The organism is Labrenzia sp. THAF82 (genome assembly GCF_009363435.1).
In the GTDB taxonomy this organism is placed as follows: domain Bacteria; phylum Pseudomonadota; class Alphaproteobacteria; order Rhizobiales; family Stappiaceae; genus Roseibium; species Roseibium porphyridii.
This window is the reverse complement of sequence record NZ_CP045354.1, coordinates 1,032,501-1,077,500: the sequence shown is the minus strand read 5'-3', so window position 1 is coordinate 1,077,500 and position 45,000 is coordinate 1,032,501. Positions and strand designations below refer to the sequence as shown.

Annotated in this window: 36 protein-coding genes, 1 tRNA gene and 2 rRNA genes (2 of these 39 running past the window's edge); 18 read left to right on the top strand and 21 right to left on the bottom strand. The window is 55.9% G+C overall.

The features are described from left to right. From FIV00_RS05235 to FIV00_RS05205, 7 genes are all read right to left on the bottom strand, one after another. Positions 1 to 614, bottom strand: partial view of a dihydropteroate synthase gene (locus FIV00_RS05235; protein WP_152499760.1) — the 5' portion only. Its footprint begins 271 nt before the window's first position; 614 of the gene's 885 nt are visible here — the first part of the coding sequence; the start codon lies at positions 612 to 614; the stop codon falls past the left edge of the window. A gap of 80 nt (positions 615 to 694) precedes the next feature. Next, a complete protein-coding gene (locus FIV00_RS05230) occupies positions 695 to 1,108 on the bottom strand; it encodes a dihydroneopterin aldolase (RefSeq protein WP_152499759.1) in 414 nt (137 codons plus the stop codon). Positions 1,109 to 1,316: 208 nt separating this feature from the next. Next, positions 1,317 to 2,342, bottom strand: a complete 1,026-nt coding sequence (locus FIV00_RS05225) for a proline racemase family protein (RefSeq protein ID WP_152499758.1) — start codon at positions 2,340 to 2,342, stop codon at positions 1,317 to 1,319. 9 nt (positions 2,343 to 2,351) lie between these two features. Beyond that, entirely contained in the window at positions 2,352 to 3,455 is a 1,104-nt protein-coding gene (locus FIV00_RS05220) for a cis-3-hydroxy-L-proline dehydratase (protein WP_152499757.1), read from the bottom strand. A gap of 18 nt (positions 3,456 to 3,473) precedes the next feature. Then, a complete protein-coding gene (locus FIV00_RS05215) occupies positions 3,474 to 4,724 on the bottom strand; it encodes an FAD-binding oxidoreductase (protein WP_152499756.1) in 1,251 nt (416 codons plus the stop codon). Between the two features lie 52 nt (positions 4,725 to 4,776). Further along, the gene (locus FIV00_RS05210) at positions 4,777 to 5,709 is read right to left on the bottom strand and encodes a proline racemase family protein (protein ID WP_152499755.1); all 933 of its coding nucleotides are present in this window, start codon (positions 5,707 to 5,709) and stop codon (positions 4,777 to 4,779) included. Then, positions 5,700 to 6,659, bottom strand: a complete 960-nt coding sequence (locus tag FIV00_RS05205) for a dihydrodipicolinate synthase family protein (protein ID WP_152499754.1) — start codon at positions 6,657 to 6,659, stop codon at positions 5,700 to 5,702. The genes FIV00_RS05210 and FIV00_RS05205 overlap by 10 nt, the downstream gene beginning before the upstream one ends. Positions 6,660 to 7,097: 438 nt before the next feature. On the opposite strand from FIV00_RS05205, the gene FIV00_RS05200 reads away from it, so the two are divergent. After that, entirely contained in the window at positions 7,098 to 7,751 is a 654-nt protein-coding gene (locus FIV00_RS05200; RefSeq protein ID WP_152499753.1) for a GntR family transcriptional regulator, read from the top strand. Positions 7,752 to 7,805: 54 nt separating this feature from the next. Here FIV00_RS05200 and FIV00_RS05195 read toward each other — a convergent pair whose 3' ends face one another. Next, positions 7,806 to 8,177: a VOC family protein gene (locus FIV00_RS05195; protein ID WP_152499752.1), complete on the bottom strand. Its 372-nt coding sequence runs from the start codon at positions 8,175 to 8,177 to the stop codon at positions 7,806 to 7,808. Between the two features lie 40 nt (positions 8,178 to 8,217). Here FIV00_RS05195 and FIV00_RS05190 point away from each other — a divergent pair, with 40 nt between their 5' ends. From FIV00_RS05190 to FIV00_RS05170, 5 genes are all read left to right on the top strand, one after another. Beyond that, the gene (locus FIV00_RS05190; protein WP_152499751.1) at positions 8,218 to 8,754 is read left to right on the top strand and encodes a winged helix-turn-helix transcriptional regulator; all 537 of its coding nucleotides are present in this window, start codon (positions 8,218 to 8,220) and stop codon (positions 8,752 to 8,754) included. Between the two features lie 178 nt (positions 8,755 to 8,932). Beyond that, positions 8,933 to 9,934, top strand: coding sequence for a Gfo/Idh/MocA family protein (locus tag FIV00_RS05185; RefSeq protein WP_152499750.1), 1,002 nt, complete (start codon positions 8,933 to 8,935; stop codon positions 9,932 to 9,934). A 4-nt stretch (positions 9,935 to 9,938) separates the two neighbouring features. Next, entirely contained in the window at positions 9,939 to 11,513 is a 1,575-nt protein-coding gene (locus FIV00_RS05180; protein ID WP_152499749.1) for an acyl CoA:acetate/3-ketoacid CoA transferase, read from the top strand. Beyond that, positions 11,510 to 12,283 carry an enoyl-CoA hydratase/isomerase family protein gene (locus FIV00_RS05175; RefSeq protein WP_152499748.1) on the top strand — a complete coding sequence of 258 codons (774 nt, stop codon included), beginning with the start codon at positions 11,510 to 11,512 and terminating at the stop codon, positions 12,281 to 12,283. The genes FIV00_RS05180 and FIV00_RS05175 overlap by 4 nt, the downstream gene beginning before the upstream one ends. After that, entirely contained in the window at positions 12,280 to 13,800 is a 1,521-nt protein-coding gene (locus FIV00_RS05170) for an aldehyde dehydrogenase family protein (protein ID WP_152499747.1), read from the top strand. The genes FIV00_RS05175 and FIV00_RS05170 overlap by 4 nt, the downstream gene beginning before the upstream one ends. Positions 13,801 to 13,808: 8 nt before the next feature. Here the strand turns inward: FIV00_RS05170 and FIV00_RS05165 are convergent, their stop codons facing one another. Beyond that, the gene (locus FIV00_RS05165) at positions 13,809 to 14,858 is read right to left on the bottom strand and encodes a LacI family transcriptional regulator (RefSeq protein WP_152499746.1); all 1,050 of its coding nucleotides are present in this window, start codon (positions 14,856 to 14,858) and stop codon (positions 13,809 to 13,811) included. A 275-nt stretch (positions 14,859 to 15,133) separates the two neighbouring features. Between FIV00_RS05165 and FIV00_RS05160 the strand changes: the two genes are divergently transcribed. From FIV00_RS05160 to FIV00_RS05105, 12 genes are read left to right on the top strand one after another with little or no spacing between them, the layout of a single operon-like run. Further along, positions 15,134 to 16,378: an ABC transporter substrate-binding protein gene (locus FIV00_RS05160; protein WP_152499745.1), complete on the top strand. Its 1,245-nt coding sequence runs from the start codon at positions 15,134 to 15,136 to the stop codon at positions 16,376 to 16,378. A 56-nt stretch (positions 16,379 to 16,434) separates the two neighbouring features. Then, on the top strand, positions 16,435 to 17,340 hold the full coding sequence (locus tag FIV00_RS05155; RefSeq protein WP_173005891.1) for a carbohydrate ABC transporter permease: 906 nt from the start codon (positions 16,435 to 16,437) through the stop codon (positions 17,338 to 17,340). Then, entirely contained in the window at positions 17,340 to 18,212 is an 873-nt protein-coding gene (locus tag FIV00_RS05150) for a carbohydrate ABC transporter permease (RefSeq protein WP_152499744.1), read from the top strand. Before FIV00_RS05155 ends, FIV00_RS05150 begins: the two co-directional genes overlap by 1 nt. Before the next feature lie 4 nt (positions 18,213 to 18,216). Beyond that, on the top strand, positions 18,217 to 19,326 hold the full coding sequence (locus FIV00_RS05145; protein ID WP_152499743.1) for an ABC transporter ATP-binding protein: 1,110 nt from the start codon (positions 18,217 to 18,219) through the stop codon (positions 19,324 to 19,326). A 3-nt stretch (positions 19,327 to 19,329) separates the two neighbouring features. After that, the gene (locus FIV00_RS05140; protein WP_152499742.1) at positions 19,330 to 20,814 is read left to right on the top strand and encodes a GMC oxidoreductase; all 1,485 of its coding nucleotides are present in this window, start codon (positions 19,330 to 19,332) and stop codon (positions 20,812 to 20,814) included. Beyond that, entirely contained in the window at positions 20,811 to 21,569 is a 759-nt protein-coding gene (locus tag FIV00_RS05135) for a 3-ketoacyl-ACP reductase (RefSeq protein ID WP_152499741.1), read from the top strand. Before FIV00_RS05140 ends, FIV00_RS05135 begins: the two co-directional genes overlap by 4 nt. A gap of 9 nt (positions 21,570 to 21,578) precedes the next feature. Continuing rightward, the gene (locus FIV00_RS05130) at positions 21,579 to 23,171 is read left to right on the top strand and encodes a GMC family oxidoreductase (RefSeq protein WP_152499740.1); all 1,593 of its coding nucleotides are present in this window, start codon (positions 21,579 to 21,581) and stop codon (positions 23,169 to 23,171) included. Further along, complete coding sequence (locus FIV00_RS05125) at positions 23,168 to 23,482, top strand: Dabb family protein (RefSeq protein ID WP_152499739.1); 315 nt, start codon at positions 23,168 to 23,170, stop codon at positions 23,480 to 23,482. Before FIV00_RS05130 ends, FIV00_RS05125 begins: the two co-directional genes overlap by 4 nt. A 29-nt stretch (positions 23,483 to 23,511) precedes the next feature. Then, complete coding sequence (locus FIV00_RS05120) at positions 23,512 to 24,675, top strand: dihydrodipicolinate synthase family protein (protein WP_152499738.1); 1,164 nt, start codon at positions 23,512 to 23,514, stop codon at positions 24,673 to 24,675. A gap of 17 nt (positions 24,676 to 24,692) precedes the next feature. Further along, on the top strand, positions 24,693 to 25,700 hold the full coding sequence (locus tag FIV00_RS05115) for a LacI family DNA-binding transcriptional regulator (RefSeq protein ID WP_152499737.1): 1,008 nt from the start codon (positions 24,693 to 24,695) through the stop codon (positions 25,698 to 25,700). Between the two features lie 2 nt (positions 25,701 to 25,702). Continuing rightward, positions 25,703 to 26,965, top strand: coding sequence for a glycerate kinase (locus FIV00_RS05110; RefSeq protein WP_152499736.1), 1,263 nt, complete (start codon positions 25,703 to 25,705; stop codon positions 26,963 to 26,965). A gap of 1 nt (position 26,966) precedes the next feature. Further along, positions 26,967 to 27,554, top strand: a complete 588-nt coding sequence (locus FIV00_RS05105; RefSeq protein WP_152499735.1) for an HAD family phosphatase — start codon at positions 26,967 to 26,969, stop codon at positions 27,552 to 27,554. Between the two features lie 9 nt (positions 27,555 to 27,563). Here FIV00_RS05105 and cysG read toward each other — a convergent pair whose 3' ends face one another. From cysG to FIV00_RS05045, 12 genes are all read right to left on the bottom strand, one after another. After that, positions 27,564 to 29,051, bottom strand: a complete 1,488-nt coding sequence (gene cysG, locus FIV00_RS05100) for a siroheme synthase CysG (protein ID WP_152499734.1) — start codon at positions 29,049 to 29,051, stop codon at positions 27,564 to 27,566. After that, positions 29,026 to 31,716, bottom strand: a complete 2,691-nt coding sequence (locus FIV00_RS05095) for a nitrate reductase (RefSeq protein ID WP_152499733.1) — start codon at positions 31,714 to 31,716, stop codon at positions 29,026 to 29,028. The genes cysG and FIV00_RS05095 overlap by 26 nt, the downstream gene beginning before the upstream one ends. A 46-nt stretch (positions 31,717 to 31,762) precedes the next feature. Then, the gene (nirD, locus tag FIV00_RS05090) at positions 31,763 to 32,110 is read right to left on the bottom strand and encodes a nitrite reductase small subunit NirD (protein ID WP_152499732.1); all 348 of its coding nucleotides are present in this window, start codon (positions 32,108 to 32,110) and stop codon (positions 31,763 to 31,765) included. Continuing rightward, complete coding sequence (gene nirB, locus FIV00_RS05085; RefSeq protein ID WP_152499731.1) at positions 32,107 to 34,560, bottom strand: nitrite reductase large subunit NirB; 2,454 nt, start codon at positions 34,558 to 34,560, stop codon at positions 32,107 to 32,109. Before nirB ends, nirD begins: the two co-directional genes overlap by 4 nt. Before the next feature lie 17 nt (positions 34,561 to 34,577). After that, positions 34,578 to 36,338, bottom strand: a complete 1,761-nt coding sequence (locus tag FIV00_RS05080; protein WP_152499730.1) for an ABC transporter ATP-binding protein — start codon at positions 36,336 to 36,338, stop codon at positions 34,578 to 34,580. An 11-nt stretch (positions 36,339 to 36,349) separates the two neighbouring features. Continuing rightward, positions 36,350 to 37,432: an ABC transporter permease gene (locus FIV00_RS05075; protein WP_152499729.1), complete on the bottom strand. Its 1,083-nt coding sequence runs from the start codon at positions 37,430 to 37,432 to the stop codon at positions 36,350 to 36,352. Between the two features lie 95 nt (positions 37,433 to 37,527). After that, positions 37,528 to 38,928, bottom strand: a complete 1,401-nt coding sequence (locus tag FIV00_RS05070) for a CmpA/NrtA family ABC transporter substrate-binding protein (RefSeq protein ID WP_152499728.1) — start codon at positions 38,926 to 38,928, stop codon at positions 37,528 to 37,530. Positions 38,929 to 39,442: 514 nt separating this feature from the next. Further along, positions 39,443 to 40,546 (bottom strand): CmpA/NrtA family ABC transporter substrate-binding protein, encoded by a 1,104-nt coding sequence (locus FIV00_RS05065; protein ID WP_152499727.1) that lies wholly within the window; start codon positions 40,544 to 40,546, stop codon positions 39,443 to 39,445. 59 nt (positions 40,547 to 40,605) lie between these two features. Beyond that, positions 40,606 to 41,193: an ANTAR domain-containing response regulator gene (locus tag FIV00_RS05060; RefSeq protein WP_152499726.1), complete on the bottom strand. Its 588-nt coding sequence runs from the start codon at positions 41,191 to 41,193 to the stop codon at positions 40,606 to 40,608. A gap of 616 nt (positions 41,194 to 41,809) precedes the next feature. Then, a tRNA-Met gene (locus tag FIV00_RS05055) sits at positions 41,810 to 41,886 on the bottom strand. A gap of 274 nt (positions 41,887 to 42,160) precedes the next feature. Then, positions 42,161 to 42,275, bottom strand: a 5S ribosomal RNA gene (gene rrf, locus FIV00_RS05050). Between the two features lie 232 nt (positions 42,276 to 42,507). Then, positions 42,508 to 45,000 (bottom strand): 23S ribosomal RNA (locus tag FIV00_RS05045); it runs 231 nt beyond the window's last position.

Genomic DNA, 45,000 nt, shown 5'->3' with positions numbered 1-45,000 from the left:
ACCCATAGACGCTCAATGCCGGCATCTGTTGCCAGTTTGATGCGCTCCTTGAAGAAGGTCAGCTGGTGATCGAATATTTCATCCGCCGGCGGCAGATAGTCTTGCGAACGTGCATTTTCGCCCGGCGTATAGCAAAGAACAATTCCAGCCTGGTGAAAGGCGATCGCCTCGTAGAAGGAAGGATCGTCGACCCGCCCGGTCAGGTTGATGACACCGGCACCTGCTTCCAGCAGGGCAACGCCCACCTCCGGATGATAAGTCTCCACCGAGACCAGAATGTTTTCATTCGCCAGCGCCCGAACCACCGGCCGCATCCTGTCGATCTGACGCTCAGCTGCCACAATATCAGCGGTGTCGCCCGTGGACTCAGCGCCAATATCCACCATGGCAGCGCCCTCAAGTGTCATGCGCTTTCCGCGATAAAGAGCGGCCTCGAACGTGTGGCAGACGGTTTCCCGGTAGGTGCTGTCGGGCGACAGATTCAGCACCCCCATCTGATACGTCCGATCCTCAAAGCGTCGGCCAAACTTTTCAAACTCGAATGTGCGCACGGGCGTTTCGAGCGCCTCACGATATTTCAGCCAGAGTGGGAGAAGACGGTCTGCGGAAATCATTAAGTGAGGGCTCCATGAACAACAGGCTCAAATCAATCAGTTTTCGGGCAAATAGAAAAGGTCACCCTGGCGGCAAGTCTCTATGCTTCAGCACGTCGACGCGAGATGCGGATGCCGACACCTTGGGCTTCGTCGAAGATTTCCGGCTTGGTCACCTTCACCGTGACCCGCTCAGCCAAGGGATTGGAGAGCACAAACTCTGCGACCGCTTCGGCCCAATCTTCGACCAGATCAATATGGCCTCCAGAAGCGGCCTTTTCCTGAATGAAAGCGACCGTGTCGGCATAAGATACGAAAGTCCCCTTTTCGCGCACGATTCTCCGGTAACCTGGAATTGTGCCGATTTCGACGTCGAAGCGAACAGTTTGGCGTCGGCCTTTCTCGCTGTCCAGAATACCGATCTCGGTCGGCAGCAATAACCCGTCGATCAGGATGGTGTCGCACCCCTCCTCGATCAGTTCATATTTCAACGGCAGATCAGAATGGACGGACATCGAAGCTCCTTGTCCCGGGCAAAAAACGACTGATCATGGATGTAACCACATCCCGCACTGGGTCAAGCCGCTCCAAGCTCAAACCTTGCTTTCCGAATCTGGGCGCAAAAATCGGAAGACTGTTCGAGGCACATCTCAATGCCAACGCAGCCTGGTCGAAGCGAACTATGGCCGGGTAGGGCCTCAACGGCAGTGCCGAAGAGCTCCATCAAGCACCCCAGGTGTCGCTCAACCGATAGCCACTCGGCCAGGGATCGTCCGGATCCAGCATGTGCTGGTGAATTCCGGTAATCCATCCCCTTCCGGAGATCTCCGGGACAATTCCTGCGCGATCGCCGATCCGTTGTTCTTTGATTATCCGGCCCAGAAACGTCGAACCGATGATTGAAACGGCTTCAAATTCCTGACCGACACTCATCTTCCCTTTTGCGGCCAAAAGGGCCATCCGTGCCGAAACCGCCGTTCCAGTTGGCGACCGATCGACTTTTCCTGGCTGAATTGCGACAGCAGATTTGCCAGTGAACCCGATTTTCTTTGGGGTCAACGGGCCACAAAAAGCGCAAAACGAAATGTGATTCCAGTCCGGGTTATCCGGGTGACGAAAACCCAGTTGTTCATTGGCAGCGTTGGTGATCCGCACACCAAGGCGGGCAATGTCCTTTGCTTCATCTTCTTCGATTGCAAATCCGAGTTCACCGGCATCGACCACAACAAAGCTGTCACCACCGAAAGCCGTGTCGACCGTCAAAGTGCCTATGCCTTCGATTTCCAGAGGAACCGAGATCTTGTCGGCAAAACTGGTCAGATTCCGGACGAAAATCCGTACAGCCTTGCCATCGCGGCATTCGGCCTTCACTTGCACCAGTCCGCCCGGTGCTTCCAGCGTCATGTCCGTGAAAGGTTCCCGCATTGGAATGATGCCGGTGTCCAGCAATACCGTGGACACACAGATCGAATTCGAGCCCGACATTGGCGGCGTGTCTTCGGGCTCCATGATGATGAACGCAGCATCGGCGTTCGGATGTTTGGGCGGCACGAGAAGGTTGACATGTCGGAAGACACCGCCGCGCGGCTCGTTCAAAACGAAGTTTCGCAGTGTTTGGTCGTTGGCAATATGGCTGCGTTGTTCCCAAAGCGTTTCGCCGGGTGGAGGCACGACGCCGCCAACTATCACATCTCCGACCTCACCTTCCGCATGGCAGGAAACAACATGAATGGTTTTGGCGCTGCGCATGGACCTGCCTCAAGTGTAACTGGCAACGGGGGCGCCCAGAGCATCAAAAATCGGTTCAATCCCGAGCCCAGGGCGATCAGCGGCAGTCATACGGCCGTTCACGCGCTTTGGCGCGCCATCTGCAATATCTACCGTGCCATAACTGTTGAAGTCCGTCGCTGAAAACGTGAATTCAGCAGGTGTGGAACGCGCAAGATGGGCGATGGCAGCCGTCGTAATGTCACCACCCCAGGTGTCTTCGATTGTCATCGGAATGCCATGCGCAACACAAAGGTCCCGCATCAACTTGGCTCTGGTGAGCCCGCCAACTTTCGAGATCTTCAGGTTGATGCAATCCATAGCGTCTTCGGCTATGCCCCGGACCAGCATATTCGGCCCGTCAATTACTTCGTCCAGAACAAAGGGCAAAGAGGTTCGACGCCGGATCGAAAGGCTTTCTTCATAGGTCAGACAGGGTTGTTCGATATAGGCATCAAGACCGGCGACCGCGCCAACAACCCGCGCAGCCTCATGGCGGGTCCATCCGGTATTTGCATCGGCAACCAAAAGATCAGAAGGCCTCAACACAGAGCGTGTGGCGCGAATGCGCTCGATATCATCATTTGCATTCCCTCCCACCTTGAGTTGGAACTTTGTATAGCCCTCGGATGCATAACCCTCGATCTTGCTGGCCATGACTTCCGGCGCTTCCTGACTGATTGCCCGGTAAAGAACAACATCATCCTGTGCAGCGCCGCCAAGCAGAGTAAAAAGCGGCTGCCCCGTGGCCTTGCCCAAAAGATCCCAGCACGCGATATCGATTGGCGCCTTCGCATAAGGATGTCCACGCAGCGCGGCATCCATGATCCGATTGATGTCTCCGATATTGAGCGGATCCCGGCCGATCAGCTGAGGAGAAAGCTCTTCAAGTCCAGCCCTCACACCGCGGGCAAAGCTCGGCAGATAAGCTGACCCGAGCGGACAGCATTCAGCGTATCCCTTCAAACCTTCGTCGGTTTCGACTTCAACAACGGTGCTGTCAAAGACCTCGACGAAGTTTCCATTCGACCAGCTATACCGTCCTTCTTTCAAGGGAAGGTCGACCTGATAGACGTTGATGGCCGAAATTTTCATATGGCTCTCCTTGCGGATCTAGAAGCGACGCGCGGAAAAAGCGCTCATGTCGATGGGAATTGAGGTATCAGACGCCAGTGCCGCGACCAGTTCGGCCGTTCCGGCTGATTGGGTCAACCCCAGGTGACCATGACCAAAGGCATAAAGAACACGGCGATCATTCGGAGACCGGTCAATAACCGGCAAACTGTCGGGCAGCGAAGGCCGGAAACCCATCCATTGGCGTCCCCCATCTGCCTTGAGCTCTGGCAAAAAGCTCTGCGCTTTTTTCAACAATATCTCAGATCGCTTGTAGTTGGGCTCCAGATCGAGCCCACCCAGTTCAACAGCCCCACCAACACGAACACCGCCATTGATCTTGGTCACCACAAATCCGTGCCCGGAAAAACTCAGATGCGTTTTCAGATCAAATGCGCCCTGAGGCAGGGTGGTATTGTACCCACGCTCGGTTTCAAGCGGGATCCTGTCACCGATTGTTCGGGCAATGTGATGCGACCAGGCGCCGGCGCATACGATCACCTGTTTCGCACTAAGATCTTTTCCTTCGAGCCGGATACTGACACAAGCTTCATCCGGTATGAGTGTTTTGACATCACCCGCAAAAATCTCGCCGCCACGCGCCAGAAACGTTGTCCGCAGCCGATCCAGCCAGCGGGCCGGATCGCAGCTATTGATCCAGTCAGGTGTAAATCCGGCATGCGAGAAACGAGGGTCGAGGCCAGGCTGATAAGCGGCAATCGCATCCGGCGTTTCAAGCAATTCAAACCGAACCCCGTGTTCACGGCGCCTTTGCCAGACTGGCAAGCTTGCCCGGTATTCTCGCTCGCCCTCGAACAACTGCAACTGGCCTTCGCGTTGAAGCAGCTCCTCGCCATCGACATCCGCGACAAGAACTTTAAGCGCAGACTGCGACACTTCCATCAGGCTGGCCTGAGCATTGAGGGCAAGCTGATGCCTATCCGGCCAACTCGCCCGCCAGAAGCGCAGCATCCAGGGCGCTATCTTGATCGCATAGGACGGTGGGATGGAGAGAGGGCCAAGTGGATCGAGCAGCCACTTGGGTGCCTTTCGCATAATTCCAGGTGTCGCAAGCGGTTCAATATCGGAAAAAGCGAAGGCCCCGGCGTTCATTTCCGATGCCCTTTGAGACATCTGCGGCCTGTCGAGGATCAAGACGGACCGGCCTCGGGATTGCAGCGCAAGGGCGCTGCAAATGCCCACTATCCCGGCACCGATGACGATGACATCCTGCACGTGTCTGTCAGCCATGACGAATCCCTTCTCAAAGCCTGCGGATCGAAACCGCCGCACACATTCCTGTCTAAAGACGAATGCCAGATTTATAGGGATCGCCAGGCTCAAAGATGAGACGGGCGTCAGAGGTTACGAAGGCCTGGCCCCTGACCTGAGGAATGACGCCGCCATTCCGTCCGGGCTGATAGCTGATATCATAAGTGCTTCCGACAACACTCTCCTGCCGCCAGGCTTCTCCAGCAGCGAGCAGACCGTCCTCAGCAAGACAAGCGAGTTTGGCCGAGCAGCCGGTACCGCATGGTGAACGGTCATAAGCCCCTCCGGGACAAAGCACAAAGTTCCTGCTGTTGGCAGTTGCCTCAGCTGGTGGACCGAAGAGTTCAACATGATCGATCCAAGCACCTTCAGCGCCGGTAACACCCGCATTTTCAAGTCCAGTTCTGATCTTTAGCGTCAGGTCTGTCAGGGCGCGGATATTCGAACCGGTAATTGCCAGCGGGCTGTCTTTGACAAGGAAGAACCAGTTGCCGCCCCAGGCAACATCGCCAGTGATCGTACCGAAACCTTCCACCTCAATCGCGACGTCCTTTGCAAGCCGGTAGCTTTCAACGTTGGTTACTGAAACGGTATTTGCGTCCAAGAGATCGACGTCGACAACGCCGACCGGTGTTTCAAATTTGTGAACCCCGGGGCCAATTCGGTTCATGTATGCAAGCGTGACCGCAAGTCCGATCGTCGCGTGACCGCACATTCCAAGGTTTTGAAGGTTGTTGAAATAGATGACGCCCGTCACGCAATCTTCTCGGGTCGGCGGCACCAGAAGCGCACCGATGATCGCATCATGGCCTCTGGGCTCCAGAACAACCGATGCGCAGAAATCCATGTAATCGGCTTCCAGCCGCGCTGCGCGTTCTGGAAGTGGTCCGCACCCCAAATCCGGACCACCCTCGATCACGACGCGTGTTGGCTCACCCGCCGTATGGCTGTCGACTACGCGCATTCGGCAATCACGCCTCCCTGTTTCGACCAGTCGACGTACCAGGCTTTAAAAAGCTCATATTGTGATTCAACATAGTTGCGCTGCGCGTCGTTCAACGCGTCGGTTTCATTGAAATGCAGCCGGTATGCATCCTCACCGTTCAGAACCATCAGATGCTTGTAGTAAAGAACAAGGTCTGGCCCTTCATCGAAACTGGACAGAACCGCCAGCGCGTCTTCTAACTCTTTCGCCCTTAACCGTGCCTCGGAGCTCCCTTCGGCAGCCCTTTTGCAAAGAGAAACAAGATGCAACACCTCACCGGGCAGCGCGTTGCCAATGCCGGTAATCGCACCAGTCGCGCCGCAGTTTACAAAGCCATGATAGACGGCGGTATCGACACCAACCATCAGTGTGACCTGATCGTCCTGCGATGTGATGTTTTCTGCTGCATAGCGCAGGTCGTCCGGGCCACCGAATTCCTTGAAGCCGACGAGATTTGAATGCTGCTTCCGCAAGTCGAAAAAGAGGTCTGCTCTCGTCGCAAATCCATAATACGGGCTGTTATAGATGACCGCCGGAAGGTCCGGTGCCGCAGCAAGGATCGCGCTGAAGTGCTGTCGCTGCGCCGACACCGAAACACCCCGTGACAAAACTCTCGGAATGACCATGAGGCCATGTGCGCCAACTTTTGCAGCATGCCTTGCATGGGAGACCGCCGATGCGGAATTAATAGCACCAGTGCCCACGACAACCGGGACGCCCGCTTTGACAAGACGTTCCACGCCCTCCATGCGCGCTTCGTCGGTCAAAAGCGGCCAATCGCCCATGGAGCCGCAATAGACGACAGCCGACATTCCGGCACTCATCAGCTCCTGACCCTTTTGCACCAGAGCATCATAATCCGGCAAGCGGTCGGCTTTGCACGGGGTCATAAGTGCCGGCATGCATCCGGAAAAAACATTCGACGACATTCCTAACTCCTCACAGGGCCAGACAACTCATGAAATCCAGTCGTCTGACGTCACGATGATTGCGCCGGTGAGCGCTGCTTGGCAAGAAAACTCCGCGTCTTCCCTTTACCTTCGGCTCAAACTTTCAAGGTTGGAGCTTCACGCCACGCCGCCCGGAACCATTGCGAACCCGACGCGAAGAGAAACACAGATGCATCCATGATGAGTACTCGCTTTGAAACAGTCGCTTTCCGCTCCTGTACGGCGACTGCTTGACGGCGAATGTTCAACCCTTGCTGTCCGAACACGCAGAGACTTCATTCAGCGATCCGGAAATCCTTCTCGACGGGATTGATAATCCAAATTGGATCCAATATTCAATATAAAATATTCAAAAGCATTCCCTCTTCACCGAAACGGGCTGATCCCGTAGAAGGTTGAGGTCAAGGAGAACGGCACATGAAACTGGAATCGATGGACATTTCGGCGACCGCTTCGGCGTCCTCGATCGTGTTCAGTGCGCTCAGGAAGGCCATAATCGAGGGTCAGCTCGAAGAAGGTGAACCTCTTCGGCAAGACGAAATAGCCCGGCTCTTCAACACCAGCCGGATCCCGGTCCGCGAAGCAATATCCAGGCTTGAAGAACAAGGATTGGTGAGAACGCAACGTTACAAGGGAGCCGTTGTCGCGGGCCTGTCACCGACAGAAACCGCTGAAATATTTGATCTACGCGCTCTGGTCGAACCCGAAATTATCCGTGATGCCGTACCGCGCATGACGCCTGAACTCCTGACGAAAGCACGAAAGAAATGCGCAGCCTTCGCGTCGGCCAAGGATCCGATGCACTACGGCGATCTCAATCGGGATTTCCACGAGACTCTTTACAGCGCTAGCGAGCTGAAGTTCTTTTTGGAGATTGCCGGAAACGCAATAGACCGTGTCGAACGCCAAATTCGTGCCCAACTGGTAATGTCTGACGGCATGGAGCGTGCCGGCACCGAACATGCGTCCATTCTGAACGCCTGCGAAACCGGCAACGCTGAACTTGCTGCAAAACTGACGCGTGACCACATTCAGGGCGCAAAAAAGTCATTGCTGCTGCACCTGACCTGAATCTGGTCAATCACCTACTCATGTCAGGACGCCGAACCACGCAGCGAAAACGGTTCATTTTGAGAGATCCTGCGCCAACATGAGCGCATTGCCATCCGGATCATAGAATGTCGCCGTGCTGACCATCCCCTCGATCGTCTCGGTCGGCCCGTCAAATTTGACTTCAACGCGCTCCAGCGCCGTCCGAGCCTCCGCAATATCAGCAACACCAAAAACGGGAACGGTGTTCCCGGGCGAAGGCTCCGCCTGCTCACCCAATCCCAGCGTGACCCCTTCAGTCTTGGTTTGCATCTCGCTCCAGCCAGCTTCGTCAAAATGATACAGCAACTCGAAGCCGAGTTTTTCCTTGTACCAGTCGGCACTGACATGCCGGTCGCGCACTGAAAGTGCCAAAGTGATTGTATTGTCCAAAGAAACTACCGGCATGTCGCTTTCCTATGTAGCAAAAATATAGTAACTATATTTCATGGATATCACACTGCTTGTCAAGCTCACATCAAAAGCGTGGTCTCTGAAAATCCTCGCACTCATGCATGCCGGCACTCCGGGCAGACAGGCCCCGCTGATCGCCGCGACCAACGCAAGCCGGTCGGCCTTTGCCTCGAGCCTCGATCATCTGGTGCAACTTGGCCTGCTTGAGAAGAACCCAGGGCACGGCCATCCCTTGCGACCGGAATTCCGACTGACTGCACGTGGTGTTCCACTGGCTGCTGTAGCTGCCCGGATCATCGAAACAGCTCCTGACGAAGCAGCATTTTCCATCATTCGCCGGAGCTGGGCCGTGCCAATATTGGCCGTCACATCGAAACCGACCCGATTTTCGATCATCAAATCCGAACTGGGTTCAGTCACCGATCGTGCATTGTCTAAGTCGCTGTGCAGTCTGGAAGACCTTCAATGGCTCAAACGCGAGATTGATGTATCGAAGCGCGCTCCGTTCCCGACGTATCTGGCAGTGAATGCAGGTTCGCAGATTAACCAGGCAATTCACCTGACCACTTAACGACTGCATTGGACAAACGTTCAAACGTGAACGAACTGACGGCACAGAGCCGGACGGTATCAATGCCCACTCCACGACCTCCAAAAATGTCCTGTCGGGAAAAGAAACTTGACAAATTGGAACGTTCCAGTTTTTATGCAGAAAAATTGGAACGTTCCAAAAATTTCAGGGAGACGAGATGCGCTGGGGTCTTATTGGTGCAAGTCGAATTGCATCGGGTTATGTCATTGATGCCATCAGGGCGCAGGCAGACTGCGAGATCCAGTCTGTCTTGAGCACCAGCACCTCTCGCGGGGCTTCCTTCGCTGCCAACCACGGGATTGCGGACAGCTACACGGACCTTGACGCGCTTTTGACTGATGCGTCAGTCGATGCCGTTTACATATCGACCACAAACGAGAAGCACCACCCACAAGCCATGGCCGCCATTGCGGCCGGCAAACATGTCTTGTGTGAAAAACCGCTGGCAATGTCCCTTTCCGAAGCCTGCGAAATGGTGCGCACTGCTGAGGAAAAAGGCGTCGTCTTTGCGACCAACCACCATCTGCGCAACGCTGGTTCGCATCTTGCTATTCAGGACCTGATCGCGAACGACCGCATTGGCAAAGTCCTCAGCGCACGCGTGTTTCATGCGGTCAATCTACCTGAACACCTTCGAGGCTGGCGGATCAACGATGCCGCCGCCGGCGGCGGTGTCATTCCCGACATAACTGTTCATGATGCCGACACCATCCGCTTCCATCTCTCTGAAGATCCTGTCGATGTTGTTGCCAAATCAGGCTCTTCCGGACTGGGTGAAGGCGTCGAGGACAGTGTCATGTCGGTCTGGAGCATGCCGTCGGGCGCGATGGTCCAAACCCATGAGAGCTTCACACACGGATATGCCGGCACCGGCATCGAGTTTCACGGCACAAAAGGCTCCATCTTTGCCCGCAACGTCATGACACAGGAACCTGTCGGCGAAATCCGTCTGGTCGATGCGCAAGGCGAAGCGGCTGTTGCCTACGAAAAACACAATCTCTACCACCGCGCGCTTGGCTTGTTTGTCCAGGCCGTGACGGGCAGTGGCCAGCCTTCGGCGGACGGTGTGGACGGCGTCAAGTCCCTGGCTGTCGCACTTGCGGTGCGTGAAGCAGCCAAGTCAGGCACCGCCACGACTGTCGACTATGGAGGGTTTTGAAACCATGTCCTCGAAAGTCGTCTCCATGGAAGATGCAGCCGCCCGGATCTCCGATGGCGCTGTCGTGACCGTTTCCTCCTCCTCCGGCCTCGGGTGTCCCGACAAGATACTGGAGGCAATCGGCAACCGGTTTGATCAGGAAGGGCACCCGAGAAACCTCACGACGCTGCATCCGATCGCAGCCGGTGACATGTATGGCATCAAGGGCATCGATCACATAGCCAAAGACGGCTTGCTGTCCACCATCATAGCAGGATCATATCCCTCAGGGCCGTCGTCTCTGCCGATGCCGCTGATCTGGCAAATGCTTGTCGAAGACCGGGTCGCTGCTTACAACGTTCCCTCCGGCATCCTGTTTGACATGCATCGAGACGTTGCTGCCCGGCGCCCTGGCGTGCTTACGAAAATTGGGCTGGACACATTTGTCGACCCCACGCGGCAGGGCTGCGCCATGAACGACGCGGCAAGCAAAGAGCCAATCGTCTCGCGCCTGGAACTTGGGGGCGAAACCTGGCTTCATTTTCCCAACATTGTTCCCGACGTCGCAATCATTCGCGCCACCACCGCAGATGAACGCGGCAATCTGACCTATGAACATGAAGGGGCATATCTTGGTGGCCTTGAGCAGGCGATTGCCGTGCGCAACCACGGAGGCCTCGTCATCGCACAGGTTAAGCGGATCACGGCCGCCGGGTCTTTGCGCCCACATGATGTGCGGGTTCCAGGTCATCTGGTGGATTTGATCGTTGTCGACCCGGACCAGCGCCAGACAACCGAAACCGAGTATGATCCGGCGATTTCCGGCGAAATCATGCGGCCATGGTCGAGTTTTTCACTCGCAGAGCACGGTGTTGAAAAGATTGTAGCACGCCGGGCGGCCATGGAACTGAGCTCAGGACAAACGGCCAATCTCGGCTTTGGCATTTCCGCCATGGTCCCGCGCGTCCTGCTGGAAGCCGGTCAGGAGCAGGCCGTCACCTGGGCCATCGAACAAGGCGCGACCGGTGGAATGCCCCTGACCGGTTTCGCTTTCGGTTGCGCATCGAACGCTGATGCCTACATGCCCTCGCCTCAGCAATTCACCTACTTTCAGGGCGGCGGGTTTGACGTCTCGTTTCTGTCGTTTCTCGAGATCGACCTGGAAGGCAACGTGAATGTTTCCAAGCTCGGCAAGAAACCCTACCTGACGGCCGGCTGCGGCGGCTTTGTCGACATCACCGCGCATGCCCGCAAGATAGTCTTTTCCGGGCTATTTGAAGCGGGAGCGGACCTGGAGCTGAGCAATGACGCGCTGACGGTCAAGTCTCCCGGAAAATTCACCAAGATGGTGGATGAGGTCGAGCATGTCACATTCTCCGGCCGCAGAGCACGCGAACAGGGGCAAGAAGTTCTCTATGTCACTGAACGTTGTGTAATCGAGTTGACGAATAGCGGTCTGATGGCGACGGAAATCATGCCGGGCATCAATCCCGAACGCGACATCGTCGATGCTTCAAAGGGCCGCGTGCGCCTCGCCAACAGCCTGAGGGAAATGCCAAAGGCTCTCTTGCAAAGCGAAGCGATGGAGCTGAGCCTTTGAGCGCGTTGCACCTCACTCGTCACGGCCCGATTGCCGAACTGAAACTGGACAATCCGGGAAAGCTCAACGCGTTCACGTTGGAGATGTTGCGGGCAGTAGAACCATTCTGCGATGAACTGGAGCGCGATCCGGACATTCTTGCTGTTGTCATCAGTGCAGCTGACAGCAAGGCCTTCTGCGCCGGTGCCGACATTTTGGAATGGTCTGAGCTTTCTCCTTATGATTTTGCGCGACACTGGGTGCGCGAAGGGCACCGTGTGTTCGATCGCCTGGCTCGGTTGTCGAAACCCACAATTGCCGCAGTCGGTGCACACGCATTTGGCGGTGGTCTTGAATTTGCGGCAACCGCAGACATTCGCATCATGGCGCCTGGTGCAACACTGGCGCTTCCCGAGGCATCGGTCGGGATTGTCCCGGGCTGGTCTGGAACCCAGAGGCTGATCCGTCTGCTCAGCGAGTCAGTGGTGAAGGAGATGGCTCTTTTCGGGCGTCGCATCTCTGCAGAGCGCGCATATTCAATAGGCTTTGCAGCAGAGATAGCCGAAGATCCGCGCGCTGCCGCCTTCGAATGTGCCCAGAAGCTTTCGACCAGGTCGCCACATGCAAACGAAGTGGCAAAATACATGATCCATGCGGCCGTTGGCGAAGATCGCGACGCAATGATCGAGACCCTCGGCGCTGGCATGATCAGCCCGACCGAAGATCGCAACGAAGGCGTCACGGCCTTTCGTGAAAAGCGCAAACCGAATTTTTCCGGAAACCAGTCATGAGCGAATTGAACGTTGTCTCCATCAGCGAAACACAGATCCCGAGCGAAGCATTTGTTGCCCGCCACCTGATTGACGGTTCCTGGCAAGCCAGCGCTGACGGCGCGACCTTTGAAAGAATCTCACCATCTCATGGCAGCGTTGTCACGCTTGCCAGCAAAGGCAGTGCCAGAGACGTTGATGCCGCTATCTCTGCGGCTCGCCTCGCTTTCGACAAGGGCCGCTGGTCAAGAACTTCCGGCAAGGAACGAGCAACACTGCTGCTCAAGGTGGCGGATCTGATCGACCGTGAACGCGACCGGATCGCCCTCATGGAAACGCTTGAGTCTGGCAAACCGATCAGCCAGGCAAAAGCCGAAATAGAAGGCGCTGCCGATATCTGGCGCTATGCAGCTTCCCTCGCGCGGACACTCCATGGCGAGAGTTACAATTCGCTTGGAAACGACTTTCTGGGTCTCGTTCTGAAGGAACCGATTGGGGTCGTCTCAATCATCACACCCTGGAACTTTCCATTCCTTATTGTCACGCAGAAATTGCCGTTTGCGCTTGCCGCAGGCTGCACGGCTGTCATCAAGCCTTCCGAAATGACACCTGCAACCACCGTGATCCTCGGCGAACTTCTCCTGGAAGCGGGATTGCCCGCCGGTGTCGTCAACATAGTCCTTGGCTACGGTGACCCCGTTGGCGCTGCAATGACCACAGACAAACGGGTCGACATGGTGACCTTCACCGGCTCGACAGCGGTCGGCAAAGCCATTGTAAGCGCTGCTTCAAGCTCCTTGAAAAAGGTTTCGCTGGAACTTGGCGGAAAGAACCCGCAAGTCATTTTCCCGGACGCGGACCTCGACAGCGCGGTCGATGCCGTGGTGTTTGGCGTCTATTTCAATGCCGGCGAGTGCTGCAATTCCGGCTCCCGGATCATCGTGCACGAGGATATTGCCGAGGAATTCACAAGGCGAACGGTCGCGCTGTCGCGGCAGGTGCCTTTCGGCGATCCATTGGACCCATCGACCAAAGTCGGCGCGATCATCACCCCTGAACATCAAAACAAGATCGACAGATATGTTCAGGAAGCTGCCCAATCCGGAGCGTCAATTGAACTGGGAGGAGAGGTTTTGGCCGTTCCCGGCCTGAAGGGACAGTTCTACCAGCCGACGGTCGTCTCCAATGTTCGGAGCAACATGCCGATTGCACGAGATGAGGTATTCGGGCCCGTCCTGTCCGTTCTGACCTTCAAGACCCTCGATGAGGCCATTGAGCTGGTCAACGATGCTGACTACGGGCTTTCGGCAGGCGTTTGGAGTGAGAACGTTCACACCTGCCTGGAATTCGCGCGCCAAGCTCAGGCCGGGACTGTCTGGACCAACACCTGGATGGACGGATTCTCCGAGCTGCCGTTTGGCGGCGTGAAGGAAAGCGGTCAGGGACGGGAACTTGGCAAATACGGCCTTGAGGAATTTCTTGAAGCCAAGACCGTAACCATGCGGATCGGTCGTTCGCGCGCACCATGGGTATCCTGATGAGGCACTCAGCCGGAAATCGAAAACGGCCCTTGGGGCTTGAGGAGAACCTGCATCTCCTCCATTGGCCTGCCGTCGATCCGAGCCAGAAGAACTTCAGCCATCGCGCGTCCCGTGGCACGAAGGTCTTCGTCCACCGTCTCGATGCGCGGACGAAAATGATTGGAAATCGGCGAAGCACGCTTGGCGACAAGGTCGACTTCCTGTCCAGGGGTCAAACCCATGTCATTCAGACCGGCAAGCGTGATCAACGCCATCACTTCACCAACGCAGACATATCCGTCCGGCGCGTCCGGTCCGGCGTGAAGCGCGCGCAGTGTCGCGGCAATCTCGTCCGGCTCGCTGTCAAGATCGACGCCCTCGGGGATCGTGAGCCGGGCACCGCAGGAAATTACCGCCTGCCGGGCGCCAAAGCGCAAGTGTTGTCCAAACGTGTACCGCTCATTCGGCATGACAATACAAATATGCTGACGCCCCTTTTGGACGAGGCGCTCGATTGCCAGGCGCACGAAAGCCTCGTTGTCGAAGTCGACAAAGGGATGTGGCGTGGTGAAATCCGTCCTGCCGTGGCTGACAAACGGAAAGTCATGCTCGAGCAGATATCGAACGCGGTCATCGAAACACTCGGTACGCGTAAACACAATAGCATCCGCCAGCGCGTGACGCCGTATCTGGCGGATTGCATCAAGCCGGTCGCCCCCAAGGCTGTCGGCCGTGATGTTGAAGGCATATCCGGTACCCTGCAGTCCCTCACTCATGCCGCCGAGAAACTCGGACGTGAAACTGAGAAACTCGTGCCGGGTGTTGAGCAAGAGACTGATGACTTTCGTGCGCCCGGTGCGCAGTCGCTGCGCCGCACGGTTCGGAACGTAGCCCTGTTTGCTGGCAACGTCCGCAACCCTCTTGCGGGTCGCTTCAGCGATCCTGGGATCTTCGGCAAGCGCGCGGGAGACAGTGGTGACCGCAAGACCTGCCTCCGCAGCAACTGTGCGCAGGGTCGGACGCGACACAGCGCCGGCGGCATTTTCTTCTTTGGAAACCAAATTCTTTCGCGGCATGCCCGTTCAACTCACCCCAAGCCTTGTAGCGCAGAAATCAAAACAAGTCTAATCAACGCATTTAAAACGTTACAACAAAAAAATTTCACCCAGCATAAATTTTCAAAATTTCTTATAATAGTATGTAAAAAAAGAACAAAACTATTTCCGAAACAAAATCGAAAAGCCATTGACAGAGATCAGGTTTGCAACGTTACAATAGACGTTGCGTAATCATCGGACTGATGGACACCCGCAATCCGAAACGCCTATTGGCACGCAAAGGGAGGAATACCATGCGTAAATTGACCATGATGACAGCGGCTGCCGCCCTGATGGCAGCAAGCACAACCGCTCAGGCAGAAGATGTTGAAGTTCTGCACTGGTGGACATCCGGCGGCGAAGCAGCCGCGCTCAACGTTCTGAAAGAAGATTTGCAAGGCCAGGGCATTGGCTGGCAGGACATGCCGGTTGCCGGCGGCGGCGGAACCCAGGCCATGACCGTGCTGCGTGCCCGCGTCACATCTGGCAACCCGCCCACCGCAGTTCAAATGCTCGGCTTCGACATTCTTGACTGGGCAGGTGAAGGCGCACTGGCCGACCTCAACATTCAGGCAGGCCTGGAAGGTTGGGATGACGTGGTACCCGAAGCTCTTCAGCAATTTGCCAAGCACGACGGAAAGTGGGTATCCGCACCGGTCAACGTGCACTCCACCAACTGGGTATGGGCCAACAAGGCAATTCTGGACGATCTCGGCATTGCCGTCCCAACCACCTGGGACGAGTTTGTTGCTGCGCTTGAAAAAGTGAAGGCATCCGGCAAGACCGCGATCGCTCATGGCGGCCAGGCATGGCAGGACGCAACGGTATTTGACGCGGTTGCAATGTCGACCGGTGGTCCGGAATTCTACAAGAAAGCCTTCATCGATCTCGACGAGGAAGCCCTCGGTTCGGACACAATGAAAGAATCCTTCGACCGGATGGCGGTGATCCGCTCCTACGTGGACGACAACTTTTCCGGCCGCGACTGGAACCTGGCAACAGCCATGGTGATCAACGGCGATGCCGCTTTCCAGATGATGGGCGACTGGGCCAAGGGTGAATTCCTGAACGCGGACAAGAAACCAGACACGGACTTCCTGTGCTTCCGCTTCCCGGGCACGCAGGATCAGGTCACATTCAATGCCGACCAGTTTGCAATGTTTGCGCAGGGCAAGGAAGTCGGCAAGGAACAGGCTGCACTTGCAACTGCGATCCTGTCCCCAAGCTTCCAGTCAGCGTTCAACGTGGTCAAAGGGTCCGTTCCGGCACGCACGGACGTCTCCGACGAGGCATTTGACGCTTGCGGCAAAAAAGGCATGGCGGATCTGAAAGCTGCTGCTGACAGCGGCAACCTTTATGGCTCAATGGCCCATGGCCATGCGAATCCGGCAGCTGTGAAGAACGCCATGTATGATGTCATCACGGCACATTTCAACGGCGAATACGACAGCGCCACTGCCGTTGAAGAACTCGTGACCGCAGTACAAATCAACAAATAATCTGCCCTTGAGAGCGGTGATAAGTCACCGCTCTCGCACGGGACCGGGGACTGACAATGTCTATTTCTGAAACGGCGAACCCGAGAGGTTCCGTTGTTGACAGACTGCGTGATGCACTGCCCAAACTCGTCCTGAGTCCGACTGTCGCGATCGTTGCGATCTTCGTCTACGGGTTCATCTTCTTCACGCTGTATCTGTCCTTCACCGACAGCCGTATTCTGCCCTCTTTCGGTTGGGTCGGCTGGCAAAACTTTGAAAACCTGTTCCGGATCCGGGCTTGGGATACAGCCGTCTGGAACCTTGTCATCTTCGGTTCGCTCTACATTATCATCTGCTGCGTGCTCGGCCTTCTGCTTGCCATCCTGCTCGACCAGCGCATCCGCGCAGAAGGGTTCATTCGAACCATTTATCTTTATCCGATGGCGCTCAGCTTCATCGTGACAGGTGTTGCCTGGAAATGGTTTCTCGACCCGGGAATAGGCATCGAGGCCGTGGTCCAGGGCTGGGGCTGGACCAGTTTTGAGTTCAACTGGATCAAGGACCGTGAAATGGCGATCTATACGATCGTGATCGCCGCGGTCTGGCAGACATCCGGTTTTGTCATGGCAATGTTTCTTGCCGGTCTGCGCGGCATCGACAGTGAAATGATGAAGGCCGCCCAAATTGACGGCGCTTCGACATTTGCGCTCTACCGCCGGATCGTCATCCCGCAGCTGCGACCCGCTTTCATGTCAGCCTTCGTCGTCCTCGCCCACATGGCGATCAAGTCCTACGACCTCGTCATCGCGCTGACAGGCGGCGGTCCTGGCACGGCAACCGAGCTGCCTGCAACCTTTATGTATTCCTACACATTCACACGAAACCAGATGGGCATCGGTGCAGCCTCCGCGGTGATCATGCTGATGACAATTGCGGCGATCATCGTGCCGTATCTCTGGTCGGAACTGCGGGAGAAAAAGTAATGTCGACCGCAGCCAAAACCACTTCGTTCAGTGCAGGCCGCATAATTCTTTATGTCCTGCTTCTGCTATTTTGCATCTACTACCTCCTGCCGCTCTACGTGATGGTGGTAAACTCACTCAAACCGCTGTCAGAAATTACCGCAGGCGGCATGATGGCGTTGCCGCAGGAATGGACGGCAGCACCCTGGTTCAGCGCCTGGTCAAGTGCGCAGGTCGGAGTTGAGGCAACGGGTTTGCGCCCTTACTTCCTCAACTCCATCATCATGGTCGTTCCGGCTGTTGCCTTGTCGACGCTCGTCGGCGCATTGAACGGTTATGTCTTGACCAAATGGGCCTTCAAGGGTTCCACGGTCCTTTTCGGCCTGCTTCTCTTCGGCTGCTTCATCCCGTTCCAGATGGTTCTGATCCCGATGGCACGCATGCTTGGGCTGATGGGACTGGCCGGTTCGGTGCCCGGACTGATCTTCGTTCATTTTGTCTACGGCATCGGGTTCTCGACGCTTTACTTCCGCAACTACTATGCGGCCTTCCCGACAGAACTTGTCCGTGCCGCACAAATCGATGGTGCCGGTTTCTTCCGCATCTTCTGGCGCATTTTGTTGCCCTCATCCGGTCCGATCGCGGTTGTCTGCATCATTTGGCAGTTCACCAATATCTGGAACGACTTCCTGTTCGGAGCGTCTTTCTCCGACTTCGACAGCCAACCGATGACCGTTGCCCTGAACAACCTGGTGCAGTCTTCAACCGGGGTGAAGGAATACAACGTCCATTTTGCAGGCGCGATCATGGCCGCGCTGCCAACACTCCTCGTCTACATCGTGGCGGGACGCTACTTCGTCCGCGGTCTGATGGCTGGCTCAGTAAAAGGATAAAACAATGGGCTTTCTCGACATCAAACAGGCGACCAAGTCCTATGGTTCCCTCCAGGTTCTTCACGAAACCGACATTTCGGTGGAAGAAGGTGAGTTCCTCGTGCTCGTCGGGCCGTCAGGCTGCGGCAAGTCCACCCTGCTCAACATGATTGCCGGGCTTGAGGACATCACATCAGGCGAAATTGCCATACGCGGCAAAAGCATGAACGGCGTCAAACCTGCGGACCGCAACATCGCGATGGTGTTTCAGTCCTACGCGCTCTATCCGAACATGACTGTGCGGGGAAACATCTCCTTCGGCATGGAAATGCACGGCATCCAGAAACCTGAACGCGAGAAGCGGATCGACCAGGTCTCTGATCTTCTGCAGATCAGCCACCTGCTTGACCGCAAACCCGGCCAGCTCTCCGGTGGTCAGCGTCAACGTGTTGCCATGGGTCGGGCGCTTGTGCGCGAGCCGGATGTCTTTTTGTTCGACGAACCGCTGTCCAACCTTGATGCCAAGCTGCGTGTCGACATGCGCACCGAAATCAAGAAGCTTCACCAAAAGCTCGGAACAACCATCGTCTACGTGACCCACGATCAGATCGAGGCGCTGACACTTTCAACCCGGATCGCGGTCATGTTCGGCGGGTATGTGCAGCAGCTCGGAACACCGAAGGAAATTTACGACAATCCGGCAAACATGTTTGTTGCCGGCTTCATGGGATCTCCATCCATGAACCTCTTTCCGGCCAAAGTTGTTTCCGGCGAAGGCAAACCTGCTGCTGAAATCAAGCTGGCCGACGGCAAGACTGCAGCAGTGCCATTTGCCAAGGATGCACTGACCTCCAGTATCGGACGCGACATTATTCTCGGTATCCGGCCAGAAGCGATTACCGACAAGGACGGCGCGGATCGTAATTCACAAGCGGTGCACATTGTCGAAGCGCCTGTCGAGGTCACGGAACCGGCAGGGTCCGATACCTTTGTCGTCAGCCAGATTGGCGGCAAGGACGTGACCGGACGCTTCCGTGCCGACGTTGCCGTGAATGCAGGTGATGTCTTCCCGTTCGCATTCAACATGGAAAAGGCGGTTGCCTTCGATCCGCAGACCGAAAACCGGATCGCCTGACAAATGACAAACGCACCGGACATCGTCATCATCGGCAGCGGCATGGGCGGTGCGTCCCTTGCCGCCGGTCTGGCGCCGTCGGGTGCACGCATCACAATTCTGGAACGCGGACATCACATACCTGACGATGCGCCAACGCGTGATCCCTGGCGGATCTATACCAACAGTGCCTTTCGGTCCGATGAGACCTGGCTGGACGCCGACGAAAAACCGTTTGAGCCAGGCAACTATTATAACGTCGGCGGGAATTCCAAACTCTACGGCGCTGTTCTGATCCGCTACCGGCAAGAAGATTTCGGTGAGCTGGAACACTTTGACGGTGTGTCTCCGGCCTGGCCATTCGGCTACGATGAGCTGGCCCCCTGGTATGATGCCGCAGAAGCGCTCTACAATGTGCGTGGCGACCGCCGCTCAGATGGCACAGAACCTCCGCACACGTCTGATTATCCTTTTCCGCCTGTCCCTGATGAACCCGCGATCAAGGTCGCGCGTCAGCGTCTGGAGAATGCAGACACCAAACCCTTCAGCCTGCCGCTCGGCATTGACATCGACCGCTGGCTCAAGGCCGGCGAAACCGGCTGGGACGGCTATCCGGACGTTAGATGCGGCAAGATGGATGCCGAAACCTGTGCGCTTTCGGAAGCTCTTTCCTATCACAATGTTGAACTGAACACGGGAGCTGAAGTGACGCGGCTGGACGTGGAACCAGGCTCAAGGCGTATTGCCTCTGTAACCTATCGCAAGGACGGAACAGAAACGTCCCTGAAGCCGGCTTATGTCGTCCTTTGTGCAGGGGCAGTTCAGTCAGCAGCGATGCTGTTGCGGTCAGGTGTTGCCAACAGCTCCGGCTACGTCGGCCGCTGCTTCATGAACCACAACGCAACAGCGGTGATCGCCGTCGATCCCAGATTTCGAAACGACGCTGTCTACCAAAAAACCTTTGGCATCAATGACTGGTATCTGTCCGATGGGTCAGAGGGGAAACCGCTCGGCAACGTGCAGCTTCTTGGGAGGGTCACACCCGACATCTTGAAGATCCAGGCACCTCAATTGCCGATGTTCGCCGCCCGCTGGGTGTCGCACCACGCATTGGACCTTTATCTTATCTCAGAAGATCTGCCGGATCCTGAAAGCCGCGTGGTTTTGAAGGATGGCAAGATCCAACTGCGCTGGCGGCGGTCGAACATGACCGCGCACACCAAACTTGTCGCCAAAACGAAGGCAACGCTTCGAAAGGCAGGCTTTCCGATCATTCTGACGCGCCTCTTCGACGGAAGAGTGCCATCGCATCAATGCGGCACAGTGCGATTGGGAAGCGATCCGGAAACATCCGTTCTTGATCCTGATTGCCGTTCCTGGGACCACCCGAACCTTTTTGTGGCAGACGCAGCAGCCCTGCCGACTTCGGCTGCTGTCAACCCGGCTCTCACGGTTGCTGCCCTTGCCCTTCGTACCGCCAAAATAATTGAAAAGGATATGGCGGCATGACCAAGACAGCGCTCGTAACAGGCGGACAAAGAGGGATTGGACTTGGCATTTGCGAAGCGCTCGTCGAGGACGGTTATCAGGTCGCAATTCTTGCCCAGGTCGAGCCGGAAGATCAGGACGTAACCAAAGCCCTGGATCAACTCGGTTCTGCCGCTCGGTACTATCGTCACGATCTGCAAGAAATAGCTGGTCACGCTGCCATACTCGACCGCATCGAAAACGAACTCGGCGCCATCACGACACTTGTCTCAAATGCGGGTGTTCCGGCCAAAACACGCGGGGACCTGCTTGAAGTTCAACCGGACAGTTTCGATTTCGTTCTGGGCGTAAACCTGCGTGGCGCTTTCTTTCTGGCGCAGGAGGTGGCGCGGCGCATGCTTGCAGGGCATTCAGAGGCATACCGATCCTTGATCTTCGTGACCTCTGTCAGTGCTGAAATGGTCTCCATAGAACGCGCAGAATACTGTGTGTCGAAGGCCGGCGCTGCGATGATGGCGGACCTTTTTACCGCAAGGATGGCACCACACGGGATCGGCGTCTTCCAGATACAGCCAGGCATCATTGAAAGCCCGATGACTGCCGGTGTGAAAGACAAATATACATCGCGCATCAATGACGGCCTTGTGCCTGCCCGGCGATGGGGGCAGCCGGAAGATATCGGTTCTGCGATCGTTCCGCTGGCGCAAGGGCAAATGGCATACGCGACAGGCACGACTATCAAAGTTGACGGCGGACTTTCAATCCCACGCCTTTGAGAGATGACAATGGAAAACGGCTACGACTTCATCATTATCGGTGGCGGGAGCGCAGGGTCGGTTGTTGCGGCCCGACTGACCGAGGATCCGAACATCCAGGTGCTTCTGCTGGAGGCGGGAGGACGTGACCGGCACCCATTTTATCACTTGCCGGCCGGCTTTGCGAAAATGACCAAGGGCATCGGTTCTTGGGGGTGGCACACCGTGCCGCAAAAGCACATGAACGATCGGGTCTTCCGCTACACACAAGCCAAAGTGATTGGTGGCGGGTCTGCAATCAATGCTCAGATCTACACGCGTGGAAATGCGCGTGACTATGACGAATGGCGCCAGCTTGGATGTGAAGGTTGGGGCTATGACGATGTCCTGCCTTACTACCGGAAAGCTGAAGACAACGACACCTATGACAACCGCTATCACGGCAAGGGTGGACCGCTCGGTGTTTCGAAGCCATGTGCACCTCTTCCGATTTGCGAAGCCTATTTCGAAGCGGCGGCCAAGCTGGGCATTCCCAAGAACGAGGATGTAACCGGCGAGACACAGGACGGAGTTGCCTACTACCAGTTGACCCAGAAAAATGCGCGCCGGTCTTCGGCTGCAATGGCTTATCTCGCTCCCAACAAAGATCGTTCCAATCTCCATGTGCGCACCAGTGCAAATGTTCACCGGATCATTGTGGAGAGCGGCAAGGCAACGGGCGTGGAACTGGTCGACGGCACCCGGCTCACGGCAAACGTGGAAGTCATCCTTTCTTCCGGTTCTATCGGTTCACCGCGTCTTCTTCAGCTTTCGGGCATTGGCCCGGCGGCGGAGTTGCATGATCTTGGAATCGATGTCGTTCTCGATTGTCCTTCAGTTGGTGCGAACCTTCAGGATCATCTGGATCTTTATTGCATCTGCGAGGTCAGCGGCCCGCACACTTATGACCGTTTCGCCAAACCGCATCTGTCAGTGCTTGCCGGACTGCAATACATCTTCACGCGGCGTGGGCCGGTATCCTCCAGTCTCTTTGAAACGGGAGGCTTCTGGTACGCAGACCCGGAAGCACGCTCGCCGGATCTTCAGTTTCACCTTGGTCTTGGCACCGGCATCGAATCCGGCGTCGCGGCAATGCCGGACGGCGGCGTAACGCTCAATTCGTGCTACCTGCGACCACGCTCGCGCGGAACCGTCCGGCTCCGCAGTTCAGACCCCTCAGATGAGCCTCTGATCGACCCGAACTACCTGCAAGACCCGCAAGATCGCGAGATGTCGATCCGAGGGCTCAGGCTCACACAGGAAATCCTGGCACAGGAGCCGTTGAAACCGTTCATAAAGGCAGAGCGACTTCCCGGCCCAGATATCAAAAGCGATGAGGATTATTTTCACTTCATCTGCGAACACTCCAAGACGTCCCACCATCCAGCCGGAACATGCCGGATGGGCATTGACGACCAGGCTGTCGTAGACCCGCGGCTGCGGTTCAACGGCATCGACCAATTGCGTGTTGTCGACGCCTCCATCATGCCGAATGTCATTTCGTCCAACACCAATGCCGCGGCCATCATGATCGGTGAAAAAGCCTCCGATATGATCCGCCAAGATCACGGAAGCAAAACATGATCCGCCATATCGTACTAATCAAATTCAATCCGGAAGTAACGGAAGAGACTGTTGCGGGGCTCTTTCAGGAGCTCCGTGAGATCGAAAAGCAGGTGTCGGGCATCCGCGACATCACGTCCGGACGCAGCGAGAGCCCGGAAAAGATTGAACGCGGTTACATGCACGGTTTTGTGGTCGACTTCGATGACTGGGACGCACTGGAACGATATCAGATCCATCCCGACCACAAGGCTCTCGGAGCCAAGCTGGTCGCCAACGCTGTTGGCGGAATAGACGGCATTCTGGTGCTGGACATTCCGGTCCCGGCCTAAGCAGCTTCCAACTAAATTCGGAGCCGCAGATGCTGAACCTTCCGACTTACGAAAACACGCTCGAAGCTTATTCGCCGACAGGCGATGCTCTGACGCCAAGAGCCCCTCGAACCGCGCTGACCCGTACCGCGTTTGCAGCCGCCCATGTGGTTTCCGACCCGCTTGCTGAACGCGACCCTTGGGAGGGATCTCCTGCGGTGGACTGGGAAAACACACTGCGCTTCCGCCACTGGTTGTGGGACCAGGGCCTTGGACTGGCAGAGGCCATGGATACGGCACAGCGCGGCATGGGCGTTGACTGGCCAACGGCAAAAGAACTGATCGAACGCACCATGCGAGAAGCCAAGGCACATCCGATGAAGCCCCGTGTCGCCTGTGGGGCCGGGACGGACCAGAAAGCGCCGGAAGAGCTGGCAACACTCCGCGACATTCAAGCGGCCTATTGCGAGCAGATGGAAGCGATTGAGGCGGCAGGCGGGCAAGTCATTTTGATGGCATCACGAGCTTTTCCCGCCATCGGTGCCGGTGCCGACGATTATGCTGAAACCTATGGCGCGCTGCTTGAGCAAGCGTCCAGTCCGGTGGTTCTTCACTGGCTGGGCGACATGTTTGACCCTGCGTTGAAAGGGTATTGGGGCAGTGACGATGTCGACGCGGCATCAGACCTCGTTCTTCAGATTATCAATGCAAACAGGTCCAAGGTTGACGGCATCAAGATTTCACTGCTGGACCAGGCGCATGAAGAAGGTTTTCGTGCACGGCTACCCGAAGGCGTTCGTCTCTATACCGGTGATGATTTCAACTATGCTCCGTTGATTGAGGGCGATGGAACGCACCATTCCCACGCGCTTCTGGGTGCATTCGCGGCTATTGCGCCAGTGGCGAGCCAGGCGCTGGAAGCGCTTGCTGAAAATGATCTTGAAACCTACCACGCACTTTTCGCACCAACGGTTCCGCTCAGCCGCGAATTGTTCAAAGCACCAACCCGCTTCTATAAAGCGGGAATTGCTTTTCTGGCATGGCTGAACGATGCCCAGAACCACTTCATCATGCCTGCCGGGTTTCAGTCTTCGCGTGAAATTGCGCATTATGCCGAGGTTTTTCGGCTTGCAGACAAGGCGCGATTGTTGTCAAAGCCTGATATAGCCGTGGAACGAATGCGACTGTTGCTAAAGCTTCACGGCGTGGGTTGATCAGCTTTGGAAGGCGAATGAAGAAAAGACCGACGATCCTGGATGTCGCAAAACACGCCGGCGTATCAAAATCGACCGTATCGCTCGTTTTGCAGAATTCTCCGTCGGTTAAGAAGTCGACCCGTGACGATGTCACCCGCGCCATCGAGGATCTCGGCTATGTCTACAACAGGTCAGCAGCAGGTTTGCGCGGCGCGGCATCGGGCCTGGTGGGATTGATCATCAACGACTTGCGAAATCCGTTCTTCACCGAGTTCGCGGCCTCAGCTCAGATGACTTTTGCGCGCAAGGGCTATTCGACCGTTGTTGCCAACACCGACGAAGACCCTGAGATCCAATCCCAGGTGATCGCTTCGATGATCGAGCATGGCGTCTCGGCTTTCGTGATTTCTCCCGCCTATGACGCGGGCGGATCGGCCTTTGACGCCATTCAGCGCGCCGGCATACCAACGCTTCAGGTCCTCAGGCAGATCGATGAGAGAACCGGCGTCTTTCCATTCGCTTCGCACAACTATGTTGACGGTGGAGCGTTGGCAACAAACCACCTGATTGACGCAGGGTGTCGGAAAATTGCCTTCGTCGGAGGCCTGGAAGAACGTCCGATCACTCTGGAACGCATGTCGGGGTACTGCAATGTCATGAAAGCGCGAGGCCTTCCGCTCGAAACTTTCTATGGCCGCCCTTCGAGAGCTTTCGGCCGTGAAATCGCACTGGAGATTGCTGCAAAGCACCCGGAAATCGATGCTGCCATATGCTTCAGCGATCTGGTGGCACTCGGCATGCTGTCCGGTTTTGCTGAAGCTGGAGTGCGCGTTGGAGATGATTTCAAGCTCATCGGTTTCGACGACATTGAAGAAAGTTCGCTTGTCTATCCCCGTCTCAGTTCTATACGGTGCGACACCGGAGCGTTCGGAGAACACGCGGCAGACGCCATGCTGGCGTGGATTGTGGATGGCGTACGTCCGCCCGACACCAAACGCTACGACGTCGAACTGATCAAACGCCAATCCAGCCTCGGAATCTGATCATGACACAAAACCCTGAAGCGCTCTTGAAGCGCCTGTTCGATGTTGCCGTCGCGGCGGCCGATCCGATGGTCTGCGTTCCAAAACACCTACCGGAAAAACCCTCCGGTCGGTTGTTGGTAGTTGGCGCCGGAAAAGCCTCTGCGCGTATGGCGGAAGCGCTTGAAACAGCGTGGGGACCAGTTGATGGACTTGTCATTACACGCGATGGCTATGCAAGGCCTTGCGCGGGAATAGAGATCGTCGAGGCGTCTCATCCGGTCCCGGACCAGCGTGGTCTTGACGCTACGGCCAGGCTTCTGGAGCTCCTTGACGGCCTTGAAGAGGGTGATCGGGTCATCGCCCTGATTTCAGGTGGTGCATCCGCATTGCTGGAACATCCGGCTGGCGAGATTTCGCTCGAAGACCTGAGGAAACTCAATGAGGATCTCCTGTCTTCCGGAGCGCCCATCGACCAGATGAACACGGTCAGAAAGCATGTGAGCCGTGTCAAAGGCGGACAACTGGCGGCGGCTGCCTACCCCGCCCGCATGATCTCATTGATCGTTTCTGACGTCGCAGGCGACGACCCTGCCTTTATTGCATCGGGTCCAACAGTTGGAGACAACACCAGTTCTGAAGATGCGAAGGCGATTTTGGCAAGCAACAACATCGTTCTTCCCAAGTCCATCGACGACGTGCTGATGGCACCGACCGGCGTATTGCCGGCAGGCGCGGCCAAGCTGTCAAAGACTGAAAACATCATTGTCGCCGCTCCTTCCCTCTCGCTGAAAGCGGCAAGTGAACAGGCGGAAGCAGAGGGAATTGATGTAACGCTTTTGGGCGATGCCCTTGAGGGCGAAGCACGTGATCTTGCAAAAGAACATGCAAGCCTTTCCCTTGAAGTGCAGGCAAAGCTCGCACCTGGCGATAAACCTCGGCTGCTGCTTTCAGGCGGAGAATGCACCGTTACACGCCGCGGCAACGGTATCGGCGGACCTAATGCAGAATATGCACTCGCACTTGCACTGGCTTTGAACCAGCAGCCCGGCATTCACGCAATAGCCTGTGATACGGACGGTGTGGACGGTGCAGCGGATGTTGCCGGAGCACGCATCGGGCCACAGACGTTGTCAAAGGCATCAAAAAATGGCGTCAATGCCGCAGACATGCTGGCCGCCAATGACAGCCATAGTTTCTTTGACCTGATCGACGACCAGATTGTCACGGGCCCAACATTGACCAATGTGAACGATTTCCGGGCAATCCTGATCGAAAGCACCTGATATGCGGGACATTGAAGCGCGGATCGAGGCAGCAGAGGCGCTGATTTTCGATTGCGACGGAACGCTCTTGAAGACGCCGGATCTGTATGCGCTTGGCTGGAAGGCCGCTTTTGGCGCGGCAGGGCTGGAGATGGATCTGGACTGGTATCACGTGCGCGCGGGCATGTCAGAACATGTCCTGATGGACGAATTCGAGGCGGAAAAGCAAGTCACCCTTGATCGCGCTCAAACCGTCCGCGACCTCCGAAAGGCTGTTCTTCAGCAAATGCACACGGTTGAGGAAATCCCCGCCATCGCATCGATTGCCCGCGAGTATCATGTCCATAAGCCAGTTGCAGTGGCATCGGGAGGCCCGCACGCCATTGTGGTTCCGGCATTGAAGGCAGCCGGTTTGTTTCCGCTTTTCAAAACTGTCGTCACAATGGACGACGTCGTCAGAGCCAAACCCTCTCCAGACTTGTTTCTCTTGGCTGCCGAAAAACTTGCGATTCCCGAAACTGCCTGTCTGGTCTTCGAAGACAGCCCACAGGGGCTTCTTGCGGCTGAAAGAGCCGGAATGTCGGCAATTGACGTGAATGATCTTATGTAAATTCTGACCTTACGCGGTTGCAGTCAGCGCCTTGCCGTGTTGCTCAGGCATTGTGTCCTGTTCAATGCACGTTTGCGCAAAGACATCGCCCACAGCAATGAGAACCGGGCCTGAAGACTGCAGACTTTCGACGCCTTCTGCCAAGTTGGCAAGGTAACCTGACCAAGACGCCGCATTGTGGCGGGAGACATTGGCCATCACCCTCACAGGGGTACGCGATGAAAGACCTTCTGCGATCATTCGCGCAGTGATCCGGCCTGCCATTCGCCCGGCCATGTAAAACACGGTCGTGGTTGCCGGATCTGTGAGACCTTTCCAGTCGACGGTTTCAGGCAGTTTTCCATTCCGAGCATGCCCTGTTACGAAGCGAACTGATTGCGCGTGATCGCGATGAGTCAGCGAAATGCCCAGTTCAGCTGCCATTGCCGATGCAGCTGTAATGCCTGGCACAACACTGGCCGGAATTCCTTCGTCAGAAAGGCGCTGAAGTTCCTCACCTGCCCGGCCGAAAATCATCGGGTCGCCAGACTTCAGCCGAACCACATTCTTTCCCTGCCGGGCCAGAGAAACCATCAGATCGTTGATGTCCTCCTGCCGGCAACTTTCCCGGCCGCCTCGCTTACCGACCAACATGCGTTTCGCCTCTCGGCGGGCGAGCTCCAGCACGGCGTCATCAACCAGGTCGTCAAACAAAATGACATCGGCAGCCTGCAAGGCCCGCATCGCCTTCAACGTCAGATATTCGGCATCGCCCGGTCCTGCACCGACCAGCGTCACGCGCCCCTGGCCTGCATGGCTGGCCTCGTCGAGAAGTGGATCGAACTCTTCCAGGTCCGTTGTCTCGGGGGCTGATCTGGATGAAAACGCCAGATCCACAAAACGCTCCCAGAAACGACGGCGTTCGGCACCTGCTGATAGCGATTTCATGACGCGACCGCGGATTTGTTGCGCCAGCAAGGCCCAATTTCGCAATGAGCCTGGCAACAGAGTTTCAATCCGCCTGCGAATAGCTTGCCCCAGGATGGGAGCTGCTCCATTGGTTGAAACGCCGATGACAACTGGCGATCTGTTCACGATCGATCCGAACTGAAACTGACAAAACGGCGGATTGTCGATAACGTTTACAGGTACACCGGCAGCCTTTGCCGCGCAGAAAAATGCTTGCGCTTCGCCTTGCGACCGCGCATCGGCTATCGCAAGACTGGCACCTTCAAAGCTGTCCATCGACCAGCACGTCTGGTGGTGAACAAAACCTCCTTTGACACTCCCGGCCTCAAGCAACCGCTCGAATGTCTGTTCCAATTGCTCAGCGAAAACGTGAACCTCAGCTCCCGCTGCAGCCAGCAGTTCAGCCTTCCAGGCTGCGGCATCCGTTCCACCGGCGAGAACAACCCGCTTGCCTTCCAGGGAGAAAAACAAAGGCACACTTGCCAGGGGTTCGACCCGGACAGCCCGGCGTTTGGATCCGACTTCAACCGGCCTGCGCAATGTCGACATCCTCCGAGATCTCCCTACTGAAACCATCTATGATCGCCTGGATCTCCGATCGGCATGACCCGCAATTCGTTCCGGCCTCCAGGCAAGCTCCAATGGCGCTTAAACTGGCGGCACCATCTTTGACCGCAGCTGCAATCTGGTTGTTGCCGACCTGGAAGCAGGAACACACGATTGCGCCCTTGTCGGGCATATCAGCAGGGGGACGACCCGCCAGAACCTTGAAACGCTGATCCCTGGAAAGGGTCGGGCTCTCCAACAGGCTGCAGGCCCATTGACGCGACACGGCTACTGGATCTTTTGAAAAGAAAAATGCCCCGTCCAGGTCATCTCCGCACCACCCTGCAACGCGCAGGTATCCTGCATTGCGATCTTCGAGGCGAAGCGGCTCTGTTGCGTTTCCCATGAGGCGTTCGGAAAAAGCCGTGAGGTCGGTCTGCTCAATTCCTGCCATCTCGATCCGCCAACCGCCATTGGTCGGTGCGATCGCCCAATAATCAACGTCCAGCGCCTGCGGCCTGCTGCGCATGACAGCGAAGCCATACCAGGAATACTGCTTTTTCCGAATTGCGACTGGTGTGAATTTTGATCCCGGTTGACCCGAAAAAGGGTCGGTTTCAGGGGCAACAACGGCATCCACCCGCGCCTGTGAAGCAACCTGATCCGTCCAGTGCATCGGCACAAAAACCGTACCTTTCTGGACTTTTTCCGTCACCTGCGCACGCACTGTGACTGCTCCATATGGACTTTTAACCTCGACAAGGTCAGCGGCATCAATGCCGGATTGTTTTGCATCCACTGGATGAATTTCCACGTAAGGCTCTGCAATATGCGCGGCAAGGCGTGGTGTCTTTCCGGTCCGGGTCATTGTATGCCATTGATCACGGATACGGCCCGTATTGAGCACGAAAGGAAATCTGCGTCCGGTCTCGCGTGGTTCTTTGACCTTTGTTGCCACAAAGGCTGCCTTGCGATCTGGCGTGTAGAAGTTTCCGTTTGCGAAAAAACGCGTTTCTTCGCCGGATCCCATCCCACTCGGCTGTGGCCACTGCACGGGTTCCAGGCCGTCAAACTCCGAAAGTGCAAGGCCAGCCAGAGCACTGATATCAAAATCTCGACTGCCCCGGTTCTCGTACCCGGAAAGGGCAGCGTGTTCGCGAAAAATCGCATCCGGACCTGAATAGTCAAAGGCTTCTTTGAAGCCCATGCGACAGGCAACCTCACTCAACTGCCACCAGTCAGGTCTGGTTTCTCCAGGAAGGTCAAGAAGGCTTCGCTGCCTTGAAATCCGCCGTTCGGAATTTGTAACGGTGCCGTCTTTTTCGCCCCACGCTGCGGCCGGCAGAAGCACATTCGCATACCCAACCGTATCTGCAGCTCTTGTCACATCGGAAACCACAACGAACGGACAAGCTTTCAGCGCATCGGTAACGCTATCCGCGTCCGGCAGGCTGTCGACCGGGTTCGTTGCCATGATCCACAAAGCCTTGATCTTTCCGCTGCGTGCCGCCCGGAACAAATCAACCGCCTTGAGACCCGGTTTTTCGGCGATGACCGGGCTTTGCCAAAAATCCTGCACTATCGCGCGGTGCTTTGGGTTCTCGATCGCCATATGCGATGCAAGCATGTTGGCAAGACCGCCAACTTCACGCCCACCCATGGCATTGGGCTGCCCTGTCACCGAGAAAGGGCCCATGCCTGCTCTGCCGATGCGACCTGTCGCCAGATGGGTGTTGATGATCGCATTGACTTTGTCAGTCCCGGTGGTGGACTGATTGACGCCCTGGCTATAGACAGTGACGGTTTTTTCCGTGCGCGCGACCATCGTATAAAATGTTGCCAGATCACGCCGTGCCAACCCAGTCGCCTCGGCAATTCGATTGATTTCGCAGGCACCGGCCGACGCCAGAGCGTCCTCAAAGCCGTTCGTGTGGGCCTTGATATAGGCCTGGTTCAACGCTCCGGCTTCTGACAGGAATGCCAGCAGACCGTTGAACAGGGCAACGTCAGAGTCAGGCTTCAACGCCAGATGCAAGTCCGCGATGGCACAAGTTGCTGTTTCTCTCGGATCAATCACAACGACACGCATCTGCGGATTGGCCGCTTTCGCTGCTTCGACCCGCTGAAACAGAACAGGGTGACACCAGGCAAGATTGGACCCGACCAGCACAAGCAGCTCACAGGATTCCAGATCCTCATAGGTTCCTGGAACCGTGTCGCTGCCAAAGGAACGCCGATGACCGGCGACCGAAGAGGCCATGCACAAGCGCGAATTCGTGTCGATATTGGCCGAGCCGATGAACCCCTTCATCAACTTGTTTGCGACGTAATAGTCCTCGGTCAGAATTTGACCTGATACATAAAAGGCAACGCTGTCGGGTCCATATTCCCGAACAGCTTGGGTGAAGCGGTCTGCGACCAGGTCGAGGGCCTCGTCCCAACTTGCCTGTGCACCTTCGATTTCCGGAAAAAGCAGTCGGTCGTCCAGAGAAAGCGTTTCACCCAGGGCTGAACCTTTGGAACACAAACGCCCGAAATTCGACGGATGTTCCGGATCACCGGAAATGGCGACCGATCCATCCTCCTTGACTTGCGCAAGCACGCCGCAACCCACCCCGCAATAGGGGCAGGTTGTCTTGACCGTTTTTATTGTTTCTGGACCGGCCATACGGCGAAGCTCCTTGGGCTTTCCTCGATTTCTTTGATGTGTTTGTTCAAGCGACGGTTCTGCGCGCCAGGTCATCGGCGGCAAGTAAAATCGTTCCGTTCTCGATCTTTGCTGTCGTGACCGGAACCTTGCCATCGTCGGCGCCTTGCGCGAGACCCGTTGCGAGATCAAATACCCAATTGTGCAAGGGACAAGTCACTGAAGTTCCATGGACAATGCCCTGACTGAGTGGTCCGCCTTTGTGCGGGCAGCGATCATCGAGCGCATAGACCTCATCATTGACGGTTCTGAACACTGCGACGCACCCTGCCGACGTCTTAACGACCCGTGCGCCCTCGCGGGGTATGTCAGACAACGTCCCGATTGCGACCCAACTTCTGGTTTCCGCGGTCATTCCGCAGCCTCCCTGGTGAACACGGCCATTGGATTGAATTCGTGTTTGTCCTTCCCGGACACACGTTCGGACCAGGGATCAACCTGTGCGAATTTCTGCGAGAAGACGAAGCGGTCGAAATAAGCTCTGCGCCGATCATGGTCTTCCATGATCTGTTGCCGGATCTCGTCATATCCGACACGCTTCGCCCATTTGTAGATCCGCTCCAGATACCAGCCCTGCTCCCGGTACATCTGAGTGAGCGCGACAACATGCTCAAGGACTTCTTCCTCGGTCTTTACAAGACCAAGGACTTCCGTCCCCTTGATGTCCAGACCGGCGGCACCGGCGTAGTGGATCTCAAACCCGCTGTCGACACACACAACGCCAATATCCTTGCAGGTCGCTTCAGCGCAGTTGCGCGGGCAACCAGAAACCGCAAGTTTCAGTTTGGCAGGCGTCCAGGACCCCCACATGAACTTCTCAAGCTGGATGCCGAGACCGGTGGAATCCTGCGTACCGAAGCGGCACCAGTCGGATCCGACACAGGTTTTCACCGTACGCAGGCCTTTTGCATACGCCTGACCGGAAACAAACCCTGCCTTCCCCAGGTCTTCCCAGACCGCCGGCAGGTCTTCTTTCTTGATGCCCAGCATGTCGATGCGCTGACCCCCGGTGCACTTGACTGCTGGGATATCGAATTTGTCGACGACATCGGCAATCGCCCTCAGTTCCTTGGACGAGGTCATACCGCCCCACATGCGCGGAACGACCGAATAAGTGCCGTCCTTTTGAATGTTGGCGTGAACTCGTTCGTTGATGAACCGGGACTGATAGTCATCGGCATATTCATCGGGCCAGTCCGAAACCAGATAATAATTCAATGCCGGGCGACACTTGGCACACCCGCCGGAAGTGGACCACTCCAGTTCCTGCATGACCGCCGGAATGGTTTTAATTTCCTTCGACTTGATGAGACGACGAACCTCGTCATGGCCCAGAGTGGTGCAGCCGCACATGGGCTTTACCGCCGCCGGATTGTAGGCATCACCCAAGGTCACCTGCATCAGCTGCTCAACCAGACCGGTACAGGTTCCACAGGACGCAGAAGCCTTGGTATGAGCCCGGACATCATCCAGGTTCGTCAGGCCCTTGTCCTTGATGGTGGTAACAATCTTTCCTTTACATACGCCGTTACAGCCGCAGATTTCCGCATCATCCGGCAAGGCTGCAACGGCCGCCATAGGGTCCAGTGGGGCACTCCCCTGGTAGGCCTGGCCAAAAATCAGTGTCTCGCGCATTTCCGAGACATCGGTTCCCTTCTTGAGCAGATCGAAGAACCACGGACCATCGGACGTCTCACCATAGAGGACAGCCCCGATGATCTTGTCGTCCTTCAAGACAAGGCGTTTGTAAACACCTGCTGTCGCGTCCCGAAGAACGATCTCCTCGCGATCTTCGCCTTCTGCAAAGTCACCTGCGGAATAAAGATCGACCCCGGTTACCTTGAGTTTGGTCGCAGTAACCGAACCTCTGTAGCCGGACGCCCCGTCCAGCAGATTGTCGGCGATCACCTCTGCCATTTCGTAGAGTGGTGCAACCAGACCGTAACAGGCACCTTGATGTTCGACACATTCGCCAAGGGCGAAAATGTCTGTGTCGCTGGTCCGCATGTCATCCTTGACAAGAATGCCGCGATTGACTTCAAGCCCGATGTCTTTCGCCAGATCGGTTGAAGGCCGGATGCCGACAGCCATGACGATGATGCTCGCGTCGATCTCTGTCCCGTCATCCAGGCGAATGGCTTTCACTTTGCCGTCGCCATCATCGACAATCTCGTGGCTGTTGGCCTTCGTGCGAACGTCGATGCCCCGTCGCTTGAATTCTTCTTCCAGAAGATGACCCGCGGCCGGGTCGAGCTGACGTTCCATAAGGGTCGGCATAAGATGAAGAACGGTCACCTCCATGCCCTGCATTTTCAAACCGGCTGCTGCTTCCAACCCCAGAAGACCACCACCAATAACCACTGCGCGCCCACCGCGTTGAGCGGCTGCAAGCATCTTGTCGACGTCATCCAGGTCCCGGTAGGTCAGAACGCCATCGAGGTCCTTGCCCGGAAGGGGAATTATGAATGGGTTCGAACCGGTCGCTATCACCAACTTGTCGTAGGCAGCAGTTACACCACTTTCCGACGTGACTGTTTTTGAAGCCCGGTCAATGGCACTCACGCGTGCAGACTTGTGGAGCGTGATGTCATGCTCAGCATACCAATCATCACCATGGGTGATGATGTCTTCATAGGTTTTCTCCCCCGAGAGGACAGGGGACAACATCAACCTGTTGTAATTGACCCTTGGCTCAGCGTTGAAAATCGTGACCTCGTAGGCCTCTTTGTCTTTCTCGAGCAGATATTCAAGCATCCGCCCAGGGGCCATGCCGTTCCCGACGATGACAAGTTTCTGTTTGTTCATTGTCTCCCTCCCCGGTTTCACTCTGCGGCCTCTATGGCGGCTCTTTGTCTGGCCAGACGGGCTGCGCGTTTTTCCTGGATGGATTTCAGTTGGTCTTCACTCGGATCAGCTCCGCCCTCATAGGCCTCGAGGAAATCGAGAAGCTCTTCGCGATAGGCGTAATAGTCCGGGTGTGCGAGCAGCTCTTTACGGGAACGAGGGCGCGGAAGATCGACCTCCATGATGTTACCAATCCGGGCATTCGGCCCGTTGGACATCATCACAACGCGGTCTGCGAGCAGAATGGCTTCGTCAACGTCATGGGTGACGCAGACCGCCGTCACCTGCGTACGCTTCCAGACATCCATCAGAACGTCCTGAAGCTCCCAACGCGTGAGGCTATCGAGCATTCCAAAGGGCTCATCGAGCAGGAGCAACTTCGGCGACAATGCAAATGCACGTGCAATACCGACGCGCTGTTTCATGCCGTTGGAAAGATCCGCTGCCGCCTTTTGCATGGCATCGGCAAGGCCGACTTTCGACAGGTAGTATTCGATGACGTCGCGCTTTTCGGCCTTGGACGCATCCGGATACACCTTGTCGACACCCAGTTCGACATTCTCGTAAGCTGTGAGCCAGGGCATCAGGCTTGGAGCCTGAAAAACAACAGCCCGATCAGGACCAGCCTGGGTGACATGCGTACCGTCGAGGACAATCGCTCCTTCCGTGATCGGATTTAGACCCGCGACCATTGATAGGACCGTGGACTTGCCACAGCCTGAGTGACCGATCAGGGTGATGAACTCACCCTTCTTCATCTTCAGTTCAAAGCCGTCGACAACTGTCAGCGGCCCCTTAGGCGTCGGATAAACCTTCTTCAACTGAGAGAAATCGAGGAAGCGGTCCTGATTGAAGCTTTCTGCCGCACGCTCATAGGCGACCGGCAGCTTGTCACCCTTCTTGGTCCGCTGTGTGATCGGAACGATGTTGGGCAGAACGATGTCGCGTTCCAGATCAGCCCCACGCTCCGCACCCACCTGCATCAGGTATTCCGTGATTTCGGCACGCAATCTGATGAAATCATCGTCGTGATTGAGTTCAGCCCGTTCGCGTGGTCGCTTGAACGGCACCTTGAATTCAGGACCAAGCGTTGCCGGCGTGCCCGGTTTGAGCGGAATAATTCTGTCCGCGAGAAGAATGGCTTCGTCCACATCATTGGTGATGAGGACAATCGTCTTCTTCTCCTCTTCGCAAATTGCTGCGAATTCGTCCTGGAGTTTCGCGCGGGTCAGAGCGTCGAGTGCTGACAGTGGCTCATCAAGCAACAGCAACTCCGGCTGCATGGCAAGCGCACGAGCAACCGCAACACGCTGACGCATACCACCGGAAAGCTCAGCAGGCTTTCGCTCACGGGCATGGCCCAGCCCCACCATCTCGATATACTTGTCGCAGATCTCTTTGCGTTCCTTGGTGCTCTTCTTTTTGAAGACACTGTCGACCGCGAGCGCGACATTTCCTGAAACCGACAGCCACGGCATCAGCGAATAGGACTGAAACACGACGCCCCGGTCCGGGCTCGGCCCGTCTATTTCTTTGCCTTTGAAAACAATGCCGCCTGTATCAGGTTCTATGAGGCCAGCCAGAAGCGAGATGAGCGTCGTTTTACCGGTGCCGGAAAACCCGACAATGGCAATGAATTCACCCTCATCCACCTTCAGGTTGATGTCTTCAAGAACATCAGTCCGGCTTGCAGCTTCGCCATAACACTTGGAGATACCGGCAATTTCCAGAAAGGACATATCTGCGCTCCTTATCTGTTGGCCGAGAACGTAAAGGCGCGCTGAAGCGCAAACATCAGGCGGTCAAGCATGAAGCCGATAATCCCGATGGTTAGAACAGCGACCATGATTTTCGCCAGTGATTGGGAAGAGCCGTTCTGGAATTCATCCCAAACAAACTTTCCCAGACCAGGGTTCTGGGCCAGCATTTCCGCCGCGATCAACACCATCCAGCCCACACCGAGAGACAGGCGCAAACCGGTGAAGATCAATGGAAGTGACGACGGCAGGACCAGCTTGGTCACCGTTTTCCATGTCGGCAGCTGCAGGACCCGGCCAACATTCATCAGATCCTTGTCGACCGAGGCGACGCCGAGAGCGGTATTGATCAATGTCGGCCACATGGAACAAAGCGTGACAGTGACGGCAGAGATCAGAAGCGATTTCGACAACCAGTCATAAGGATTGGCGTAAGTCGCCGACACGATCATGGTCACGATCGGCAGCCAGGCGAGCGGCGAGACAGGTTTGAAGATCTGTATGAGTGGATTGATCGCACCGTTGAAGGTTCTTGAAAGACCGGATGCAATGCCAAGAGGCACCGCAATGATGGTGGCAATCAGAAAACCGAGGCCGACGGTTTTAAGCGATGTCCCGATCTGGTCGATGTAAGTCGGCTTGCCCGTGTAGCTCCGCCATTTAACCTTGTCGGTTTTTCCTTCGGCTTCATATTTGGCATTGCGCGTGTCTTGCCGCTCATAAAACGCAGCTGCTTTTTCCCGCTCCCGGACATGGTCGTCCCAAAGATTGACCGTTTGCGCCCAAACCTGAGCTGGCCCGGGCACCGCTCCAAGCGAGGTTTGAACCTGTGGTGCCAGAACGCCCCAGAGCACAAGGAATGCAGCAATCCCGAGAACGGGAATGAGGAGGACCCGCTTCAGTTCTCCGAGCTGCTCCTTCGGACTGTCGCCGGCAGCGATTTTCAAGAGCGGCACAGACCATGACAGGCCAAGCGCATCCAGCCAACCGGCAGCTTTGTTAATTCGGGTGAAGAGCCGTTCCTTGCGCGCGGTGCGCTCAAGGTCTTGGCTGCCTGCGGTATCGGCATTGGCCATAATGAAGGTCCTTGCTCGGATTTCTTGGTTTCGCTTGAACTTGGAAAAGAGGAGCGGCGAAGGCTGCAGGTCCGCCACTCCAGTTTCACAGTGGCTTAGCCGCCGACAACTTCGTTGCCATCGACAACCTGCTTGCCCTTCAGACCGATGGGCAGACTGTCGAGATAGGCATTCGGTTGCTTGCCGTCGTAGGGAATGCCGTCAATGATATCTTCAGCCGGTGTCGGAACGCGGTATCCGTCCGTGTCCCACGGGAAGTCCTCTTCAGCGACATGGCCTTCCTCGACCAGCAATCGTGCCGCAGCCAGGTAGATTTCCGGCTGATAAACCGACTTGGCAACTTCATCATACCAGCTGTCAGGCTTGTGCTCGCTGATCTGTCCCCATCGGCGCATCTGGGTGAGGTACCAGACAGCATCCGAATAGTAGGGATAGGTCGCAAAATAGCGGTAGAAGACGTTGAAGTCGGGAACGTCGCGCTTGTCGCCCTTCTCATATTCGAAAGTGCCGGTCATGGAGTTCGCGATGACCTCTGCATCAGCGCCAACATATTCGGACCTCGCCAGAATCTCGACGGCTTCCATGCGGTTGGCGTTGTCGTTCTCATCGAGCCATTTGGCGGCGCGGATCAAGGCTTTTGTGATTGCAAGCGTCGTATTCGGATTTTCTTCGGTAAACTCCTTGGTAAGACCAAAGACTTTCTCAGGGTTGTTTTTCCAGATCTCGAAGTCGGTAATGACCGGAACGCCGATGCCTTTGAAGACGGCTTGCTGGTTCCACGGCTCGCCCACGCAATAGCCATAGATGGTGCCAGCTTCCAATGTTGCCGGCATTTGGGGGGGCGGTGTCACAGACAGCAAAGCTTCTGCCTGGATTTGACCGGAAATATCTGACTCCGAATAAAAGCCCGGGTGAATGTCGCCCGACGCGAGCCAGTAACGCAGCTCGTAATTGTGCGTGGAAACAGGGAAAACCATTCCCATGTTAAACGGCTTGCCCTCATCAATGAATTTGTCGACCACGGGCTTCAGCGCTTTTGCTGAAATTGGATGCTGCGGGCGGCCGTCATCCATCTTCGGAATGTTCGGCTTCATCATTTCCCAAATCTCGTTGGAAACGGTGATGCCGTTGCCGTTGAGATCCATGGAGAAAGGCGTGACGATGTGTGCCTTTGTGCCAAAGCCGATCGTGGCCGCAAGCGGTTGGCCGGCCAACATATGGGCGCCATCCAGTTCTCCTGTTATGACCCGATCAAGCAGAACTTTCCAGTTTGCCTGAGGCTCCAGGGTCACGAAGAGGCCTTCTTCTTCAAAATAGCCTAGTTCATAGGCGACCGCGAGCGGCGCCATGTCTGTCAGTTTGATGAAACCGAAGGTCAGTTCATCCTTTTCGACATCAAGCATTTCTGCAAATGCGCCGGAAGTCGGCACCAAGGCAGTTGCAGCCATGAGTGCGCCAAGAGCAACCCGGCGAGTCATCTGGAAGGTTTTTGCCATTGTCACGTCCTGTTCCCTCTCTTGCCCCGCCGCCTTGGCATTGGGACCAAACAAAAGAAAAGCCGCCGACTGACCCTGCATGTATAGGAGGAGGAACCATGCAGATCAGAGCGGCGGCTTTGCCTGTGCGCCCTACGATGGACGCGATATCAGTTGGGCCTGCGTCGGCCACACCGTCTTGAAAGCAGGAAGCGTGCCAGTTTTCAGAAAACGGGGTTTATTCTTCTAGAACAGATAGATAGATAAAACAGCGGTCGTCATGTGTTTCAACAGTCTGCTCGTTTCGTCAGCTTAGTCGGCAGGCAAGTGAACTTTTTTTGTGCAACGCAGCGAAAACGAGACCTTGTTAACCAACCCAGTTTCAAGCGTGATCGGACAGATCGAAGGCAAGGTCTACACTGCGCACGATCTGCATTCGTGTCGCTGCATTCTCATGCTGCAGGAGACCGAACCGGTCGTCTCCAGTCTCTTTCAAAGAGTTCCTGTATTGGCTGACCAGCGCACTTCTATGGCGCTAAGCATCAAAGAGTTTGATCGCCGGCTCCAACCAGCTCTCGTCAAGTCCAAGTGCGGTTCGGTAGATCTGCGGGGAAAAGACAGCTTCAGCCTGAAGGGACGCCTCTTCAGATGCCAACGCCTGTCTCCAGCGAACCATTTGCTCAAAAAACCAACGCCCGTGCGCAGGCATTGGCGCAGCCTTGGTGCCGCCTGAGAAACTCAGGAAACCGGGTACCGAAAATTCGGGCTCGCCGGTGCCAAAGCGCATCTGACCTGTGATGGCCGGCATGCAAATTTCCAATGGACAGGACAACAGATCTGAACGGGATAATATGCCGGCCAAATGGCCGGCGTTTTCCGGTGATGCGCACCAATCGGCGGCAGCTGAAAATGCGCGCAACAAAGCAGAAAGTGTCTCAGGATTTCGCTCTGCCCAAGTTTGCGTGACTCCCAAAACTTTTTCAGGACTATCCGGCCAGATCGCTTGTTTATAGGTGACGATCCGACCTGTTCCAGCCGAAACTGCTGCCGTGTTCCAAGGTTCACCAACGCAGTATCCGTCGATCTGTTTGGCCCGCAACGCATCTGCCATGACCTGTGGGGCAAGGACCGCAATCTCAACATGTTTGTCAGGATCAACGCCTGCTGCTGCCAGCCAATAGCGTAGCTCATAGGCATGCCCGGAAAAGGGATGCACAACACCGAAACGCAATGGTTGATTTCCGTTTGAGTACCGCGAGAAGACTAAGGATGCCAATGCCTTGCCGGTTGAAACCGGATCACCCTTCAAGTCCGCCCCGGTGTCGGTCATTTGCTGCCACAAATCCGTTGAAACCGTAATGGCATTGCCCCCGAGACCGAGAAGCATCGGCGCTTTCATGGGAACTGCCAAACTTGTAAGATTGAGCGTCGCCGCAATCGGCATCGGGGCAAGCATGTGTGCAACGTCAAAATGACCGACCGAAATTCGATCGCGAATGTTTGCCCAGGAAGTTTCCCTTACCAGCTTAAGAGCAATCCCCTCCTCTTCGGCAAACCCCAATTCTGAAGCAACCACCGGGACAGCGCAGTCGAGCAACGGAATGAAACCGGCAATGACGGGTCTTAGATTTGGGTCCATTACGATTCACCCCCCTGGTTGTCCGCTCCTCCCCAACCGGTTAATTTTAATGTCATCATCTAGTCCCCCAACAAACCGCTGGCGATAACCAGACTTTGTGCCACGTCGATAATTTTGCGGCTTTGGTTCATGGCGGTTCTGCGCAAAAGATCATAGGCCTCCTGTTCTGAGAGCCCTTTCGATTTCATCAAAATGCCTTTGGCCCGATCGACAGTTTTCCGGTCGGCAAGCTCCGTCCGTGCCTCTTCGAGATCATTTTCCAGTTTTGAAAAGGCTCGAAACCTGCTGATCGCCATATCAAGAATTGGTTTGACACGCTCTCGCCGGAGCCCGTCAACGACATAGGCCGAGACACCGGCATCAACCGCTGCCTCAATCGAATGACTATCAGCGCTGTCTACGAACATTGCGATCGGTCTATGAACCGCACGCGACACCTGAAACATGTGTTCAAGCTGATCGCGATTTGGATTTTCGAGATCTATGACAATCACATCAGGATTGATGTCCGCGATTTGCCGAACAAGGCCGTCCATCTGATGAACGACTATGACCTTGTCATGCCCTGCGTCTTGCAATCCTTCTTCGATAATCGAAGCACGGATCTTGTTGTCATCTATGACCAGTATGGACAAACCACCATTCATGCCGCCATTATGCGCAGGACTATTTTTTATGCAATCTATTTGCTGCACTGCAGTATTATAATTTGAGATATGTGAAAACGAGGTTTCCAACCCTATGGGCGGCCTATTCAAATAAGGTTATGGCGTTCGAATTCTTCTTAGATTTCCAGTGCCCCACCAAGTTCTATTTTGCCTGCTGCCCTGCCGCACGCCTATCTGGCGGACCATGCGTCGGAGCTTTGTCCGCGTTGCATGGAGTTTGTTTCTGGACGGCCAAAGGTCTCTTTGTCAGGTTTTCCGGTTTAGATTTTGGGCGTTTCGTTCAGCAAAAAAGCCGCCCGAGATGGGCGGCTTTTTTGGTTTTGTGAGCAGGATTTGGGAGTTTTTTGCCCTTCTGCGTCGGACGTTGTCCTCCTTGATGGGGCCCGGGGAGGTCCAACTCTGTATCCACTGACCGAATACGACAACAGCCCCACCCCTTACGGGATGAGGCTGTTGTCGAATTTGGTTGCGGGAGCAGGATTTGGTGTTTTTTGCCCCGTTGCGTCGGGCAAAGCCCTCCTTCCGGGGACCCCGTCCGGTTCAAATCGACGACCCCTAAGCAAAAAAAAGCCGCCCGAGATGGGCGGCTGTTTTTTGGTTGCGGGAGCAGGATTTGAACCTGCGACCTTCAGGTTATGAGCCTGACGAGCTACCGGGCTGCTCCATCCCGCGTTATTTTTGTTTTGCGCGTCCTCGATCTTTTGGATCTTCGGTTGTCGCGTGGGCTGCTCCCTTTTGGAGAGGGTCCCTATTTGATTTCGCTGGAATGGAACGATTGTTCCGAAGCGCAGCGAAGGCAAGCGCAAAGCGCGTCGGCCACTTTTGGCCGCCCTCGCGGAGGCCAGGGCGAAGCCCGGTGCGGCCGTGAGCGCTCAAGTTGAAGAGATTTAGCGCTCAAGTAGCCGACAGGCGGTAGCGCACTAAACTGTCAAACTGCGTTTAGCAGGCCTGGCGGCGACCTACTCTCCCACACCTTAAGATGCAGTACCATTGGCGCTGGGGAGTTTCACGGCCGAGTTCGGGATGGGATCGGGTGGGGGCTCCCCGCTGGGGCCACCAGGCCGGCGAAGCGCAGTTTGTTGTGAACTGGTCTTGGTTTGTTTTTTGTTTGCCCTCACGGCCGCACGCTGCTTTGCAGCTGGCCTCCGGGAGGCGGCCTGACCGGCCGGCGCGCTTTGCGCTTACGAACCTTTCGGTTCGAACCTTTTCCCTTGAGGGGCAAACTGGTCTTAAACGCGCTCAAGTAGCCCGAAGGGCGGTAGCGCATTTAAAAGATGAACATTGACTAATGAGAGGATCAAGCCGAACGAGCTATTAGTAAAGCTAAGCTTCATGCGTTGCCGCACTTCCACACGCTTCCTATCGACGTGGTGGTCTTCCACGGCTCTTCAGGGAGAGCTGGTTTTGAGGTGGGTTTCCCGCTTAGATGCTTTCAGCGGTTATCCCTTCCGTACATAGCTACCCTGCAATGCGGCTGGCGCCACAACAGGTCCACCAGAGGTACGTCCATCCCGGTCCTCTCGTACTAGGGACAGATCCTCTCAATTCTCCTACACCCACGGCAGATAGGGACCGAACTGTCTCGCGACGTTCTGAACCCAACTCACGTACCACTTTAATTGGCGAACAGCCAAACCCTTGGGACCTGCTCCAGCCCCAGGATGTGATGAGTCGACATCGAGGTGCCAAACAATGCCGTCGATATGGACTCTTGGGCATCATCAGCCTGTTATCCCCGGCGTACCTTTTATCCGTTGAGCGATGGCCCTTCCACGAGGGACCACCGGATCACTATGGCCGACTTTCGTCTCTGCTCGACTTGTCAGTCTCGCAGTCAGGCAGGCTTATGCCATTGCACTCAACGAGCGATTTCCGACCGCTCTGAGCCCACCTTCGCGCGCCTCCGTTACCATTTGGGAGGCGACCGCCCCAGTCAAACTACCCGCCACACACGGTCCCGGATATTGTTGTACCGCGGTTAGATATCCATGACGACAAGGGTGGTATTTCAAGGGTGACTCCACAAGAGCTGGCGCCCTTGTTTCAACGTCTACCACCTATCCTACACATGTCGTGACGAATACCAGTGTGAAGCTGTAGTAAAGGTGCACGGGGTCTTTCCGTCTGACCGCAGGAACCCCGCATCTTCACGGGGAATTCAATTTCACTGAGTCTATGCTGGAGACAGCGGGGAAGTCGTTACGCCATTCGTGCAGGTCGGAACTTACCCGACAAGGAATTTCGCTACCTTAGGACCGTTATAGTTACGGCCGCCGTTTACTGGGGCTTCAATTCGGTGCTTGCACACCTCCTCTTAACCTTCCAGCACCGGGCAGGCGTCAGACCCTATACGTCGCCTTGCGGCTTCGCAGAGCCCTGTGTTTTTGATAAACAGTCGCCACCCCCTGGTCTGTGCCACCCCAATCCGGTTGCCCGAACTGAGGTCTCCCTTCTCGCGAACTTACGGGAGCATTTTGCCGAGTTCCTTCAGCATAGTTCTCTCAAGCGCCTTGGTATTCTCTACCAGTCCACCTGTGTCGGTTTCGGGTACGGTTTATACGGTGGAGCTATTTCCTGGAACACCTTCGCTGCACCCCCAATCCAATAAGGAGATACAACACACGGCATCCGTCACTACCACCAAGCTGCAGAATATTAACTGCATTCCCATCGACTACGCCTTTCGGCCTCGCCTTAGGGGCCGGCTAACCCTGCGCCGATTAGCGTTGCGCAGGAACCCTTGGACTTTCGGCGAGAGTGTCTCTCACACTCTTTATCGTTACTCATGTCAGCATTCGCACTTCTGATATCTCCAGGAGCCCTCACAGGTCTCCCTTCGCAGACTTACAGAACGCTCCGCTACCGCGCATCAAAGATGCACCCGCAGTTTCGGTGTATGGCTTGAGCCCCGGTACATTTTCGGCGCGGGACCCCTTATTTAGACCAGTGAGCTGTTACGCTTTCTTTAAATGATGGCTGCTTCTAAGCCAACATCCTGGTTGTTTTGGGAGTCCTACATCCTTTCCCACTTAGCCATAACTTAGGGACCTTAACTGGCGGTCAGGGTTGTTTCCCTCTCCACAATGGACGTTAGCACCCACTGTGTGTCTGCCGGATAGTACTTCTCGGTATTCGGAGTTTGGTTAGGATCAGTAAGGCGGTAAGCCCCCATAGCCCATCCAGTGCTCTACCCCCGAGAGTATTCATCCGACGCTCTACCTAAATAGATTTCGCGGAGAACCAGCTATTTCCGAGTTTGATTGGCCTTTCACCCCTAGCCACAGCTCATCCCCGACTTTTTCAACAGGCGTGGGTTCGGTCCTCCAGTGCGTGTTACCGCACCTTCAACCTGGCCATGGCTAGATCACTCGGTTTCGGGTCTAATCCAACGAACTAAGCGCCCTATTCAGACTCGCTTTCGCTGCGCCTACACCTATCGGCTTAAGCTTGCTCGTTAAATTAAGTCGCTGACCCATTATACAAAAGGTACGCTGTCAGGCTTGCGCCCTCCAACTGTTTGTAGGCATCCGGTTTCAGGGTCTGTTTCACTCCCCTCGTCGGGGTGCTTTTCACCTTTCCCTCACGGTACTTGTTCGCTATCGGTCGACAAGGAGTACTTAGGCTTGGAGGGTGGTCCCCCCACGTTCAGACAGGATTTCACGTGTCCCGCCCTACTCAAGGACTTGCAGAACTTCTACCCGTACGGGGCTATCACCCACTAAGGCCCGACTTTCCAGACGGTTCCGGTTCTTATCTACAAGCCACTGGCCTGGTCCGCGTTCGCTC

Excerpts from the sequence above, each read along its gene's own strand:
- FIV00_RS05230 (WP_152499759.1), bottom strand. The coding sequence starts at position 1,108 with ATGTCCGTCCATTCTGATCTGCCGTTGAAATATGAACTGATCGAGGAG.
- FIV00_RS05225 (WP_152499758.1), bottom strand. The coding sequence starts at position 2,342 with ATGCGCAGCGCCAAAACCATTCATGTTGTTTCCTGCCATGCGGAAGGT.
- FIV00_RS05220 (WP_152499757.1), bottom strand. The coding sequence starts at position 3,455 with ATGAAAATTTCGGCCATCAACGTCTATCAGGTCGACCTTCCCTTGAAA.
- FIV00_RS05215 (WP_152499756.1), bottom strand. The coding sequence starts at position 4,724 with ATGGCTGACAGACACGTGCAGGATGTCATCGTCATCGGTGCCGGGATA.
- FIV00_RS05210 (WP_152499755.1), bottom strand. The coding sequence starts at position 5,709 with ATGCGCGTAGTCGACAGCCATACGGCGGGTGAGCCAACACGCGTCGTG.
- FIV00_RS05205 (WP_152499754.1), bottom strand. The coding sequence starts at position 6,659 with ATGTCGTCGAATGTTTTTTCCGGATGCATGCCGGCACTTATGACCCCG.
- FIV00_RS05200 (WP_152499753.1), top strand. The coding sequence starts at position 7,098 with ATGAAACTGGAATCGATGGACATTTCGGCGACCGCTTCGGCGTCCTCG.
- FIV00_RS05195 (WP_152499752.1), bottom strand. The coding sequence starts at position 8,177 with ATGCCGGTAGTTTCTTTGGACAATACAATCACTTTGGCACTTTCAGTG.
- FIV00_RS05190 (WP_152499751.1), top strand. The coding sequence starts at position 8,218 with ATGGATATCACACTGCTTGTCAAGCTCACATCAAAAGCGTGGTCTCTG.
- FIV00_RS05185 (WP_152499750.1), top strand. The coding sequence starts at position 8,933 with ATGCGCTGGGGTCTTATTGGTGCAAGTCGAATTGCATCGGGTTATGTC.
- FIV00_RS05180 (WP_152499749.1), top strand. The coding sequence starts at position 9,939 with ATGTCCTCGAAAGTCGTCTCCATGGAAGATGCAGCCGCCCGGATCTCC.
- FIV00_RS05170 (WP_152499747.1), top strand. The coding sequence starts at position 12,280 with ATGAGCGAATTGAACGTTGTCTCCATCAGCGAAACACAGATCCCGAGC.
- FIV00_RS05165 (WP_152499746.1), bottom strand. The coding sequence starts at position 14,858 with ATGCCGCGAAAGAATTTGGTTTCCAAAGAAGAAAATGCCGCCGGCGCT.
- FIV00_RS05160 (WP_152499745.1), top strand. The coding sequence starts at position 15,134 with ATGCGTAAATTGACCATGATGACAGCGGCTGCCGCCCTGATGGCAGCA.
- FIV00_RS05155 (WP_173005891.1), top strand. The coding sequence starts at position 16,435 with ATGTCTATTTCTGAAACGGCGAACCCGAGAGGTTCCGTTGTTGACAGA.
- FIV00_RS05150 (WP_152499744.1), top strand. The coding sequence starts at position 17,340 with ATGTCGACCGCAGCCAAAACCACTTCGTTCAGTGCAGGCCGCATAATT.
- FIV00_RS05145 (WP_152499743.1), top strand. The coding sequence starts at position 18,217 with ATGGGCTTTCTCGACATCAAACAGGCGACCAAGTCCTATGGTTCCCTC.
- FIV00_RS05140 (WP_152499742.1), top strand. The coding sequence starts at position 19,330 with ATGACAAACGCACCGGACATCGTCATCATCGGCAGCGGCATGGGCGGT.
- FIV00_RS05135 (WP_152499741.1), top strand. The coding sequence starts at position 20,811 with ATGACCAAGACAGCGCTCGTAACAGGCGGACAAAGAGGGATTGGACTT.
- FIV00_RS05130 (WP_152499740.1), top strand. The coding sequence starts at position 21,579 with ATGGAAAACGGCTACGACTTCATCATTATCGGTGGCGGGAGCGCAGGG.
- FIV00_RS05125 (WP_152499739.1), top strand. The coding sequence starts at position 23,168 with ATGATCCGCCATATCGTACTAATCAAATTCAATCCGGAAGTAACGGAA.
- FIV00_RS05120 (WP_152499738.1), top strand. The coding sequence starts at position 23,512 with ATGCTGAACCTTCCGACTTACGAAAACACGCTCGAAGCTTATTCGCCG.
- FIV00_RS05115 (WP_152499737.1), top strand. The coding sequence starts at position 24,693 with ATGAAGAAAAGACCGACGATCCTGGATGTCGCAAAACACGCCGGCGTA.
- FIV00_RS05110 (WP_152499736.1), top strand. The coding sequence starts at position 25,703 with ATGACACAAAACCCTGAAGCGCTCTTGAAGCGCCTGTTCGATGTTGCC.
- FIV00_RS05105 (WP_152499735.1), top strand. The coding sequence starts at position 26,967 with ATGCGGGACATTGAAGCGCGGATCGAGGCAGCAGAGGCGCTGATTTTC.
- cysG (WP_152499734.1), bottom strand. The coding sequence starts at position 29,051 with ATGTCGACATTGCGCAGGCCGGTTGAAGTCGGATCCAAACGCCGGGCT.
- FIV00_RS05095 (WP_152499733.1), bottom strand. The coding sequence starts at position 31,716 with ATGGCCGGTCCAGAAACAATAAAAACGGTCAAGACAACCTGCCCCTAT.
- nirD (WP_152499732.1), bottom strand. The coding sequence starts at position 32,110 with ATGACCGCGGAAACCAGAAGTTGGGTCGCAATCGGGACGTTGTCTGAC.
- nirB (WP_152499731.1), bottom strand. The coding sequence starts at position 34,560 with ATGAACAAACAGAAACTTGTCATCGTCGGGAACGGCATGGCCCCTGGG.
- FIV00_RS05080 (WP_152499730.1), bottom strand. The coding sequence starts at position 36,338 with ATGTCCTTTCTGGAAATTGCCGGTATCTCCAAGTGTTATGGCGAAGCT.
- FIV00_RS05075 (WP_152499729.1), bottom strand. The coding sequence starts at position 37,432 with ATGGCCAATGCCGATACCGCAGGCAGCCAAGACCTTGAGCGCACCGCG.
- FIV00_RS05070 (WP_152499728.1), bottom strand. The coding sequence starts at position 38,928 with ATGGCAAAAACCTTCCAGATGACTCGCCGGGTTGCTCTTGGCGCACTC.
- FIV00_RS05065 (WP_152499727.1), bottom strand. The coding sequence starts at position 40,546 with ATGGACCCAAATCTAAGACCCGTCATTGCCGGTTTCATTCCGTTGCTC.
- FIV00_RS05060 (WP_152499726.1), bottom strand. The coding sequence starts at position 41,193 with ATGAATGGTGGTTTGTCCATACTGGTCATAGATGACAACAAGATCCGT.